Raw genomic sequence first — 56256 nt, 5'->3', positions numbered from 1 at the left:
CTGCGCTACTCCGCCGTCACGGCGGTCCACACCTTCTGGCTCGCGGCGCGCAGCCACGGCCTCGGCGTCGGCTGGGTCTCGATCCTGTGTCCCGAGGAGGTCACCGCCGCCCTCGATGTGCCACCGTCCTGGCGGCTGATCGCCTATCTCTGCGTCGGCTATCCGGCCGAGGAGCATGCCGACCCGGAGCTGGTGCGGCACGGCTGGCAGGAACGGCAGGGCACGGGGGTGATGACGGAGCGCTGAGCGCGGCGCAGGTCCGGATTGCACATGCCGCATTTCCATACATACCAGTAGGTACAATATAAGGATCGCGGCTGCTCGGGCAGCCGCGGAGATCCTCCCATGCCCCTGGTCACCCTCACCCTGAAGCGCGAACGCCCTGGATCGGAGCGGCGCGCCATCGCGGATGCGGTTCACGCCGCCCTCGTCGAGAGCATCGGCATTCCGCCCGACGACCGCTTCCAGGTCGTCTCGCACCACTTCGACGATGTGATCTACGATCCGGGTTACCTCGGCATCGCGCGCAGCGACGACCTGGTGATGGTGCAGGTCCATCTCTCGACCGGGCGCAGCGTCGCTCAGAAGAAGGCGTTGTTCGCGGCGATCGCGAACAATCTCGGCGAGTTCGGGATCAGGCCGGAGGACGTGTTCGTGACGCTGGTCGAGATCGCCCGGGAGAACTGGTCCTTCGGTCACGGCATCGCCCAATACGCCGACGCGGCCCCGTCCCATCTCGCGGGTACGGCCTGAGGGCTGGCCGAGCGGGGCGCGTCGCGGCATACCGCGGAGGCTAGGACTGTCCGGGGGAAGATCAGGCGCTCCTCCCCTCTCCCGTGTGGGAGAGGGGCCTGGGGATCGAAGATCCCGCGTGAGGGTGGCTCGGCTTCCGCAATGACCCTGAACCGTCGAGCTGCGCAGCTCGACGCTCTCAGCTTCACACGGAACGGTCTCCACCCTCACCCCTACCCCTCTCCCATACGGGAGAGGGGATCCCGCGCTTCGGTCGCTTTCCGGACAGCCTGTCACAGACGAAGGGCAAGACGTGGCACGGCCAGGATCATCGAAGCGCGAGGCGATCGTCGCGGCGACGAAGGCGCTGCTGTGGGAGCGCGGCTACGAGGCGACGAGCCCGCGGGACGTGCTGGCGCTGAGCGGCGCCGGCCAGGGCAGCCTCTATCATCACTTTCCCGGCAAGCGGGAGGTGGCCGCCGCGGCGCTCGCCGAGATGGCAGAAGAAGAGATCGCGGTGATCGACGGGCTGTTCTCGCCCGGAACCCCGCCCCTCGACCGAATCCGCGCCTATCTCACCCGCGAGCGGCAGGCCCTGCGCGGCTGCCGCCTGGCGCGGCTCTCCAACGAATCCGCCATGGAGGAGCCGGCCCTGCGCGAGCCGGTCGCGGCCTATGTCGGGCATATCCAGGCGCGGTTGCGCGCGAGCCTGGAGGAGGCGGATGCGGCGGGCGGCCTCGCGCCGGGAATCGCGCCAGCCGCGCTCGCGGCCATGCTGATCGCCGTGGTCGAGGGCGGCTACGTGCTCGCCCGCGTGCACTGGAACGAGGCGGCGATGCGCGAGGCGATCGACGGCGCCGTGCAGGTGCTCGACGCCGTCACCCGCCCTCGGGCGTGAAGGTCCTCAGGTATGAACCTGGGCCGCCGCCAGGATGCCGACGCCGACCGCGATGACCCCGATGCCGAGGATCATCAGGGGCGTCACCGGCTCGCCGAAGAGGATCGCCCCGCCGAGCGCGGCGCCGACCATGCCCACCCCGGCCCAGATCGCGTAGACGACCCCGATCGGCAGCATGTCCATGCTGCTCGACATCAGCCACAGGGCGGTGCCGTAGCCGAGCGCCACGAGGACCGTGGGGCCCGGGCGGGTGAGGCCGTCGGCCGCCTTGAGGGCGAGCGTCGCGGTAATCTCGGCGCCGATCGCCACCGCGAGGATCAGGAACGGGTTCATGCGCGCGCCGTCCGCGGCAGGACCGGAGCGGGACCCTGCGCGGGACCTTGGGCCGGCTCCGGCGCCACGAACATCTCGAGGTCGTCGGCGAATTGCTCGGCGATCTCGGGCGCGTTCTCCAGGCAGACCTTCAGGTAGTCGGTGAAGGAGGGCGGCGGAGCGAACCCCTCGGCGAGGAGCCGCGCGTTCGAGAAGGTCAGGTCGAGGGAGCAGAAGGCGTAGTAGGCCCGCACCGCCCGCAGCATCGCCTGCTTCAGGGCCCCGTCGAGGCCGAAGGTCTCGGCGAAGCGCCGGCGCAGCAGCGCCCGGTCGGCGACGAGGTCGAAGCGCGTGAAGTCGTCGCGCGGGCCGCCCGCCGGATCGGCCGCCGCGAAGGCGCGCATCAGGTCGTCCCAGCGGGCCCGCGCGCCCTCGCCGGCCGAGACGTGGTAGAGTGTGTGGGCGAGCTGCGGCTTGCGCAGCAGGCCGAGCAGGGTGTCGGCGGTCCAGTCGACCGGGATGATGTCGACCGCGCTCTCGGGCGCGCAGGGCACCAGCCGCAGGCGGTCGGCGGCGCGGATCACCCACAGGATGCTCGAGCTCGGCGCCGCCCCCAGCGTCGAATGCCCGACGACGATCGAGGGACGGGCGACCACGATCGGCAGGTCGGCGAAGCTGCCGGCAAGCGAGGTCTCGGCCGCCGCCTTCGAGACCGTGTAGGCGACGAGGTGGCGCGCCTGGGGCGAGGGAAAGGCCGCCTCCTCGACGAGGGAGGGAGCCTCCGCGCCGCAGATCATCGCGGTGCTGACGTGCAGGAATCGGGCGAGGCGCGGCATGGCGCGGGCGCGGCGGGCGAGCGCCAGGGTACCGTCGTGGTTGGTGCGGCTCACCCGCTCCTCGCCCCACCACGAGGTGTCGGCGGCCAGGTGCAGCACGTGGGTGATCGAATCGAGCCGCGGGTCGGCATCGAGGTCGGCGCGGGTGAAGTCGCCCGGCACCACCTCGACGAGGCGTGCGAGGCGCTGGGCGGTGAACGGGTCGGTGAAGCGCGACAGCCGCGCGGCGATTCGCTGGCGGCCCTGCTCGACGCTGGTGCAGCGCACGAGACAGACCCACTCCGCGCCGTCGCGCCGGCTCAGGGCCTGGTGAAGAACGGCGCCGCCCAGGAAACCGGTTGCGCCCGTCAGTAATATCCGTGCCACGCTGGACCTCCCCGTGCCCTGGAGAGATGCCACAGACGCGCAGGCTATAAATCCGGCTTGGCGGCATCAAACTCGGGTCGATTCAGTATGTTGCCCAGGCGCAACCGTCTATTTCTCGTTCTGATTAGTCCATACGAATAAAATAGAGCCGAGAAACATTGTAGAAATAATAGAACTAGGTCGAAAGACATAAGTCATTCGACGCGCATGGCTTCGCCCACCGTGCGTCATGACGGCGGACGACTCGGACATCTTTGGGAAACGATGGCGGCGCGGGCTCAGCCGCGGCTCAGCAGATGGGCGAGCAGCGCCCGCAGCTGCGCGGGCTTGAGCGGCTTGTGCACCAGTTCGCAGCGCGCCGCCCGCACCCGCGCCTCGACCTCCGAGGAGTGGTCGGCGGTAGTGATGACCGCCGGGATGTCGTGGCCGTGGACGGAGCGCAGCCATTCCACGGTGTCGAGGCCGCACGCGCCGCCGTCGAGGTGGAAATCGGCGACGACGACGTCGGGGCTCCAGGTCGTCCCGAGCAGCCGCACCAGGCTCAGGTGGTCGCGGGCCGCAAACGCGTTGGCGTCCCAGCCGTGGAAGAGCCGCGCCAGGGCCTCGAGCGCCGGCTTGTCGTTCTCGATCAGCGCGATGCGGGCACCGGTCAGGCTCGTCGGCGGCACCAGGGAGGGCGCGGGCCGGGGCGGCTCGGGGGCGCACGGATCGAGATGCAGGCTGAAGCGCGAGCCGTGGCCGACCCGGCTCTCGAGGCTCAGGGGATGCCCGAGGGCCTGGGCCGAGCGCCGGACGATCGACAGGCCGAGGCCGAGCGCGATCTCGCCGTCGACGCTCTCGCGCCCGCCGCGGTGGAATTCCTCGAAGATCAGCTCCTGCTCGTCCGCCGGGATGCCGGCGCCGGAATCGACCACGTCGATCCGGATCTCGGAGCCGCGCTTGCGCGCCGCCACCAGCACGCCGCCGGCGGCGGTGTAGCGGATCGCGTTCGAGACCAGGTTCTGGAGGATGCGCTGGAGCAGCACCAGGTCGCTCCTCACCCAGTACCGGCCGCCGCGCACCGACAGGCGCAGGCCCTTGCGGGCGGCGAGCGGCCCGAAGCTCGCCTCGATGCCCTCCAGCACGTCGGCGACGCGCAGGGGCCGCACCACCGGCTGGATCAGCCCGGCATCGAGCTTCGAGATGTCGAGGAGCGTCTTGATCAGGTCCTCGATCGTCTGCAGCCCGCGCTCGACCTGGCCGACGACGGCGCGGGGCTCCGGCTCCATCCGCATCTCGGCCAGCGCCGAGATCGACAGCCGCGCGGCGTTGAGGGGCTGGAGCAGGTCGTGGCTCGCCGCGGCGAGGAAGCGGGTCTTCGAGCGGTTGGCCCGCTCGGCCTCCTCCTTGGCCGCGGTCAGGTCCTGGTTCGTGCGCTCGAGGCTGCGCATCAGGGCCGTCAGCTCCTCGGTGCGGGAACGGACCTGGCCCTCGAGGGTGATGGCGGTCTGGAACAGCGAATAGGCGCTGCCGCGCTGGTCCATCGTGCGCTCGACCTGGGACATCAGGGCGGCGTTGATGCGCTCCAGCTTGGCGATGCGGCGGTGGAGGGAGGCGACGTCCTCGGTCATGACGCCCGCCTCGCCCCCGAATCGTCCGTGCTCACGAGCCGGCGGGCCGGCCGATGGCGATGCCCGTGAAGGTCTGGTTCAGGTGCATCGAGCGGTATTGCTCGCCATAGGTCTCGAAGCCGACGACGTTGTAGTGCCGGTACAGCTCGGCGATGCTGTGGCGGGCCTGGTGGATCTCGGCGTCGAGGCGGCGCAGCACGCATTCGAAGCCGATCACCAGGTCGACGCCGCCGAGCCGCGCGTCGAGCCGGGCCAGTTCGTCCCGGGTCGCCTCGACCAAGTCCTTCTGGCGCGCGAGCGTCAGCACCACGCCGCTCTCGATGGCGCAGTGGAAGCTCAGGGACTGGTCCGGGTTGAGGTGGCGGATCGAGCGGCAGAAGTAGTCGCCGCCGACCCGCACCACGAGCGGATGCGCGGCGAAGCTCGTCGGCGTCAGCGCGTCGGGATCGAGGCCGAGCGCGTTGGCATACTCGACCGCCGCCGGCTCGGCGTTGAGCTCGCGCACGGTGCGCTGCTCCTCGTCGGTCTCGGTGACCACGAACTTGACGCCGGTCGGCTCGAAATTGTCGTTCTTGAAGATCTCGACCGGGAAATCGGACTCGATCAGCAGCAGGATCGCCGCACGGCGATGCACCTGCCCGTCATGGATCAGGGCGGTCTCGGAGAAGGTCAGCTCGTCCCCGGCCGAGCCGCCGACGAGGGGCACCCCGTCGAGCCCGAAGCCGATCGTGGCGATCACCGTCTCCTCGGCATTGGCGAGGCCGTCGATGAGCGAGATCGCGAAGCGCTGCCCGCCCCGCGAGATCCGCTCGTGGGCGCAGCGCAAGGAGCGGATCGAGGCGGCGGCCCGCTCGGCATCGAGGTTGTCGACCGCCTCCAGCACCGTCGAGGCGATGCGGAACCCCTCGTGCGGGAAGGCGATCGCCACGAGGCCGCGATCGAGCCCGGCCATCGGGCTGATCTCGCCCGAGGAGGTGCAGCCGGCGACCCGCACGCCCGGGAAGGCGCGGGCGAGCGCGGCGTTCAGCGCCTCGACGCCGTAGACCGGCGAGAAGAAAATGACGAGATGGGCGATGCGGGCGACGTCGAGGGACTCGGCGATCGCCGCCACGGCGGCCTCGGCCCCGGCCGCCTCGGTCCAGGCGGTCTGGATCCCGCAACGGTGCGAGCGCGTCCGTGTGCCTTGCGCCGAAACTCGCGCCAAGATGTCCCTCCCGTCGTGCCGCTTTCCGTCGCGGCATCGGCGTCATTATGCGGCGGCGGTCGACGGCTGGCAACGGCGGCCGGCGGAGGTTCCCGGGCCTGCGGCCGAGGGACACGGACCCGAGGTTTACACCGGGCTAAGGGTGCGCAGGCGCGGCCGGTGCGGCGGCCGCGCCTGCGCTGGGGAACGGACGGGCGATCGCCCCCGCGATCAGCGGCCGCGCCGCCCCACGCGACGCCGCCGCCAGATGCCACGTTCCGCTCCCACCCGCTCCGCGGTGAGGAGGTCCTTCGTCCGCCGAGGTCGCCCGACGATAGGACCGGGCCCCGGTCAGCCACCATTGGACCTATGTGCAGGGATGGGCCGGTCGGGGCGGCTCCATACCAAAGCACGGTGGCTGCTGAGCTGACAGCGTGATAACTCTTTAACTCGACTTAACGAGTGCAGCCGCGTTGCTGTGCCCGATCTGACAGTGCGTGCGCCGCACGGCCTTGCGCCGCGGCCATGCGCCTGCGAAAGGATGATCCGCTGCGATGGTGGGATTGACCAGTTCGGCCCCCGGGGTGTCTCTTCCACGGCCGGACGGGGCCCCGACGCCCGTCGCCGAAGGGTCGGACATGCACCTGATCATCGTGGACGATCATCCGCTGTTCCGCGATGCCTTGAGCAGCGCGGTGCGCCTCGCCTTCCCGGCCGCGGAGGTCGAGGAGGCGGACGGGATCGAGAGCGCCTGCGCGGCCCTGTCCCGCGGCCGCTCGATCGACCTGACCCTGCTCGACCTGACCATGCAGGGCGTCAACGGCTTCGACGGGCTGATCGCGATCCGTACCCGCTTCCCGCGCATCCCGGTGCTGGTGGTCTCGGGCCTCGACGATCCGCGCATCATGCGCGAGGCGCTGGCCCACGGCGCCGCCGGCTTCGTGCCGAAGGCGGCCGGCAAGCCGGTGCTGATCCGCGCGATCACCGACGTGCTCAACGGCGCGGTGTTCGTGCCCGAGGGCGTGGCCGGCCCGGCCGAGGCCCCGGGCCGCAAGGCCGGCAAGGCCCCGATCGCCGAGCGCATCGCCGAGCTGACCCCGCAGCAGGTGCGGGTGCTGCTGATGATCCGCCAGGGCAAGCTCAACAAGCAGATCGCCCACGAGCTCGGCGTCGGCGATTCGACCGTGAAGGCCCACGTCTCGGAGATCCTGCGCAAGCTCGGGGTCATCAGCCGGACCCAGATCGTGATCGAGACGGCGAATCTGGATTACGACCACATTCTGGCGGGTTTGCCGTCGAGCTGAGCGGGAAGCGTTCGGCCCGCGGCTCTCTTCGAGAAGGCGCGGGCTTTCCCCTCTTCCCGGGGGCACAGGGCTGTTCGGGGAAAGGAGAGCGCGACGTGCTCTTCTCGCACCGGGCGGGGAGAGGGCAAACCCGCCCCGAGAGTACGTCACGATCGGGTCGCAATCGCGACGCTCTCCACGAGGTCCCTGATCCGGCCGCATGGGATGGGCTTTGCCCGTCCGAGACGATCGCCAGACACGGCAATCCCGGCCCGACGCTCGTGAACCATGCCGAGATCGAGGCGGCCCATGCGCTCTCTCGCGGCGCGCCCGGAATTACTGCGCCCGGCGCCAGTTCCGGGCCATGGAGGAAATCCAGGCCGGGGAGGAAGACTCGGAAGCGGCGCCTGCCGAATTGCGCGCGATCCAAGCAGGACGACCGTCGCGGCCTGTCAGTTCATGACGGCACGAAGCCGGGCCGCCGCTCATCCTTCCCTGCAACGAAAGTCTAATTTCGCGAGGACATCCCCGGCCGGTCGCCGCATTGGCAGCCCCTGACGTTTCCTTTACCCGAAAGTCGAAGGAAGCCGCCGAACGCCGTCGTGAGCCCGGCGGCGTAAGCCGGGAGGAATCCGTCATGACTGCCGTCCGGAAGCACGGGCCCTGGGCCCTCGTGGGCGCGCTCGGGGCCGCCGCCCTCGCGGTCGTCGCCACGCAGCGCGGCGAGAGCATCAACGCCCTCTGGATCGTGGTGGCCGCGGTCTCGGTCTACCTGATCGCCTACCGCTACTACTCGCTCTACATCGCCGACCGGATCATGCGGCTCGACCCGACCCGCGAGACCCCGGCCGTGCGCCACAATGACGGGCTCGATTACGTCCCGACCGACAAGTACGTCCTGTTCGGCCACCATTTCGCGGCGATCGCGGGCGCCGGCCCGCTGGTCGGCCCGGTGCTCGCCGCCCAGATGGGCTACCTGCCGGGCCTGCTCTGGATCCTCGCCGGCGTCGTGCTGGCCGGCGCCGTGCAGGACTTCATGGTGCTGTTCGTCTCGATGCGCCGCGACGGCCGCTCGCTGGGCGAGCTGATCCGGGCCGAGCTCGGCACGATTCCCGGCATCGTCGCCTTGTTCGGCGCCTTCCTGATCATGGTCATCATCCTGGCGGTGCTGGCGCTCATCGTCGTCAAGGCGCTCGCCGAGAGTCCCTGGGGCACCTTCACGGTGATGGCGACGATCCCGATCGCGCTGCTGATGGGCGTCTATTCGCGCTGGATCCGGCCCGGCCGCATCGGCGAGGTCTCGATCCTCGGCTTCGTGCTGCTGATGGCCGCGATCATCTTCGGCCAGAACGTCGCCGAGGATCCGGCGCTCGCGGCGATGTTCACCTTCACCGGCACGCAGCTATGCTGGATGCTGATCGGCTACGGTTTCGTCGCCTCGATCCTGCCGGTCTGGCTGCTGCTCGCCCCGCGCGACTACCTCTCGACCTTCCTCAAGATCGGCACCATCGTCGGCCTGGCGCTGGGCATCCTGGTGCTCGCGCCGCATCTCCAGATGCCCGCGGTGACGAAGTTCGTCGACGGCACCGGCCCGGTCTGGTCGGGCTCGCTGTTCCCGTTCCTGTTCATCACCATCGCCTGCGGCGCGGTCTCGGGCTTCCACAGCCTGATCTCGTCGGGCACGACGCCGAAGCTGATCGACAACGAGGTCAATGCCCGCTTCATCGGCTATGGCGGCATGCTGATGGAATCCTTCGTCGCCGTGATGGCGCTCGTCGCCGCCACGGTGATCGATCCGGGCGTCTACTTCACCATGAACTCGCCGGCGGCAATCGTCGGCACCACGCCCGAGAGCGCGTCGGCGGCGGTCACCGCCATGGGCTTCCCGATCTCGCCTGAGACCATCAAGCAGACCGCGGCGGATGTCGGCGAGCACAGCGTGATCTCGCGGGCCGGCGGCGCGCCGACGCTGGCGGTCGGCATGGCCCACATCATATCGAACGTCATAGGCGGCAAGGCGATGATGGCGTTCTGGTACCACTTCGCCATCCTGTTCGAGGCGCTGTTCATCCTCACCGCCGTCGATGCCGGGACGCGGGCCGGGCGCTTCATGCTCCAGGACCTGATCGGCGTCGCGGTGCCGGCCTTCAAGGACACCGCGTCCTGGGGGCCGAGCATCGTGGCGACGGGTCTGTGCGTCGCGGCCTGGGGCTTCTTCCTCTACCAGGGCGTCACCGATCCGCTCGGCGGCGTGAACACCCTGTGGCCGCTCTTCGGCATCTCGAACCAGATGCTGGCGGCAATCGCGCTCACGCTCTGCACCGTGGTCATCTTCAAGATGAAGCGGGAGCGCTACGCCCTCGTCACCATCGTGCCGACGCTGTGGCTCGTCGCCTGCACGCTGACCGCCGGCCTCCAGAAGGTCTTCTCCGCCGATCCGCGGGTGGGCTTCCTGGCGCACGCCGACCGCTACGCCACCGCGCTCGCCGAGGGCAAGGTGCTGGCGCCGGCCAAGACCGCCGACCAGATGCGCCAGATCGTGCTCAACGACCGCATCGACGCGGTGCTGGCGCTGGTCTTCGTCGGCGTCGTGGTGGCGATCATCGCCTTCGGCGTGAAGGCCTGCCTCAAGGCCTACCGGGCCGACCGGTGGACCGCCGTCGAGGCGGATCCCCGGGCGATCCCGGCGGCGGCGGAGTAAAGCCGATGGGCACCGAGACCTTGCGCGAGCGCTGGGCGACCCTGACGCGCTGCGTCTGCGACGGGGCGCGGCTGATGGTCGGCCAGGGCAACTACGACACCTACGTCGCCCATATCCGCAAGACCCATCCCGACCAGCAGCCGATGACCGCGACGGAGTTCTTCCGCGAGCGGCAGAACGCCCGCTTCGGCGTCGGCGGCCGCGGCGGCTTCCGCTGCTGCTGAGCCCTCTCGCCCGCGCAAGGATCCTTAACCCTGCGCGGGCGAAACAACACGCAAGGCCGGTCCCGGTTCCAGGAAAGACGAAATCCGTTCACGGGTCTTTCAGGATACACCCGTAACGCTTGCGGCAGGATGATGGCGGCGATGTCGCAAGTCGCCGCCGCCCCGACACGATCGGGTAAAGCGCGCCTTAACTAGGGCTGATCCGGCAGCATGGCCGTGACGCGCAATCGGCACGGCTGAGGTCGCCGGGGCGGTGCTACAGAAGAAGCCCCTGTTCCGCACCCGCCGTGACACCCGTGGCCTCCCTGACGCTCCCCATCGCCGCCCCGTCCGCCCGCCCGGCCATGCCGGCCCTGCTCGGCGACCAGCCGCTTCGCGGCATCGTGCTGGTGGTGGTCTCCACCATCTTCCTGTCCAGCTCCGACGCCACCGCCAAGTACCTCACCGGGCAGCTCTCCGGGATCGAGGTGGCGTGGCTGCGCTATACCGGCTTCCTCGCCGTGATGCTGGTCGCCGCCCTGGTGCGGGCGCAGATGAAGCGCGGCGCCTCGCCGTTCCGCTCCGCCCGTCCCGGCTTGCAGGTGGTGCGCGGCGTCGCCCTCGTCGGCTCGGCCCTCCTGTTCCTCGCAGGCCTGCGCTCCCTGCCGGTGGCCGAGATCACCGCCATCGCCTTCGTGTCGCCGATCTTCGTCACCGCCCTGTCGATCCCCGTGCTCGGCGAGAAGGTCGGTGCCCGGCGCTGGGCCGCGGCCTTCGTCGGGCTCTTGGGCGTCCTCATCATCGTGCGGCCGGGCACCAGCGCGTTCCAGACCGCGGCGCTCCTGCCGATCGTCTCGGCCCTGTTCTGGGCCGGCGCCCTCGTCGTCACCCGCAAGATCAACGGCTACGACGCCCCACAGACCACCATGACCTGGTCGGCCGTCGTCGGGTTCCTGATCCTGTCCGCCATCGTGCCCTTCGTCTGGGAGACCCCGAACCTCAACCAGGTCGCGATCGGCGCCGCCATCGGCTTCATCTCGACCGCCGGGCACTGGATCGTCACCATCGCCTACCGCCACGCCCCTGCCTCGACCCTGGTGCCGTTCTCCTACAGCCAGATCATCTGGGCCGGCCTCCTCGGCTTCCTGTTCTTCGGCACCGTGCCGGACGCCGTGATGGGGCTGGGCGTCCTGGTGATCTGCGGCAGCGGCCTCTACACCGCCCACCGCGAGCGGATGCGCCGGGTTCCGGCCCCGACCGGGGTGCTGCCGGCGGGTGGGGTGCGCTGAGGGACGGTCTCCGCGCTCGACCTCTCATTCATGATCACGGGCGGCCGACGCGAGTCGGCCGCCCGTTTTCGTTTCAATTCATTTCTTGAGCGGGCATGACATGAGCCTGGCTTGACCTAGAGGCATCGGGCCACAATGATATCGTCCGGAGCCTGTTCGATCGAACTCTCCAGATCCGACACCCTCCGCGTCATTCCGGGGCCGCGAAAGCGGAGCCCGGAATCCAGACACGCAGGTCGCGCAGGATAAAGCGGAATGCGATCCGCCTTTTTCTGAATCGTCGGCGGCTCTGGATTCCGGGCTCCGCTGCGCGGCCCCGGAATGACGGAGTGGGTGTCAAGACTGTCGGGAAAGTCGAAGAGCTTCAGAGAGGATCGATCGATCCTCGACGGGAGGACGCCATGCCCCGGTTTCTCGTGCTGCTCGCGGCAGGCCTCGCCTCCGCCATCCTCTACAGGCTCGTCCACGCGGCGCTCGGCGGCTCCCTGGCCCCGGCCGTCGTCCCGTTGGCGGCCGGGTTGATCGCCTGGTCCGCGATGATCGTGGTCCTCACGCTGCCGCCCGTCGAGCGGCGCGTCTCGACCGGTCATCGCCTGAACTGGCAACTCGGCGCCCAGGTCGGCCTGGTCCTCGCCCTCCTCGACGGGGTGCCCCTGTGGCGCCTGCCGGGTGGCGACGACACGATCGTCCTCGTCGTCCTCCTCGGCATCCCCGTCGTGGCGCTGACCCACGTCACCACCTGCGCCCTCTTCACCCGTGCGGAGCGCGAGGCATGCTCCGGTCACCGCCATGCCCGGACCGAGGAGTCGACCGGCGCTCCACCCGCCTGATCCACCCTTCCAACTCGCCCCCAAGCCCTCTAAGGACACGCCTCCCCGTCGCCCCGGAATCGCGGAGTCGTCATGTCCAGCATCACCCAGCGCATCGCCACCGAACTCGGCGCGCAGGAATGGCAGGTCAAGGCGGCGGTGGACCTGCTCGACGGCGGCTCGACGGTGCCGTTCATCGCCCGCTACCGCAAGGAGGTGACCGGCACCCTCGACGACGCGCAGCTCCGCACCCTGGAGGAGCGCCTGCGCTACCTGCGCGAACTCGAGGCCCGGCGCGCCGCGATCCTCGAGAGCGTACAGTCCCAGGGCAAGCTCGACGATGCCCTGAAGGGGCAGTTCCTCGCCGCCGACACCAAGGCGCGGCTCGAAGACCTCTACCTGCCGTTCAAGCCGAAGCGCCGCACCAAGGCGCAGATCGCCCGCGAGGCCGGTCTCGGGCCGCTCGCCGAGGCTCTGCTCTCGCGCCCCGATCAGGTGCCGCTTCAGGCAGCCTCCCCCTTCGTCGACGAGGCCAAGGGCGTGGCGACGCCGGAAGCCGCTTTGGAGGGCGCCCGCGCCATCCTGGTCGAGCGGTTTTCCGAGAATGCCGAATTGCTCGGGCACCTGCGCGAGGCGTTCTGGACCCGCGGCAGGCTCGTTTCCAAGGTCCGCGAGGGCAAAGCGCAGGACGGCGCCAAGTTCTCGGACTATTTCGATTTCTCCGAGCCCCTGACCCGCCTCCCCTCGCACCGGGTGCTCGCGCTCTTCCGCGGCGAGAAGGAGGAGATCCTGGACCTGCGCCTCGACGAGGCGCCGGAGGGGGTCGATGCGCAGAGCCTCTATGACGGCCGCATCGCCCTCTCGGCCGGCATCCAGGATCGCGGCCGGCCCGGCGACCGCTGGCTGATGGACGCGGTGCGCTGGGCCTGGCGCACCAAGCTGAAGCTCTCGATCGAGCTCGACCTGCGCGCGCGCCTCTGGGACGCGGCGGAGACGGAAGGTGTGCGGGTCTTTGCCGGCAACCTGCGCGACCTGCTGCTCGCCGCCCCCGCCGGCGCCCGCCCGACGCTCGGCCTCGATCCGGGCTACCGCACCGGCGTGAAGGTCGCGGTGGTGGACGCTACCGGCAAGGTGGTGGCGACGGACACGATCTACCCGCACGAGCCCCGGCGCGACTGGAACGGCGCGCTGATGACGCTGGCCAGGCTGTGCCGGGCCCATGGGGTGGACCTCGTCGCCATCGGCAACGGCACCGCCTCGCGGGAGACCGACAAGCTCGCCGCCGAGCTGATCGCCAAGCAGCCGGAGCTGAAGCTCACCAAGGTGATGGTGTCGGAGGCCGGCGCCTCGGTCTACTCGGCCTCGGCCTATGCCAGCGCGGAACTGCCCGGGCTCGACGTGTCGCTGCGCGGCGCGGTCTCGATCGCCCGGCGCTTGCAGGACCCGCTCGCGGAACTGGTCAAGATCGAGCCGAAGGCGATCGGCGTCGGCCAGTACCAGCACGATCTGGCGGAGGGGAAGCTGTCGCGCTCGCTGGACGCGGTGGTGGAGGATTGCGTGAACGGCGTCGGGGTCGACGTCAACACGGCGTCGGGCCCGCTGCTGGCCCGGGTCTCGGGCCTCAGCGAGCGGGTGGCCCAGAACATCGTCAGCCACCGCGACAGCAACGGGCCGTTCCGCAGCCGCTCGGGGCTGAAGAAGGTCGCGGGGCTGGGCCCCAAGGCGTTCGAATTGTCGGCGGGCTTTTTGCGGATCCAGAACGGCGACGATCCGCTCGACGCGTCCGGCGTCCACCCGGAGGCCTATCCGGTGGTGCGCCGCATCCTCCAGGCGACGAAAAGCGACATCAAGGCGGTGATCGGCAACGGGGCGGTGCTCAAGGGCCTGAACCCCAAAACCTTCACCGACGAGACCTTCGGCCTGCCGACCGTCACCGACATCATCGCCGAACTGGAAAAGCCCGGCCGCGACCCGCGCCCGACCTTCAAGACCGCGACCTTCCAGGACGGCGTCGAGAAGATCGGCGACCTCAAGCCCGGCATGGTGCTGGAGGGTGTGGTGACCAACGTCGCGGCCTTCGGCGCCTTCGTGGATGTCGGCGTCCACCAGGACGGGCTCGTCCACATCTCGGCCCTGTCCAAGACCTTCGTGAAGGATCCCCGGGCGGTGGTGAAGCCCGGCGACGTGGTGCGGGCGAAGGTCTTGGAGGTGGATGTGCCGCGCAAGCGCATCTCGCTGACCCTGCGCCTCGACGACGAGGTCGGCGCCCGTCCGCCGCGGGAGCAGGGCGGCCAGAACCGCGACGCGCCCCGCCGCGACGCCCCGCGCCCGCAAGCCCGCCGCGAGGAGCCGGCGGGGGGTGGTGCGCTGGCGGATGCGCTGCGCAAGGCGGGGCTGGATCGCGGGTCGCGGCGCTGACGGGGGTTCGTTGAATCGAGGGCAGGCGATCGCTACCGTGACCGCATGACGTCACGATAGCGAAAGCCCGTCTCATGCGGACGGTTCAGATGAGGGACACCGACGCGGTCGGTGGATCGATGAGCCACAGCGGCGACCTGTTCGCTCACTGCGCGCTCTCGCTCCTCGCGCCGGGTCGATCCGGTCGACACGAAGTCGTACCGACGACCTCAGCCTCGGAGCCTGTCTGAACTGCCCTCTACAGATCCCGAACCCTCCTCGTCATTCCGGGGCTGCGAACGCGGAGCCCGGAATGACGAGGAGGTTGTCAGAGCCTGTTTGACTTGCGAAAATTCAGCTGCAACGACCTTTTTCCATCCCTCTCGCGACCTCATCCTGAGGTGCGACTGAAAGGAGCCTCGAAGGAGAGCTCCAGAAGTCTTCGCGATCCCTGGAGCCCTCCTTCGAGGTCAGTCGATTTTCAATCGACTGACACCTCAGGATGAGGTCGTGTGTGGGAGCAAGTGCTTGAGTCAGTCAAACAGGCTCTCAGAAATCCGTCGAGACACTCAAACAGGCTCCGAGATTACAGGCAACACAGTATGGCGAGGGAGCCGGAACGCTCTATCGTGAACCGCAGGCGCTGACGGTCCTCCACCCCGCACCCGGATGCCGTAAGGAACCCGCAACCATCGCGGGGCGAGGCTCGGAACGGAACGGCAGAGCTTCGAGTTGAGGGCCGCTGATCCGGGAGCCATCCTTGAGATGACCTTGCTACGATGCGGCCGGCAACAGTTCGAGCGCCTGCGACGCGGCAATGGCATGCCGCGCGCCGTGAAGACCGGCCCGGCGAATCGTGGGACGGCTCGCCGTCCACCATCGGTCTCCGAATCGCGTGAACCGGTGCTGTGACGCCATCATGGGCTCGCCCGACACCCACCCTTCCGTTACGACGAATCGCTTCATCCGACCGGCTTCCCGCGTGCATCCAGCGTCCCCCCCACAGGGCGAGGTCGAAACGGCCGCCCCCCCGATCCCTTCGTCATCGCGGGCGTCGCGCTGGATCCCGCACGCGATCCTGGCCGTGGGCCTCATCGCGACGGCCTTCAGCACCGCCCTGATCTGGCGGGCGGGGGAGCTGCGCGACCGGCTGACCTTCCTCCACGCCACCGACATCGAGCTGCGCACGATCGAGGACCAGTTCCGCACCTACACCGCCCTCCTGCGCGGCGGCGCCGGCCTGTTCGCGGCCAACGACGACACCGTCACGCTGGCGCAGTTCCGGGCCTACGTGCAGCGGATCGAGTTCCAGACCCTGTATCCCGGCGTCCTCGGCTTCGGCTTCACCCCGGCCATCCCGGCCGCCGAGCGCGAGCGTTTCGCCGCCAGGGCCGAGGCCCTGGGCGTACCGGGTTTCCGCGTGCGCCCGCCGAGCGACAACCCGATGCTCAGCGCGATCCTGTTCGCCGAGCCGCCGAACGCCCGCAACCAGGCGGCGATCGGCTACGACGTGATGTCCGATCCCGTCCGGCGCGACATGGTCGAGCGGGCGCGCGACACCGGCCATCCGGCCGCCTCGGCCCGGATCCAGCTCGTGCAGGAGATCGACGCCAACAAGCAGGCCGGCTTCCTCGTCGCCATGCCGGTCTATGCCGGCGGGGCCGTGCCGGCGGAACTCGCCGAGCGGCGGCGGCGCTACCTGGGCTTCGTCTTCGGGGCGTTCCGGGCCGACGACCTGTTCAACAGCATCGTGTCGGCCAAGGCCGAGGACGACGCCGCCTTCGCCATCTACGACGGGGCGCCCGGCCCGGCGACGCTGCTGCACCGATCCCCGCGGAGCCCGGAGGCGGTGGCCGGCCGCCTCACCCGCGAGGCGACGATCGAACTGGGCGGCCGCACCTGGACCGTGCAGTTCGAGCAGCGCCTGTCGCCGCAGCGCGCCTCGGCCCTGCCGGAGATCGCCCTCGTCGGCGGCGGCGGCCTCCTCGCCACCGCCCTTCTGGGCTTCGCGGCGTTCCGGCAGCGCCGCATCCAGGACGAGATCCGGCGGCTCAACGCCTCGCTCGAAGCCCGGGTCGAGGATCGGACCCGCGACCTGCGCGAGACGGCCGACCGGCTGCGGCAGGCCGGCGAGGAACGCGCCCGCATGGAGGAGGTCCTGCGCCAGTCGCAGAAGATGGAGGCGGTGGGCCAGCTCACCGGCGGGCTGGCGCACGACTTCAACAACCTGCTCGCCGGCATCTCCGGCGCGCTGGAGCTGATCGAGACCCGCATCGGCCAGGGCCGGTCGAAGGACGTCGCGAAATACATCGCCGCCGCCCAAGGCGCCGCGAGGCGGGCGGCGGCGCTGACCCACCGCCTCCTCGCCTTCTCGCGCCGCCAGACCCTGGCGCCCAAGGCCACCGACGTGAACCGGCTGGTGGACGGGATGCTCGACCTGATCCAGCGCACCGTCGGCCCGGGGATCGACCTGCGGCACCGGGGGGCGGACGACCTCTGGCCTGCGCTCGTCGATCCCTCGCAGCTCGAGAACTCGCTCCTGAACCTGTGCATCAACGCCCGGGATGCGATGCCGGAGGGCGGCCGGATCGTCATCGAGACGGAGAACCGCTGGATCGACCGCCGGCAGGCCGAGGCGCAGGACATGCCGGAGGGGCAATACCTGTCGCTGTGCGTGACCGATACCGGCACCGGCATGCCGCCGGAGATCGTCGCCCGGGCCTTCGACCCGTTCTTCACGACGAAGCCGATGGGCGAGGGTACGGGCTTGGGCCTGTCGATGATCTACGGCTTCGCCAAGCAGTCCGGCGGGCAGGTGCGGATCACCTCCGAGGTCGGCGCCGGCACGACCGTCTGCCTCTACCTGCCGCGGCACCGGGGCGAGGCGGAAGCGGACGGGCCCGACACGGGAAAGCGTCCGCTGCCCCAGGCGGAGGCGGGCGAGACCGTGCTGGTGGTGGATGACGAGCCGACCGTGCGCATGCTCGTGGCGGACGTCCTGAACGACCTCGGCTATACCGCCATCGAGGCCGCGGACGGGGCCGGGGGCTTGAGGGTGCTCCAGTCTGACGCGCGGGTGGACCTGCTGGTGACCGATGTCGGCCTGCCCGGCGGCATGAACGGGCGCCAGATGGCGGACGCCGCCCGGGTCGGCCGGCCGGACCTGAAGGTCCTCTTCATCACCGGCTTCGCCGAGACCACCCTGCTCGGCGACCGGCAGCTCGAACCCGGCATGGCCGTCCTGACGAAGCCCTTCGCGGTCGAGGCCCTGGCGGCGCGCATCCGCGAGATGATCGCGCCTTGAGAGTTTGTTTGGCTTGCCAAGGCGGCATCGTGAAAAATTCTTTTATCCCGCTCGCGACCTCATCCTGAGATGTTAGAGCATTCTTGAGCAGGATTTCTACTCAAGACTCTAGGAAAGCGGGATCATCCTACCCTCTCACCTCATCCTGAGGTGTTAGCCGATTGAAAATCGGCTGACCTTGAAGGAGGGCTCCAGGGATCACCGAGACTTCTGGAGACCTCCTTCAAGGCTACACGATCTGCGATCGCTCCGCACCTCAGGATGAGGTGGAAGGGCAGGATACCTCCTAATTCTTCTCAGCTTTTGTCAAATCACTCTGCTCAAACAGGCTCTTGGTCGATCGAAAACCGACTGCCCTCGAAGGAGGGCTCCAGAAGCCGCTACGATCCCTGAAGGCCTCCTTCGAGGTCAGTCCATCTTCGATGGACTAACACCTCAGGATGAGGTCGCGAGTGGGAATGAGCATCCCAACCAAACAGGCTCTGATACACCCGGTCGCGGGGCAAGGCGTCATCCCGCCTCGCAGCGCCTGATCATGACGGCCACTACTTCCCCGCCGCCTCGCTCGTCGTCGTGAACGTCCCCTCGAAGCGGCCGCGCTGGGTGTCGGCCGCGCAGGCGACGGTGGAGCGGCCCGGGCCTGCCTGCGGGAAGCGGCAGGAGCCGACGGTCATCAGGGTGTCGCGGGTGATGCCGCCATCGGTCGCCTTCACCGAGAGGATCACGGCGCTGACCGGCTGGAGCGCGTCGACCCCGACCTCCTCCTGGCGGTCCTGCGGCATGCCGGTGCCGCTGAAGCTGACCGTCGTGCCGTCGCTCGAGGTGAAGTCGAACGAGGTGCGCCGGCCCTGGACCGTGTTGACGATGCTCTCGCCGCAGGTCGGGCTGACGTCCTTGCCGGCGACGACGAGCTTCTCGCAGGTGCCCTTGAGCACGTTGCGGGTCATGGGCTGCGCGTGGAGCTCGGCGGTGCAGGAGAGGCCGAGAAGCACGAGGACGGTGAGGAGACGTGTGAGCATGACGGGAATGTAGGAACCGCGCGCCGGAAACCAATGTGGACTTACTGCAAGGCGGCCGCGATCGCATCCGCCGCCCGCTCGCCCTCCGCGAAGGCGCCGCCCGCGGTGCCCCATTGCTCCCGCGACAGGGCCTCGCCGGCAAACCACACACGCTCGCCCACCGCCTCCTTCAGGAGGTCGCGGGCGCCGGTATGGCCCGGCGGCACCACCGCCCAGGAGCCGCGCGACCAGGGATCGTGGCGCCACTCGGTCACCGCCGGCACGGCGAGGTCGCGCAAGAACCCGCGCCCGACCTGCTCGGCCAGGGTCTCGCGCACCAGCCGGCGCGCCCCGTCGGCCCCGGCCCGGGCCGCGTCGAGCCGGGCGGCCAGGGGCACGTCGAGCTCGAAATAGTGGAACGGCGTCCCGTCGACCCGCGTCAGCAGGCCCGGCGGCTGGAGCCGGCCGCCGACCAGGCTGGCCAGCCGGTCGCGGCCGCGGAACGGCGAGGACGGCCAATGCAGCACGACGTGCTCGTAGATGCCGGTGCGGAATCCGTCGATCGCCGCGCGCACCGGGCCCGGCAGGTCGGGGGCGAAGCGCAGGGCCGGGGCCGGCTCCTGCAGCACCATCATCGGGGCGGTGACCAGTGCCGCCCGCGCCCGCAAGGTGCCGCGCGCCCCGAGATCGAGCCGCACCCCCTCCCCCGCCCAGTCGAGGGCGGCGACCGGGGTCGCGAGCGCCACCGGCAGCCCGGCGGCGAGGCGGGCGAGATAGGCGCCGTAGCCGCCGGCGATGAAGAAGTTGTCGCCGTATTCCATGCTGGGGAAGTCGTGCAGGCTGATCTCGCCGAGCGGCCGGCCCGAGACGAGGCCGTGGACCAGGGAGACCCGCTCGCCCCAGGGCCCGAGGCCCGGCGGCAGGGCCTGCGCCGCCGGCCGGTCCGCGCCGGGCAGCCGCGCGCCGTCGGTCATCGCCCGGTCGGCGACGGACCAGGCGCGGCCGAAGGCGAGTTCCTCCGCCCGCCGGCCCGGACGGCGCCCGATCCACAGGTGGCTCTCCTGCGCCGCCCGGCGCAGGGGCTCGCCGCGCTCGAATCCGAGGGACACCAGGGGGTTGATCGGCCCGGCATGGAGCCAGTGCGCGCCGAGATCGACCGGATGGCCGCGCAGGGGCGTGGTGACGGTACGGCCGCCGAGCCGCGGGCGGGCCTCCAGCACGGCGACCGACAGGCCGCGGGCGCGGAGCCGGCGCGCCGCGCCGATCCCGGCGGCGCCGGCGCCGATCACCGCGACGTCGGGCTCGTGAGGCAGGGCCGCGAGGGGCGGGACGGAGGTGGGGCTCAGGTGCTCGTGGGCTGCGCGCGGCATTGACGGTCGTCACCCCTTGCTGGATTCGGTGCCGGCTGCCGCCGCGATCCCGTCGAGCCAGCGGGTCAGCCGCTCGCGGCTCGTCGCCGGGACGGGGCAGCCGGCCTGGCTGCGGATGTAGAGCGCGAGGCTGGAACGGCCCTCCCCGCGGCCGACGATCTCGGCGACGATCGTGTCGGGGCAGCGCAGCCAGGCGGTGCGGGCGACGTAGCGGTCCTGCTCGCCCCACCGGTCGGTGAAGACGAGCGCGGTGCGCGGCTGGCGCTCGGCCACCGCCCGGACGATCTCGCGCAGGCGCGCGCCCGGAACGGAAAAGTCCGGCGGCACCGCATCGGGTCTGGCGAGGGGGCAGATATCGGCCGCGCAGGCAAGGGCATCGCTCCGGGACGGCACGCGCCGGAGGGTCGCGAAATCGACCGGACCGAGATCGGGCGGGCCGAACAGGGCAATCCAGACCTCCTCGATGCCGCCGGGCTCCTCGCCGCGGGCGACCGCCACGGCTCCGGCGGCCAGGGCCGCGAGGAACAGGATCAGCAGGGAGAGCGCGGCGGCACGCCCGATCACGATTCAGCCTTTCGCAGGCCCGGATGCGAGACGCCAGACCCGGACGGGTGTGTCCTGCACCGGGACCGGCTCCAGCCCGGACGGGGTGATCTCGCCGCGCCCGAGACGATCCGCGAGGCTCGGCCCCTCGCCCGGCTTCGCGGGGATGCGCAGGCGATGATGTAGTCCGCCCCCACCCGCGCGGCCACCGTCGCCAGGTTTTTCTCGTCCCGGAACGCCTCGATCGAGGCGGCGAGGCCGGACAGCGCCCGGTGATAGGGCGCCGCCACGACGGAATGGTGGCTGTGCAGGAGCAAGCTCGGCCCGAGATCGATCTCGGCGAGGACCACGCCCGGCGGCAGGGCGTCGAGGGCGGCGATGGCCCGGCGGTCGCTGCAGCTGCGCCAGGCGGCGTGCTCGGCCTCGAAAGCCTTGCCGTCGCCCGTCAGCGCCTGCGGCACCGTCGCGACGAGGAGCCAGAGCTTGCCGCACAGGGCCAGGCTCAGGGCCAGGGCGGCGAGGCGGCGGCGCGGCGGCGCCTCGGGCGCGCGCAGCAGCGCGACGGCGCGGTCGAAGACCGGGCCGGCCACCAAAGGCACGAAGGCGCCGGCCACGTAGAGGCCGCGGAACTGCGCGGCGCCCAGGGCCGCGCCGAGCCAGAGCATCCCGGCGGTCCCGGCCATCAGGCGGCGGCGGGCGGGATCGCGCCCGCGCCGGGCCCAGAGGGTCGCCGCCGCGGCGCCGATCAGCACCGGCAGGTGGCCGGCGACGGCCACTTCGGGCGCGATTCCCGCGAGCTGCCAGACCGGGAGCATCTCGCGCACCTTCACGAGCCACTCCTGCCGCACGAGGTCGGGCATGCCGGTGAACGGCCCGGCGGCACAGGCCGGGAACAGCACGAGGAAGCCCCCGACCGCGACGCCGCCGCAGGCGGCGAGCAGCCCGAGCCGCACGCCCCACCGGCGTTCGTCCGGCACCAGGGCCGCCGAGGCGGCCGTGACGGCGGCGGCGGCCCCGAGCCAGAGCCAGGGCGGCGAGAGCGCGTCGCAGGCGGTCGCGGTCCAGAGGGAGGGAGCGGTCTGGGCGAGGAAGAGGAGGGGGGCGGCGAGGCCGAGGGCGAGGCCGAAGCCGCGGAAGGGCGGGAGCGCGGCGCGCCCGTCGCGCAGCCAGAACCCGGCGAGGACGAGGCCGGCCCCGGCGATGAACGGCAGCGCCTCGAGCCCGACCGCCAGCGAGAATGCCGCGAGCAAGCCGGCGAGCGCCCCGTCCCGCCCGGTCGGGGACGGCCGGGCGAGCAGCAGGACGAGGGGGAGGATCGCGCAGATCTGGACGTTGTGGTGGTCGATCCGCCCCGGGGCGAACAGGCTGGTGACGAAGACGGCCTGGGTGCCGGCAAAGACCGCGAAGGCTCCGGCGCGCCAGCCGAAGGCGGCCCGCACGCCCCGGTAGAGGATCGCGGCGTAGAGGGCGAGCAGCAGCAGCGGCCACAGGACCGCGGCGATCCCCTCCGCCCGGACCGGGCCGGCGAGGCTGCGCGCCAGGAGGATCAGGCCGGCGATCGGCGCATCGACGAAGCGCGACCAGTGCATCGGCGGCGCGCCGGCATGGCGGTGCTGGACGAGATCGAACCAGGGCTGGCCGGCGAGGAGGTCGCGCACCTCCACGAGCCGCATGGCGTCGTCGGTGTCGGGCAGGCTCAGGTCGCGCGAGACCGCAAGCAGGTCGGACCAGGACGCCACGCCGACGAGCCCGGCCAGCACGAGGAGCCAGACGACCCACGGCCGCTCGAAGGGGGACCGCCCGGCCGCCTGGGATCCGGACCGGGCCTGCGGGAGCGGAGCGGCGAGCATGACGGGCTCCTGCGGGCCGAAGAACGGGTCGGGACATCGCCCGCTTCGCACGATCGCCCTTACCCCCCGGTTAGCGGGGGCGGTTGAGCGGTTCTTTACCATCCGGGCGCTAAAGCTCGGGGAAGAGAGTCACGTCCCCAGAGCCCCGTCCTTCACGCGGACACGGCCGTGAGCGCCCCGGAGCAGCCCGAGCGATGAGCCTTCACACCGAGACGCTGGTGATCGGCGGGGGACCGGCGGGCCTGACCACCGGCTACATGCTGGCCAAGGCCGGCCGCGACGTCGTGGTGCTGGAGCGCGACGCGACCCAGGTCGGCGGCATCAGCCGCACCGTGGAATACAAGGGATTCCTGTTCGACATCGGCGGCCACCGCTTCTTCTCGAAGGCGAAGGAGGTGGTCGATCTGTGGAACGAGATCCTGCCCGACGACTTCATCGAGCGGCCGCGCCTGTCGCGGATCTACTACAAGGGCAAGACCTACGCCTACCCGCTCAAGGCCTTCGAGGCCCTGCGCAACCTCGGCATCCTCGAGAGCGGCCTTTGCGTCGCCTCCTATCTCTGGGCCCGCGCCCGGCCGATCAAGGACCCGAGAAGCTTCCACGACTGGGTCCGCAACCAGTTCGGCGAGCGGCTGTTCTCGATCTTCTTCAAGACCTACACCGAGAAGGTGTGGGGCATGTCCTGCGACGACATCTCGGCCGACTGGGCGGCGCAGCGCATCAAGGGGCTCGACCTCGGCGCCGCGATCCGCGACGGGGTCAAGCGCTCGCTGGGGCTGCACCGGCCGGCCGCCGGCGACGGCGCGGTGATCAAGACCCTGATCGAATCGTTCCGCTATCCCCGCCGCGGCCCCGGCATGATGTGGGACGCCGCCGCCGCCGCGATCCGGGGCAATGGCGGCCGCGTCCTGCTCGACCGGCGAGTCGACGGCCTGTCCTACGACGCCGCCACGAAGCTCTGGACGGTGAGCGCCCGGCGCGGGGATGGCAGCCGCGAGACCTTCACGGCCCGCAACGTCGTCTCCTCGGCGCCGATCCGCGAGCTCGTCGGCGCGATCCGGCCGGCGCCCCTGAGCACCTTCCAGGCCCGCTCCTTGCGCTACCGCGACTTCGTCACCGTGGCGCTGATCGCGCGGGCCAAGGACAGCTTTCCGGATAACTGGATCTACGTCCACGATCCGGCGGTGAAGGTCGGGCGGGTGCAGAACTTCCGCTCCTGGTCGCCCGAGATGGTGCCGGACGAGGCCTATACCTGCCTCGGCCTCGAATATTTCTGCTTCGAGGGCGACGGGTTGTGGAATGCGCCCGATTCCGAGCTGATCGCGCTCGCCCGGCGCGAGATCGGCCTGATCGGCCTCGTCGATCCGGCGAGCGTGGTCGATGCCTGCGTGGTGCGCCAGCCCAAGGCCTATCCGGTCTACGACGACGCCTACCGCGCCCACGTGGCGACGATCCGCCGGGACCTGGAGGGCAGCTACCCGACCCTCCACCTCGTCGGCCGCAACGGCATGCACAAGTACAACAACCAGGACCACGCCATGATGACCGCGATGCTGACGGCGCGGAACATCCTGCTGGGCGAGCGGCGCCACGACGTGTGGAACGTCAACGAGGATGCCGAATACGCCGAGGACGGGGTCTCGGGCGCGCGGGACGCGCTCGGCAGCGAGCGGATGGTGCCGCGCAAGGTGGCGTGAGCCTCCCGGCGCGGGCTGAACGCCGCCATGCGGGATGAACGGTGCGGACCTGCACCCGTTCCGGGGCCCCGCGACGGCGTCGGAGCTTCACAGGACCCCGCCCCTCGACTATGGAGCCGGCACGAGCCCCCGCACACTCGGCCCGATGAAGACCCGCGGAAGGACCCCACGACCATGACCGGCTTCGACCATGTCGGCCTGACCCGACCCGCCTCGCAGCTCGTGACCGTGTTCGGGGGGTCGGGCTTCCTCGGCCGCCACGTGGTGCGGGCGCTGGCCAAGCGCGGCTACCGGATCCGGGTGGCGGTGCGCCGGCCCGATCTCGCCCAGTTCCTCCAGCCCCTCGGCCGGGTCGGCCAGATCGTCGGCGTGCAGGCCAACCTGCGCAACCCGGCCTCGATCGCCCGGGCGGTGGAGCATGCCGACATCGTCGTCAACCTCGTCGGCATCCTGCAGGAGAGCGGCAGCCAGAGCTTCCAGCGCCTCCAGGCCGACGGCGCCGCCGAGGTCGCCCGGGCCGCCGCCGCGGTGGGCGCCCCGCTGGTCCACGTCTCGGCGCTCGGCGCCGACGCGAACTCGGCCTCGTCCTATGCCCGCTCGAAGGCGGCCGGCGAGGCCGGCGTGTTCGCGGCGCGGCCGGACGCGGTGGTGTTCCGCCCCTCGATCGTGTTCGGGCCGGGCGACAGCTTCTTCAACCGCTTCGCGGGCCTCGCCCGCATGCTGCCGGTGCTGCCGCTCGCCGGCGCCAACGCGCGGATGCAGCCGGTCTTCGCCGGCGACGTCGCCGAGGCGATCGCCCGGGCGGTCGAGGGCGGGCTCCAGGGCGGCCGGGTCTACGAGCTCGGCGGTCCGGAGATCCTGACGCTCCAAGAGCTCGTCGCGTACACCCTGAAGGTGACGATGCGCAGCCGCGTGGTGCTGCCGCTCCCGGCTCCCGCCGCCCGGCTCCAGGCCCGCGTGATGGAACTCGCCGACACCCTGACGCTGGGCCTCCTGCCCGATACCCTGAAGCTCACCCGCGACCAGGTCACCCTGCTCCAGAGCGACAACGTCGTGTCGGACGCCGCCAGGGCGGAAGGCCGCACGATCGAGGGCATCGGCATCGCGCCCACCGCGATCGAGGCGGTGGTGCCGGGCTATCTCTGGCGCTTCCGCAAGGCGGGCCAGTTCGCCACCGGCCGCGGCACCCCCGAGATGGCCGCGACCCCCGACCTGATCGCCGCCGAGCCGATGGGCCCCGGCTCGCAGCACCATCCGGGCAATGCCTCGGGCCCGGCCATCGGCCAGCTCGCGGCGGGTGCGGGCCCGGCGCCGGGGGTGCGCTGGGGCAAGCGGCAGTAAGAGCTCCGCAGGTTCGGGCATGAAAACGGGCGGTCCCGCGGGGCCGCCCTTTTTCATGCCGTCCGGGCCCAGTCGACGCGGCGGCGGGACGTAGGGTCCCGCCGCTCCTGTCGTCAGATCGACCGCACGGCCCCACCATCGACCCGGATCATGCTGCCGGTGACGTAGGAGGCGCGCTCGGAGGCGAGGAAGCAGGCCACGTCGGCGAATTCCTGCACCTTGCCGTAGCGCTTGGCCGGAATCGCCGCGCGGGCGGCTTCGGCGATCTCGTCGCGGGACTTGCCCTGCGCCTTGGCGTTGGCGGTGTCGAGCTCGCCCGTGCGGTCGGTCTCGATCCGGCCGGGCAGGATCATGTTGACGGTGACGCCGTCGGCCGCGACCTCGGAGGCGAGCGTCTTGGCCCAGCCGGCGATCGAGGCGCGCAGCGCGTTCGACATCACCAGGTTCGGGATCGGCTGCTCGACGCCGCTCGACGCCACCACCACGATGCGGCCGAAGCCGGCCTGGCGCATCCCCGGCAGGACCAGCCCGGCGAGGCGGAAGACCGGGGTCACCATCGCCTCGAACTGGGGCGTCCAGGCCTCGGGCTGCACGGTCAGCGCCGTCGCCGCCGGCGGGCCGCCGGTATTGGCGACCAGGATGTCGACCCCGCCGAGATGCTCCTGGGCGGCGGCATGGATCGCCTCGACGTTCTCCTTCAGGCTGCCGGCGAAGGCGTAGGCGCGGCCCTGGCCGCGGGCGTTGATCGCCGCCACCGCCTCGTCCAGGCGCTCGGCGGTGCGGGCGGTGAGCAGCACGTCCGCGCCCTCGGCCGCCAGGGCCTCGGCGATGCCGCGGCCAAGCCCGCGGCTGGACGACAGGACGAGGGCGCGCTTGCCCTTGAGACCGAGATCCATGGTGATTCCTCCCGTGATGGTCGAGCTTGTTCGGAGCCGTCAGGAACTAACACACGCGCAATCCCCATCCCACCCGGGCCTCGCCCCGGGGAGTCCGCTTGACGACCAGAGACGCGATTGACACCCGCACAGTCATCCCGGGGCCGCGTAGCGGAGCTCGGGATCCAGAACCTCAGGCGCATAAGAATGAGGCGGCACGCAGCCCGCCATCTTCTGAGCCATCCGCGGTTCCGGATTCCGGGCTCCGCTTTCGCGGCCCCGGAATGACAAGGAGGGTGTCATGTCCGTCGCCGCGTTCGAGCGGCGCTCGGGACGAGGGTTCGGATGGGACGAGCGAGGCGAAAATCGCTCAGGCGGTCTCGCCAGCGAGCCGCTTCAGCCAGCCTTCCGCCTGCATCCGCACGTTGTCCGGCGCGGTGCCGCCGTAGCTGGTGCGGCTCCCCACCGAGTTCTCGACGCCGAGCACAGCGAAGACGGCGTCCGAGATGCGCGGCTCCGCCTCCTGCATCACCGCGAGCGGCAGCGCCTCCAGGCCGATGCCGCGGGACGAGGCCTCGCCGACGAGGCGGCCGGTGACGTGGTGGGCATCGCGGAACGGCAGGCCGAGCTCGCGCACCAGCCAGTCGGCGAGGTCGGTGGCGGTGGCGTAGCCGGAGCCGGCGGCCACCTTCAGCACCTCCGGCACCGGCTCGAGGTCGCGGACCATGCCCGCCATGGCGGCGAGGCACAGCGAGAGGGTCTGGAGCGCGTCGAACGTGCCCTCCTTGTCCTCCTGCATGTCCTTCGAATAGGCGAGCGGCAGGCCCTTCATGACGATGAGCAGGCCCGAGAGCGCACCGATGATCCGGCCGGACTTGGCCCGGACCAGCTCGGCGGCGTCGGGGTTGCGCTTCTGCGGCATGATCGAGGAGCCGGTGGTGAACCGGTCCGACAGCTTGACGAAGCCGAACTGGGCCGAGGTCCAGACCACGATCTCTTCCGCGAAGCGCGACAGGTGGACCGCGGCGATCGCCGCCGCCGAGAGGGCCTCCAGGGCGAAGTCGCGGTCGGCCACCGAATCGAGGGAATTCGCCGTCGGCCGGTCGAAGCCGAGGCTCGCCGCCGTGGCGTGGCGGTCGATCGGGAACGAGGTGCCGGCGAGCGCCGCCGCACCGAGCGGGCATTCGTTGAGGCGGGCGCGGGCGTCGCGGAACCGGCCGCGGTCGCGGTTCAGCATCTCGACGTAAGCGAGGAGATGGTGCCCGAAGGTGACCGGCTGGGCCGATTGCAGGTGGGTGAAGCCCGGCATCACCGTGCCGGCATGCTTCAGCGCCAGCTCGGCCATCGCCTGCTGCAGGTCGGCGGCCTGGCCGTCGAGGGCGTCGAGGGTGTCGCGCACCCACAACTTCATGTCGGTGGCGACCTGGTCGTTGCGCGAGCGCGCGGTGTGCAAGCGCCCGGCCGAGGGGCCGACGATCTCGCGCAACCGGCTCTCCACGCTCATGTGGATGTCTTCCAGCTCGCGGCGGAACTCGAAGGTCCCGGCCTCGATCTCGCCTTGCACGGTCTTGAGCCCGGCCTCGATCTTCGCCACATCCTCGGCCGGCAGGATCCCCGCCTTGCCCAGCATCGCGACGTGGGCGAGCGAGCCCCGGATGTCCTGGGGGGCGAGGCGCTTGTCGAAACCGATGGAGGCGTTGATCTCCTCCATGATCTCGGCGGGGCCGCTCGCGAAGCGCCCGCCCCACATCCGGTTGCTCATGTCCACACCTCGTCTCGCATCACCGCGAAAAGCCCGCCTCGCCCTCGCAGGGGGGCTCGTCGCCGTCCTCGGCCTCGGGGCTGCCCTATACGGGCTTGGCGACCGGGGCAACGGCGGCGCCTGCCCGCTCGGGGCCGCCACCGCCGCCCGCGTCGCACCTCTCGCCCGCGGCGAGGTGGCGGCGCTCCAGGTCGCCTCCAACCCGAGACCTGCGCCCGCCATTGCCTTCACCGGGCCGGACGGGCAGCAGAGGACGCTCGCCGACCTCAAGGGCCGGACCTTGCTCCTGAACCTGTGGGCGACCTGGTGCGCGCCGTGCAAGGCGGAGATGCCGGCCCTCGACCGGCTCCAGGGCGAACTCGGGGCACAAGATTTCGAGGTGGTGGCGCTCAACCTCGACACCCGCAACCCCGACCGGCCGCCGCGCTGGATGCAGGAGAACGGGATCTCCCGGCTGGCCTATTACTCCGATCCGGCCGGGCGGGCGCTGCCGGCGCTCCAGCAGGGCGGCGCCGTCGTGGGCTTGCCCACCACCTTCCTGATCGACCCGTCCGGCTGCGAGATCGGCGTGATGAAGGGTCCGGCGGAATGGGCGAGCGAGGATGCCTTGAAGCTGGTGCGGGCGGCGCTCGGGCGGGGGTGAGCCGCAGGCGCTAAAAGATGTCCGGCCGCGCGGGCGCGGCCGGACCTTCGGCGTTGGACGGCTCCGATCAGGGAGCCTGGAAGCCCTCGTGGCCCCAGTTCAGGGTATTCCCCTTGCGGGGCTTGTCCGGCATCTGTGTTCGCTCGGCCCAGGCACGCAGTGACAGCTTCTCGACCGGGGAAAGGGCCGCTGTCGTCGCCGAGTCGAGCTGCGCCGGTGTCTTGATGCCGGGCAACGCTCCCAGCGCATCAATCACCGGCTTCTCGGCTTCGACCACGAAGACGCGCTCGGAGAATTCCTGGGTCTTGTGCGCGCGCATGAGGGCCGACCACGTGCCGGCATCCGCCTCGGCGGGATCTACGATCACGACCTGTTCCATTTCAGGCCTCCTACACGACGCCGGGTGTCGGCGACAGACCGGACGTCCGGGGCATTGTGTAGCCGAGATGGTACGGGGTCTCGGTGCACATGGCCCAATCGTTGCTCTTCATGATGCATGGCACGCCGCCATCATCCGCGCAATTCTCGCAGTTGAGGTTCGGGCGACCATACACACCGTGCGACCCGCCACAATTGCACCCGCTCAGGGCGTATTCGTCCGGCGCACCGAACACGTGCCCTGTCTCGTGTGCAAACACCCGATCGAGGTTGTCGGTTCCCCAGCCGTCGTTATCGTAATGCATCACGACGTAATCGCCCCGGCAATAGGCGAAATGCTGAAGCTGGTAGTGGGTGAAGAACGCGCAGTAGGCGGCCCGCGCACTCTTTGCCGCCTTGATCGTCTTGATATATCGGGCGATTCCGGACGATCCGGCCGGCTGGCCGATGGCTGCGAGCGCTGCATCACGCCATGGCGCCTCGTATTGCTCGAACACGTCACTGCCCGTAGCGTGTTGGCCCGCGGTGGCGGGCGTGGTGATCGAGGCGACCTGAATGTCGTACGCGAAGGTTACATCCCGTGCCGGCGCCCTCCCCCCGAGGAAGCTCAGGCCGTTCTGCACCTCGGCGACGATCTTCTGCTGCTGGACGTCCGTCATCTCCAGGGATCCGGGCCCCGAGACGATGACGAGCCCCACCGCGATCCGGCCTGCCAAGCGCCGGGCGACCGGGGCCTGCTGCACGACGCTCGGTGCGGGCGGTACAGGCGGAGCGGGCGGCAGCGGTCGATCGTGCTGCTGCGGCTGGTCGGCGTCGTCGCCCCAGGATGCCGACTTGTGGGGACGGTTCTCTTTCGCATCCTGATAGGACGTCCGCAGCCGCAGCTTGAAGGCCTGGAGCCCCAGGCGCTCCTGCTCGGTCAAGCCCGCCTCGTTGATCGGAGATTGCAGCACGGTACCTGGTGCCAGCCCGATCCGCACCACCGGCCCATAATCGTGCAGCACAGGCAGGGGCGCAGCCATGATCCCCCCTTCGTGGATCACCGGCGCCAGAAGCGCCTCGGGAAGGTTGACGTCGCCGGCCATCGTAGGAACACCTCGGTCACGGTTGATGCTCCTCGCAAAAGATCAAAAAATCATTTCCTTGTGAAGACTGTCAATTCGGTCCGAACGCACCACAATTAGCTCTAACTTATTGGAAAAGTATTTTCCGAAAAAGCCCGCCGGCAGACATCGGCGGAGCGGATCCGTCGTTTCCACCGCCTCCGCGTTGATCCTGCTTACGATTCCTGGCAGGCGGGGCGCCGTGCAGGCATCCCCTCTCCCCGCCCCTCCCCCCGGCGCCTGCCGCGCCCGCTCTCCGCCCTGCGCAACCTGCTGGTGAGCAGCTCGGGCGGCGGGCTCGTCCTGATGGCGAGCGCGGTGCTCGCCATCATCGTCGCCAACGGCCCCTATGGTGGCCGCTACGCGAGGGCGCTGCACGCCACTCTCGGTCCGTTGAGCCTGCTGCACTGGAGCCTGATGGCGGTGTTCTTCCTGCTCGTCGGGCTGGAGATCAAGCGCGAGATCCTGGACGGGGGCCTGCGCACCTGGCCGGACCGGGTGCTGCCGGGCATCGCGGCCCTCGGCGGCATGGCGGTGCCGGCGCTCGTCTACGCAGCGGTCAACTGGTCGTCCCTCGACACCTGCGGGGCTGGGCGATCCCGGCCGCCACCGACATCGCCTTCGCGCTGGGCGTGCTGGCTTTGCTCGGCTCCCGGGCGACGGTCTCGCTCAAGATCTTCCTCACCGCGCTCGCCATCCTGGACGATCTCGGTGCCGTGGTGATCATCGCCCTGTTCTACACCGCCGACCTCGCCTGGCCGATGCTGGCGCTCGCCGGGGCGGTGACGGGGATGCTGGTCGTGCTCAACCGCCTCGGCCTGCGCCGGCTCGGGCCCTACCTGATCCTCGGCGCCGTGCTCTGGCTGCTGGTGCTGCGCTCGGGGCTTCACGCCACCGTGGCGGGCGTGATCCTGGCGCTGACGATCCCGCTGCGGGCGGGCCCCGGCCGGCCCGACGACGCGGCCTCTCCCCTGCACCGGCTGGAACACGCGCTCCAGCCCTGGGTCGCCCACGGGATCCTGCCTGTCTTCGGCTTCGCCAATGCCGGCGTGTCGCTGGCCGGGCTGACGCCGGGCGCACTCTGGGCCCCCGTCACCCTCGGGGTTGCGGCGGGTCTTTTTCTCGGCAAGCAGGTCGGGGTATTCGGCGGCGTCTGACTCGCGGTGCGGACAGGCCTTGCCTCGATGCCCGCCGGCGCCACCTGGCGCCACGTCTACGGCGTGGCGCTCCTCTGCGGCATCGGCTTCACCATGAGCCTGCTCATCGGCGGCTTGGCCTTCGCGACCAATCCTGAATTCGACACCGAGACGAAGCTCGGGGTGATCATGGGAGCGGTGCTCTCGACAGTGGGCCGGGGCACTGGCGCTGTCGCGCGGGCCGCGACCGGAGGCGCCGTCGGGCTTCAATCGGGCATCGAGGTCATGGGGCGGAGGACGACAGCGGCGCGCAATCGCGCCGGCCGCCAGCCAGGCAATCCTCGCGCGCCGCTTCCCGGCGCAAGCTGTCGGCGAGCCAGACACCGCCGGCCACCAGGATGATCAGGAACGGGATCGCGGCGAGCGCGCGTCGTCGGCCGGACTCGTCCGGGTCGCGGGTCTCAAGCATCGATCATTCGGACAAGCCGGGAGGCGCCCGGGGCGCATCCGGCCCGCGGGGCATCGGTCGACGGGAGAACCCCGTCCCGCCCCGGCAGGGGAACGGATGGCCGCGTCGCGCGACCATCCGGACGGGAGGAGGCGGATCGCCCGGAGTCGGACCGTCGCCCTACTTCAGGTGCTGGGCGAGGTACTTGTTCATCTCGAACATCGTCGCCTTGTCCTTGCCGAAGACCTTCTTCAGCTTGTCGTCGGCGAGGATCTCGCGCTTGTTCTCGGGGTTCTGGAGCGAGTGGGTGCGGATGTAGTCCCACACCTTGCTCACCACCTCGCCGCGCGGGATCGGGCTGTCGCCGACGATCGCCGCGAGCTCGGGGGTGGGCTGCAGCGGCTTCTGCAGGGCGTTCGGCTTGTCGCCGGACTTGGGAGCGGCGACCTTCTTGCCCTTGGCAGTCTCCTTGGCCGAGTCCTTGCTTTCATCCTTGGCGTCGTCCTTGGCGGCGGCGGCCTTCGGGGCGGCCTTGGCCTTCGGGGCGGCGGCCTCGGGCTCGGCTTTCGTCTCGGCTTTCTTGGTGGTCTTGATCGCCATCGGTCTCCTCCGGTCTGCAACCCATCTCCCAGGGTCGAACAGTGGACATGCCTGGGCACATAGCGTCAACAACTAAGCCGTGGGCGGCGCGTTCCAAGAGGAAATCGCCGTCGGGACGGCGTCATCCACACCGGATGCGCCGTCAGCCTGACGATGGCGAGCGTGGCTCACCCTCACTCCGCCGTCCAGGTGGCGCGGCCCTCGAGCGGATAGGCCGGGTCGGTGTAGCCCGGGGTCGAGGGATGGCCCGCCGGCACCAGGCCGTCGACCAGGGCCTCGTCCTCCGGGGTGAAGCGGTAGGCAAGCGCGCCCGCATAGGCCCGCCACTGGTCGAGGGTGCGCGGGCCCGCGATCACCGCCGTGACGGCGCGGTTGTTGAGCACCCAGGCCACCGCGAAGTCGATCACCGAGGCGCCCTTCGCTTCCGCATGGGCCTTCAGCTGCTCGGCGATGCGCAGGCTCTCGGGACGCCACTCGGTCTGCATCATCCGGGTGTCGCCGCGCCCGGCGCGGGTGCCCTCGGGCGGCGTCTCGCCGGGACGGTACTTCGCCGTCAGCACGCCGCGGGCGAGCGGCGAATAGGGCACGACGCCGAGCCCGTAATGGGCGCAGGCGGGCAGGTGCTCGACCTCCGGCATCCGATTGAGGGCGTTGTAATAGGGCTGGCTCGCCGCCGGCCGGTCGATGCCGTGCTCGTCGCAGAGGCGGCAGATCTCCGCCACCCGCCAGGCGCGGTGGTTGGAGACCCCGAAATAGCGCACCTTGCCGGCCCTGATCAGGTCGGCCATCGCCCGCACGGTCTCGGAAAGCGGCGTCTCGTGGTCCTCCTTGTGGAGGTAGTAGAGGTCGATCCGGTCGGTGTTGAGCCGCTTGAGGCTGGCCTCGCAGGCCTGCACGATGTGGGCGCGGGACAGGCCGCGGTCGTTCGGCCCCGGCCCCATCGCGTTCGCCACCTTGGTGGCGAGCACCCAGGCGTCGCGGTCGCGGGCGATGGCCCGGCCGACCACCTCCTCCGAGCGCCCCTCGGTATAGGCGTTCGCCGTGTCGATGAAGTTGATCCCCTGGTCGCGGGCCTCCGCGACGATGCGCGCAGCCTCGTCGTCGGGGGTCGGCCCGCCGAACATCATCGTGCCGAGGCAGAGGGGCGAGACCTTCAGGCCGGACCGGCCGAGCGTGCGGTACTCCACAGGCGTTCCTCCCGCGATGATGGCGTTTGCATGGCCATGGCGGCCCCGCCGCACCCATCCGCTTTTCGTGATGTGGATGCTGGGGTTTTCCTCCTCTTCACCCCGTTCGGCAAGGTCGCGTTAAGCACGGAATCGCGAAGGTCGCGTCCATGATCATCGCCGCTCTCTCCCTCGCCCTCTGCGCCGCCGGCGCCCTCGTTCTCGGCCTCGGGGCCATCGTCACGGTCGAGCCGCCGCGGGACCACCCGCACGGCGCCGGCCTCCTCTAAACCCGGCCGCGCGGCGTCGGCGAAGACCGGGTAGGCTTGCACGATGCAGGCCGTCCCGGGCGCGCTGCCGCGCTTCCTCCTCGTCTACGCCGCGCTCTATGCCGGTTACGGCCTCACGACGCCGTTCCTGCCCGCGCTCCTCGCCGAGCGCGGGCTCGGCCCCACCGAGGTCGGGCTGGTGCTCGCCGCCGGCACCGGCATCCGCCTCGTCGCCGGTCCGCTCGCGGGCCGCGTCGCCGACCGGCTCGCCGCCGGACGGGGCGTGCTGGCGCTCTGCGCCGCCCTCTCGGGCCTGAGCGCCCTCCTCTACCTCGCCGGCCACGGATTCACCGGGCTTCTGCTCGCCGGCCTCGCGCACGCCGCCGCGACGGCGCCCCTCGCGCCTCTCGCCGACGCCCTGGCGATCCCGGCGTCGAAGGCGTCCCGCTTCGCCTACGGCACCGTGCGGGGCGCGGGCTCGGCCGCCTTCATCGCCGGCACCCTGGCGGGCGGGCAGGTCGTGGGGGCCCTCGGCCTCGCGGCCCTGCCGGTGGCGGGCGCCCTCGCCTTCGCGGGCCTTGCCGGGGCGACATTCCGCCTGCCGGCCGCCGGGACGGCCGCCGGGGCGCCCGTCACGACCGGGGCCGGATCGCTCCTGCGGTCGGCCGCCTTCCGCCGCCTCGTCGCGGTGGCCGCCCTGGTGATCGGCAGCCACGCGGTTCACGACGCCTTCGCGGTGATCCGCTGGCGCGCGGCGGGCCTGAGCCCGGCGACCGCGAGCCTGCTCTGGGCCGAGGCGGTGGCGGCGGAGGTGCTGGTCTTCCTCGTCGTCGGCCCAACGCTCCTCGCCCGCCTCGGCCCCGCCGGCGCCCTGGCGCTGGCGGCCGGCGCCGGGATCCTGCGCTGGTCGGTGGCCGCGCTCACCGTCGCGGTGCCGGTCCTCGTCGGCATCCAGGCCCTGCACGGGCTGACCTTCGCGCTCCTGCACCTCGCGGCGATGCAGATCCTCGGCCGGACCGTGCCGCCCGGTCTCGCTGCGACGGCCCAGACCCTCTACGGCACCCTCGGCCTCGGGATCGCCACCACCCTGGCGACGCTCGCCGCCGGCCCGCTCTACGGCGCCCTCGGGGCGGGGGCGTTCTGGGTCATGGCGGGCGCCTGCGCGGCGGCCCTGCCGCTCGTGCGAGGCTTGCCGACAGGAGGCTTACCGACCGCAGGCTTACCGACCGGAGGCTTGCCGACGGAAGGCCCGCCGACGGGGGAGTTGCCGGTCGAGAACTCGCGGGAACGGGAGGCCCCGCGATAACGCCGCGCCGCCTTGCGCGGAGAGCGGGAATCGGTCCCCACTGCGTCGGCGGCTGCCCACGAGGAGGACGGCATGACGATTCCACCGGGTTTGGTCCCGTTCACCTTCGACCTGTTCGTGCCGACCTATCCGCCGCTGCGCTCCGGCCGCTGGGCGTTGCATCACGGGGAGAACGTGCTCTGCCAGGGCTACTGGAGCCCGGCGCGGCTGGTGCCGCACGTTACGGCGCTGGTGCGCGGCGACCACACCTGGATGTCGACGACGCCGACCGAACTGGAGAGCCAGGAGACCGGCGTGCGCCTGGCCCGCGGACACGTCGTCGTCTTCGGCCTGGGGCTGGGCTGGTCGGCAGTGGCGAGCGCCCTGCAGCCGGAGGTGACCGCGGTGACGGTGGTGGAGATCGACCCGGAGGTCCTGGCGCTGCACCGGGACCTCGACCTCGCCGCCCAGCTGCCGCCGGCGGCGCGGGAGAAGATCCGCATCGTCGAGGGCGATGCCTATACCTGGCGGCCGGACCGGCCCGTGGACCTGCTGATGCCGGACATCTGGCTGCCGCTGCTCTCCGACGGCCGGGTCGAGGAGGTGCGCCGCATGCAGGACAACGTCCAGGCGACGAGCATCTACTTCTGGGGCCAGGAACTCGAGATCGCCCGACACGCGGCAGCGGCCGGGCACGCCCTCGACGATGACGGCATCCGCGCCGCCATCGCCGACTTCGCGCTGCCGCTGATCGGGCCCGCGCTCCCCGGCTACGCCGGAAGGCTGCGCCAGGCGGCGGCGCGCCACATGCGCGGGCGCTGGCTGCCGGGCACGACGCCGCCCGATCTCACGAACGATCTGGCCCCGGCGGCGGCGTGAGATCGGACGGCGTGCGAGCCGGACATGCCGGCCGAACCGGTATTTCGGCACCATTGCAATGGTACGGAGAGCCGTGCCTTAAGCCGCCGGTCAACCGAGACCGCATGATGGCGCCGTCGACCACGATACGTCCGAACGAGACCGATCCGGACCCGACTCCCCCCGGGTGCGACGAGGCACCCGCCCTGCCGCCCGGCATCCAGGCCCATCTCGGCGCGACCCTGCGCGCCGCCTACGACGATGCGGCACTGCCGCCCTGCGCAAAGCTGGAAGAGCTGGTCTCGCGCCTCGTCGCGGCGCTCGCCGGCCTCGACGCCGCGCCGGCGGAGGCCTTCCGCCGCGACCTGCTGGCGGAGGTGCCGCGGCTGCGCCGCCGGGCCCTGACCCTGTGCAACAACCACGCCCGCGCCGACGACCTGGTGCAGGAGACCCTGCTCAAGGCCTGGGCGGCGCAGGACCGGTTCGTGCCGGGCACCTACCTGGCGGCCTGGCTCTACACGATCCTGCGCAACAGCTTCTATTCCGAGTACCAGAAGCGGACGCGCGAGGTCGGCGATCCCGACGGGCTGTTCGCCGCGAGCCTGGTTTCCCTGCCGGCCCAGGACGGCAATCTCCACCTGCGCGACGTGCAGGCCGCCCTCGACCGCCTGGTGCCGGACCAGCGCGAGGCGCTGCTGCTCTCGGCCGTGCACGACCTCTCCTACGAGGACATCGCCACGGCGATGGCGTGCCGGGTCGGCACGGTGAAGAGCCGGATCAACCGCGCCCGGGCGCGGCTCGCCGAGCTGCTGGGCTGACGGACGGCCCGTTCCCGCGACAACCCCTACCGGTTGCAGCCGACGCAAATGCCGCCGTCGATCCGGTCGTCGAGGCGCTCCTGGCGGGTCCGGTCGTCGATCCGGCGCTCCAGGCGCGTATCGGCCGCGCCGGGGCTCGGCACCGTCGCGCCGACCGCACTGGTATGCGGCGCCGTGATGGTGGAGCGCGGCCCGCCCCCGGTACCGGTCTGGTCGGGGAGGTCTTTCGCCTGCGCCAGAGAGCCGGCGGAAACGAGCGCGCCGACGATGAGCGCGCGGGCGAGGAGGAGAGATGCGGGCACGATAGGCTCCCGTCGCAGGAGGACCTGATTCCGTCGGGCCGCCACGCGGCCGCCGGCACGATCCAACGCGGCAGGGACGCGGCCGTTGCGCCGCCCCTCGTCAGATCAGGAGCGCCGCCGGGAGACCGGCTCCTCGCTCGTATCGGGATGATGACCGAACACGCCGACGGCGACCAGGACGGCAACGAGCCCCAGGGCGATCAGGAACACCTGCATCTCAACTCCTTCGCGCGGGACGGATCGCGACCGGACCCCACGCGCTCCCTTTCAAGATCCGCGCCACCTTCTGCCGGGTGGCGATAGCCGCCGGTCCATGACGATGGGACGACAGCCTGCATACTTTGCATGCAGAACGGCCGGAATGCCAAGACCGAATGCCGAATCGCATGGCCGGGACGTCCTGCGGATCGGTCCTCCGCTGGAACGGGTCCCCACGCCACCGCCGCCCGTGCGGGAACGCCGGCACGATCCTGCCGTTGCCCCGGTCCGACTGCACCCCGAACCCCGGACGACGCCCATGCCGATTCGCACCTCCCTCCTCGCCCTTTCCCTCGCGCTCGCCGCCGGCACCGCCGCGGCGCAGGGCATCAACAACGGCACCGGGGTCGCCCCGTCCTCCAGCGGCAATACCGGTTCGGGCATGGCGAGCCAGCCGCCGGGCACCGGCATCGGCGGCAACAATCCGGGCAGCATGGGCTCGACCGGGTCGCAGGGGTCGAGCGGCGGGAACATGGGCCCAGGCCCGACGGTGAAGCAGGACGGCCCGACCGGCAGCGGCGCCCCCGGCACCGGACCCGGCGCGCAGAAGAACGGCACGGCGCGCTGATCCGCAATCTGGACGATCCGTCCGGACGCCGCATGAGGATCCGCCCGGCCTCGCGCAGCCGGGCGGGATCACGCGTCATGCCGACGCCCGTGCTCGATGTCGGGCACGCCCGGGATCGACGGCGCCGTCGATCCATCTCGAATTTTCGACACTGAGGCGTCTTCCGACGAAGTGGATGCCGGCCCGTCGTAGACAATGCGGCGAAGACGAATACTCAGAACCTGTTTGAGCAGGGTTTTCTAAAAAATTTGAGTGAGGCGGGATCGTCTCATTCTCCGACCTCATCCTGAGGTGTTAGCCGATTGAAAATCGGCTGACCTCGAAGGAGGGCTCCAGGGATCGCAGAGGCTTCTGGAAGCCTCCTTCGAGGTCAGTCGATCTCCGATCGACTGACACCTCAGGATGAGGTGGAAGGATAGGATATCCCATGATCCCTTCCAGCTCTGATCAGGCCGATCCGCTCAAACAGGATCTCAAAAAGCTTCACGATTGGAGCGCGATCGTGAAGCTCTCCGGGCCCGGACGTCCGAGCCACCGGGCCGGGATCGCGAACGCGGCAACGATTCGAGAACGGGACCGAGGGTCGTCGTCTGTCGACCGCCGGTCTTACTCGGCATCGGCGGCGCCGGCGTCCTGGCTGCGGAAATAGGGCTCGACCGGGCCCTTCAGCTTCACGGTCATCGGGTTGCCGAAGCGGTCCTTGGCATTGCCGGCCGCGAGCCGCACCCAGCCCTCGCTCACGCAATATTCCTCGACATTGGTCTTCTCGACGCCCTTGAAGCGCACGCCGACGCCGCGCTCGAGCAGGGCGGCATCGTGGAAGGGGCTGCGCGGATCGGTGCTGAGGCGGTCGGGCGGGGTATCGGTCATCGGTCGGGAGCCTTTTTCAGGGCGCTGTGCCTCGGGGGATGGGCTGGCGCCCCGATAGCCGCTCCCGGCGCCGCTGCCAATCCGCCTCCTGCGGCCTGCCTTCCGGCCCCGCCGCTCTTTGGAATTTTCATAATTCACCTGACAATATAGCTCATGATCTGAAAAGTAGAAATCCTCCAATATTTCAAATCAACCTTGCGTGGAGGGGGGAAGTCCTGCATTCAAGGCGGGCCGGACCCCGGCACGACCCCGAGATGGAGGCCGCGATGGCGCGAGCGCTGAACCTGATTCACGGCTGTGCCGGCCTGATCCGGGAGGGATGGCCTCCGGTCGGCCTGCCCTGGGAGCGCCTGGTCGGCCTGTTCGGCGACGGGAGGAGCGCGCGATGACCCTGCATCACCACGAAAGCCGGCTCGCCGAGGCGCAGACCGAGAGCCGGCGGCAGGCCGCCCTGGAACAGGCCCTGACGCTCGCCTTCTGGGACGCCCTGGAGCGGGGCCCGCTGCCGCCGATGGCGGCGCTCGAAGCCGCCGCCCGCACGGTCGGCTCGCTCTACCGCCAGATCGCCTCCCTGCACGGCCCGTCGCCCCGCTGCGGCTGCGGCTGGCAGCCGGAGCCCGACGAGGACCTGATCCGCCTCGAGGCGATGCTCGCCGCCGCCCTGATCGAGCGGTCGCGGCCGAGGCTCGCCGACCTGCCGGTGGCGGGGCGGGCGTGAGGGTGGCCGGCGCTCTCTACGCAGACTTGCGTTGGCAGGCCAACGCTTCGTCTGCTGAGGTTGTTGGTTTGTCGCAGATTTTTGTCGCAAAACCGGCAGCCAATTTTGCGAAATCTGTTTGGTTCTTCAAGCGCTCGCCCGACTGTCCCATCCAGGCCCGACACCCTCCGCGTCATTCCGGGGCCGCGACAGCGGAGCCCAGAATCCAGACACTCAGGTGTTCCAGAAGAAAGCGGGACGGTCTCCGACTTATCCTGCACTCTCCGCGGCTCTGGATTCCGGGCTTCGCTGTCGCGGCCCCGGAATGACGCAGAGGGGTTGAAGTCTGTAGAGACCGATCGAACAAGCCCGCGGCGATCCACTTCGCGTCTTCTCACCCGAACCGCCCGGCCCGCAACGCCGCCACGTCCACGCCCGACGCCCGCCCCGCCAGCAGGTCCGCCACGATCCGCCCCGTCCCGGCGCTTTGCGTCAGGCCGAGATGGCCGTGGCCGAAGGCGTAGATCACCCGCGGGCTCGCCCGGGACGGGCCGATCACCGGCAGGCTGTCGGGAAGCGAGGGCCGGAATCCCATCCATTGCCGGCCGCCCGCCGTGTCGAGACCCGGCAGGAAGGCGGCGGCCTTCCTCAGCATCGCGTCGGCGCGGGCGAAGTTCGGCGGACGATGGAGGCCGCCGAACTCGACGGCGCCGCCGACCCGGATGCCGGTGGCGAGCGGCGTGACCACGAAGCCGTGGCCGCCGAAGGTGAGCTGCCGGCGCAGGGGGAAGGCGCCGGGCGGCAGCGTGGTGTTGTAGCCGCGCTCGGTGTCGAGGGGCACGGAATCGCCGAGGCGGCGGGCGAGGTCCCGCGACCAGGCCCCGGTCGCGAGCACGCAGGCCTCGGCGCTCAGGCTCGTGCCGTCGGAGAGCGTCAGGCGCACGCCCTCGCCTGCGGGTGCGATGTCCCGCACCTCGCCCCTGGTAAGCGTGGCTCCCTTCGCCGCGACGACGGCGTGGAGCGCCAGGGCGAAACGGTGCGGATCGTCCACCGTCATCCAGTTCGGCGTGAAGGTGCCGGCGACGAACCGCGGCGACAGGCCGGGCTGCAGTTCCGCGAGGCGGTCAGCCTGGACATGCTCGAAGGCGATGCCCTCCCGCTCCCGCGCCGCCCAGCCGGGCCCGGCGGCGGCGAGGTCCGCCTCGCTCTCGTAGAGTTCGAGGTTGCCGTCGTGGCGCAGCCGCTCAGTCAGGCCGGCCGACTCCACCATCGCCGCCATGGCCTGCGCGGCGAGCCGCATCAGGCCGGACTGGACCTGCGTCGCGTGGGCGTGCCGGTCGGGCAGGCTGGCGCGCCAGAAGCGCACGAGCCAGGGCGCGATCCGCGGCAGGTAGGCCGGCGGCAGGGCCAGGGGCCCGAGGGGATCGAGCATCCAGCGCGGCGCCTTGCGGAGGATGCCCGGCGAGGCGAGCGGCAGCACGTCGGTGAAGGCGAGCGCCCCAGCATTGCCGAGGCTCGCCCCCTCGGCGATCCCGCCGCGCTCGATCAGCCGCACCCGCCAGCCCTCTTCCAGCAAGTGATGGGCGGTGGCGAGGCCGACGATGCCGGCCCCGACGATCGCGACCTCGCGGGGCATCGGCCCTTACGCCGCCAGCTTCAGGGAGGGGCGCCGCTCCAGGGCGGTGCGGACGATCGCCTCGACGGCGGCCCGGCGCTCGCCCGACAGCGGCTTCCTCGGCATCCGGACGTGCTCGGTCGAGCCGATCGCCAGCGCCTCGGCGAGCTTGATGTTCTGGACCAGGAAGGTCGAGACGTCGAGGTCGAGGAGCGGGCGGAACCAGCGGTAGATCTCGAGCGCCTCCGCGGTGCGACCGGCCTTCATCAGGCGGTAGATCGCCACGGTCTCCTCCGGGAAGGCGACGACCAGGCCCGCGACCCAGCCGACCGCGCCGACGCTCAGGGCCTCGAAGGCGAGGTTGTCGACGCCGGTCAGCACCGCGAAGCGGTCGCCGAAATGGTTGATGATCTCGGTGGTGCGGCGGATGTCGTCGGAGGATTCCTTGATGGCGACGAAACGCGTGTCGCCGGCCAGCCGCTCCATGATCCGGGGCGTCACGTCGACCCGGTAGGCGACGCGGTTGGAATAGATCATCACCGGCAGGTCGCCCGCCGCCGCGACGGCGCTCAGGGTCGCGACGGTCTCGTCCTCGTCGGTGTGGTAGATCGGGCTCGGCACCACCATCAGGCCCGAGGCGCCGGCCTTGGCGGCACGCGCGGCGAGCGCGCAGGCCTCGCGGGTGCCGGCCTCGGAGACGGTCATCAGCACCGGATGGGGACCGGCGACCGACAGGGCGGTCTTCATCACCGCGAGGCGCTCGTCGGGCGACAGCATCGGGCCCTCGCCGAGGGAGCCGCAGACGATCAGCCCGTCGCAGCCGGCCTGCATCTGGAGCGCGAAGCAGCGCTCCATCTCGGCATGGTCGAGGGCCCCGTCGGCGGTGAACTTGGTGGTGACGGCGGGAATGACACCTGTCCACATGGGTCTGTTTCCTTGCAGGTTTCGTGGAGTGGGAAGGATCAGGCCGCCTCGGCGACCGGGGACGACCGGGGGCTCGGCGGCGCGGTCCGGGCGGCGCGGCGCTGGCGCCAGTGCAGCCACTCGCCGACGACGCCGCGGCGGAAGAACGAGACGCAGAGGATGAAGATCAGGCCGATCACCACCGTGACGAGATCGCCGATCGTCGCGAGGTAGTTCTGCAACCCGACCACCAGGGCGGCGCCGACGAGCGGCCCGACCAGGGTGCCGACGCCGCCGAGCAGCGTCATCAGCACCACCTCGGTCGAGGTGTGCAGCGACACGTCGTTGAGCGAGACGAGGCCGAAGACCAGGGCCTTGAGGGCGCCGGCATAGCCCGCCACCGCCGCCGAGAGGACGAAGGCGAGGAGCTGGAAGCGGGAGGCGTCGTAGCCGAGCGACACCGCCCGCGCCTCGTTGTCCCGCACCGCCTGGAGGATCTGGCCGAAGGGCGAATGCACCACCCGGTGGATGAACAGGAAGCCGGCGACGAAGAGCGCGAGCGCCACGTAGTACATCGCCGTATCGCTGGAGAGATCGACGAAGCCGAGCAACGTGCCGCGCGGGATGCCCTGCAAGCCGTCCTCGCCGCCGGTCCAGCGGAACTGCACCGCCAGGAAGTAGACGATCTGCGACAAGGCCAGCGTGATCATCGCGAAGTAGATGCCGCGGCGCCGGATCGCGAGGCCGCCGATGGCAAAGCCCACGAGAGCCGCCGCCGCGACGCCCGCCGCGAAGGAGACCGGCACCCCGAGCGGATGGGCGCCGAGCCGGATCATCAGCGCGCCGGTGACGTAGCCGGCGGTGCCCAGGAAGGCGGCATGGGCGAAGGAGACGAGGCCGGTGAAGCCGAGCAGCAGGTTGAAGGCGCAGGCGAACAGCCCGTAGGCCATCACCTTCATGACGAAGATCGGGTAGACCAGCCCCGGCACCAGCGGCACCACGAGGAGCCCGGCGACGAGGGCGGCGAACAGGTGTCTGGACGTCATCTCACGCCTCCCGCCCGAACAGGCCGGCCGGGCGCAGGAGCAGCGCCAGGGCCATGATGACGAAGACCACCACGGTCGAGGCCTCCGGATAGACCACCTTGGTCAAGCCCTCGATCAGCCCGAGGCCGAGCCCGGTCAGCATCGCGCCGAGGATCGATCCGAGGCCGCCGATCACCACCACGGCGAAGACGATGTTGAGCAGGCTCCCGCCCATCAGCGGGGTGATCTGCATGATGGGCGCGGCCAGCACCCCGGCGATGCCGGCGAGCGCCACCCCGAAGCCGTAGGTGAGCGTGATCATCACCGGCACGTTGATGCCGAAGGCCTGGAGCAGGCGCGGATTCTCGGTGCCGGCGCGTAAGTAGGCGCCGAGCTTGGTGCGCTCGAACAGATACCAGGTGGAAAGGCAGATCAGCAGCGAGGCCGCGACCACGAAGACCCGGTATTTCGGCAGCAGCATGAAGCCGACATCGACCGGGCCTTGCAGGATCTCCGGCGGCTCGTAGCCCTGGCCCGACACCCCGAAGAAGTACCGGAAGCCGCCTTCCATCACCAGGGCGACGCCGAAGGTGAGGAGCAGGCCGTAGAGGTGATCGAGGTGATAGAGCCGGCGCAGCAGGGTGCGCTCGATCGCCATGCCGAACACGGCGACGAGGGCCGGCGCCAGGACGAGGGCGAGCCAGAAATTCACCTGGAGGTCGGGCTGGCCGAGCCAGGGCCCGACTTGCGTCAGCCCGATCCAGGCCAGGAACGCCGCCATCATGAACTGCGCGCCGTGGGTGAAGTTGATGATGTTGAGCAGGCCGAAGATGATCGCCAGCCCCATGCTCAGCATGGCGTAGAAACAGCCGCCGATGAGCCCGATGGTGAGCTGAGCCATGAAAGCCTGAAGGGTGATGTCCGTCATGGGGAGCACCGGGGAGGATGAGGCGGGACGGTTGAGTGCATACCCTCCCCCCTCTGCGGGGGAGGGTGCCCCACGGCGAGTGCGAAGCACTCGCGCTGGGGCGGGAGAGGGGACGCCGCTTCCGGATCAGGCCGAACCGTTCTGACGGGCGCTCGCTGGATCAGCGTCGCGCTGCCCCTCTCCCGGCCCCTGCTGACGCAGGGACCACCCTCCCCCGCAGAGGGGGGAGGGTTCGGGGTGGCGGCTCACCCCTTGGCGTTCAGCGGGCAGGCCTCGCTCGGCTTCGGGTAGACGTCGTCACCCTTGAGCACCGCCTTGACGTGGTAGAAATCCCAGTCGCGCTTCGATTCCGCCGGCTTCTTCACCTGGAGCAGCAGCAGGTCGTGCACCAGCGCCCCGTCGGCGCGCAGGCGGCCGTTGCGGATCACCGCGTCGTCGATGGTCATGGAGCGCAGCTGCTTCATCACCGCCCCGGCCTCGTCGGTACCCGCCGCCTGGATCGCCTTCAGGTAGCTCAAGACGGCGGAGTAGATCGCGGCCTGCGAGGCGCTCGGCATCCGCTTCATCTTGGCGAAGTACTTTTCGGCGAAGGCGCGCGAGCGGTCGTCGTAATCCCAGTAGAACGCTTCCGTCAGGTACATGTCCTGGGCCTTGGCGAGGCCGAGGCTCTTCACGTCGGTGATGTAGGTCAGCAGCGGCGCGATCACCTGCTTGTCGCTGCGGCCGATGCCGTATTCGGCGGCCTGCTTGACGGCGTTGACCGTGTCGCTGCCGGCATTGGCCAGCGCGATCACCTGGGCGCCGGTGCTCTGCGCCTTCAGCATGTAGGAGGAGAAATCGCCGCCCGGGAAGGGATGGCGAGAGACCCCCAAGACCTTGCCGCCCTCGGCCTCGACCACCGCGGCGGCGTCCTTCTCCAGGGAATGGCCGAAGGTGTAATCGGCGGTGACGAAGTACCAGCTCTTCTTGCCGGCCTTCATCAGCGCCTTGGCGGTGCCGGCGGCGAGCGCGTAGGTGTTGACCATCCATTGCGCGCTCAAGGGCGAGCACTTGTCGGTGATCGCCGCCATGGCCACGCCGGCCGAGAGCATGGTCACCCGGTTCTTCTGGCGCGCGATCTCCATCACGGCCAGAGCCGTCGAGGAGGTCGGGAAGTCGGCGATCATGTCGACCTTGCCCTGGTCGAACCACTCGCGGGCGAGGTTGGCGGCGATGTCGGGCTTGTTCTGGTGGTCGGCGGCGACCAGTTCGACGGGAGCGCCCAGCACATTGCCCCCCATCTCGTCGATGGCGATCTGCGCCGCCACCGCCGAGCCGCGGCCGGTGAAGTCGGAATAGATGCCCGACAGGTCGTTGAGGATGCCGACCTTGACCACCCCGTCGCTGACCGTGTCGGCCGCGCGGGCGCCCGAGGCCAGGGCGGCGAGGGACAGACCGAGGGCATAGCCGATGACACGCGACCGCATGATTTTTAGCCTCCTTGTGTGATCTGCCTGAACGGCGCCTGCTGTCTCAGAGCATCTTTGACGTAATCGACGATCCCGCTCTCGACCTCATCCTGAGGTGTCAGTCGATCGAAGATCGACTGACCTCGAAGGAGCGCTCCGGAAGGCGCTGAGATCCCTAGAGCCCTCCTTCGAGGTCAGTCCATCTCTGATGGACCGACACCTCAGGATGAGGTGGATGGATGGACTGATCGAGCGATGAAATACTTGTTCCGATACGCAAAATCGCACTGGTGAACTCACACCCCAGCAACCGCCCGACCTCCTCCTCCCGCGCTTCGACCTCGTGCGCGGCGATCTCCGCGGCGATGCGGCCGTGCTCGACGACGTAGTGGCGGTCGGCGAGGTGACGGGCGAAGTGGAAGTTCTGCTCGACCAGCACGATGGTGAAGCCGCGGCTCATCAGCAGCGACACGGCGCGGCCCAGAGCCTCGACGATGACCGGCGCCAGCCCCTCGGTGATCTCGTCGAGGAGCAGGATGCGGGCGCCGGTGGTGAGGATGCGCCCGAGCGCCAGCATCTGCTGCTCGCCGCCGGAGAGCCGGCCGCCATAGCTGTCGGCCCGCTCGGCGAGATTCGGAAACAGCGCCAGCACCTCGTCGAGCGGCATCCCGCCCTCGCCGAGGCGCGGCAGCAGGGTCAGGTTCTCGCGGGTGGTGAGCGTGCGGTAGACGCCGCGCTCCTCCGGGCAATAGCCGAGGCCGAGCCGCGCGATGCGGTGGGGCGGCAGCCGGATCGCCTCGGCGCCCCGCACCCGCACCGAGCCGGCGCGCCGGTCGGTGAGGCCGAGGATGGCGCGCAACGTCGTGGTGCGGCCGGCGCCGTTGCGGCCGATGAGCGTCACGCACTCGCCCTCGCGCACCGTGAGGTCGATGCCGTGGAGAACGTGGCTCTCGCCGTACCAGGCCTGGAGGCCGCTTGTTTCGAGAACGATGTCAGGCATGCCCGCCCCCGAGATAGGCCGCCTTCACCGCCGGATCGGCCGAGACGGCGGCGTAGGGCCCCTCCGCCAGGATCTCGCCCCGTTGCAGCACCGTGATGGTGTCGCAGAGGTCGGCCACCACCGACATGTTGTGCTCCACCATCAGGATCGTACGGCCCTTGGCGATGCGCCGGATCAGCCGCTTGATGCGGTCGACATCCTCGATCGCCATGCCCTGCGTCGGCTCGTCGAGGAGCAGGAAGGGCGGATCGAGGGCGAGGGTGGTGGCGATCTCGAGGGTGCGCTTGCGGCCGTAGGACAGGTCGGCGGCCCGCGCCTCGGCGGCGTCCGCCAGCCCGACCTCGGCGAGGAGCCGCATCGCCTCCTCGTCGAGCACCTGGAGCGAGCGGCCGGAGCGCCAGAACCGGTACTGCGTGCCGAGCCGGCGCTGGAGCGCCACCCGGACGTTGTCGCGCACCGAGAGGTTCGGGAAGATCGCCGAGATCTGGAACGAGCGCACCAGCCCGCGCCGGGCGATCGCCGCCGACGAATCACGGGTGATGTCCTGGCCCTCGTAGAGGATCTGCCCGTCCGTCGGCACGTGGACCTTGGTGAGCAGGTTGAACACCGTGGTCTTGCCGGCGCCGTTCGGGCCGATCAGCGCGTGGATACTGTGCCGCCGGACCTTCAGGTCGAGCCCCCGCACCGCCCGGAAGCCGCCGAACGCCTTGGTCAGCCCCCTGGTCTCGAGTGCGGTGTCGGGCACGGCGTGGTCCTTCGGTTCGTCCTGATTCGTAGATTGTATAAAATATGCGATGCGGTCAAGCGGCGCGTCGGCACGAGGGGACGGCCGGTCCGCGGCCCCGGCGGGCTGGCAACCGGGCCTCCATCGGTGTAACCGCGCCCTAGCGGGCGCTTCTCGTCCCCGCGCGCCCAGGGACCCGCCATGCGCTTCCTCGTGACAGGCACGGCCGGCTTCATCGGCTTCCACCTCGCCCGCCGCCTGCTGCAGGCCGGCCACGAGGTCGTGGGGGTCGACGGGCTGACCGACTACTACGACGTCGCCCTCAAGCGGGCCCGGCTGGCGCAGCTCGACGCCCTGCCGGGCTTCTCGTCCCGTGAATTCCTGCTGGAGGAGCCCGGCGCCTTCATGAGCCTGATGGGCGAGGCGCGCCCGGACGTGGTGGTTCATCTCGCCGCGCAGGCCGGCGTGCGCTACAGCCTGGAGCACCCGGAGGCCTACGTGTCGGGCAACGTGGTGGGCACCTTCCAGGTGCTGGAGGGCTGCCGGGCCCATCCGGTGCGCCACCTCCTCTTCGCCTCGACCTCCTCGGCCTATGGCGGCAACCGGGATGTGCCGTTCCGCGAGACCGACCGGGCGGTCTGGCCGCTCACCATCTACGCCGCCTCGAAGATCGCCGGCGAGGCGATGGCGCATTCCTACGCCCACCTCTGGAAGATCCCCACGACCGCGTTCCGGTTCTTCACCGTCTACGGGCCGTGGGGCCGGCCGGACATGGCCCTGTTCCTGTTCACCCGGAAGATCCTGGCGGCCGAGCCGATCGAGGTCTACGACCACGGCCGCGCGGTGCGGGACTTCACCTATATCGACGACCTCGTCGAGAGCATCGCCCGGCTGATCGACGCGCCCCCTCCCCTGCCGGGCGTAGGCCCCGTCTCGGCCGCCGACACGTTGAGCCCGGTCGCGCCCTACCGGATGGTCAATATCGGCGGCGGCCGGCCGGTGAGCGTGGCGGCGATGCTCGACGCCCTGGAAGAGGCGCTGGGCGCGCGCGCCGTGCGCCACCTGCGCGACCTGCCGCCCGGCGACGTCGAGCGGACGGAAGCGAGCACCGATCTCCTGCGCGACCTCGTCGGCTACGTGCCGGCGACGCCGCTGTCCTCCGGCATCCCGGCCTTCGTCGCCTGGTACCGGGCGCATTACGGCCCGGCGGCCTGACGGGGGCCCGTGAAATCACCGGCTTGTCATGCGCCCCGTGACAGTGCTCAATCCCCCCATGCCCCGCAGCCTCGATCCCGAGACCGTGCCCGCCCCCGATGCGGCGCCGCGCCAGACCCGGCGCTACGCCCAGAAGCGCGACGCGATCCTCCACGCCGCCGCCGCCCTCATCAACGAGGCCGGGGTGAAGGGCACGACGCTGGCCGACGTCGCCCGCAGCGTCGGGCTGATGACGAACAGCGTGACCTACTATTACCGCCGCAAGGAGGACCTGGCGGCGGCCTGCTTCCTGCACACGATCGGGGTGCTCGACGGGCTGGTGGCGCAGGCCGAGACCGCCCCCGACGGGCCGGCGCGGCTCGCCCGGCTCCTCGACCTCGCAGCCGCCCACCGGGCCGCGATGGCGATGGGCGAGGAGCCGGACATCGCCGTGCTCCACGACGTGCGGGCCCTGCCCGCCCCCCAGGCCGAGAGCGTATTCGCCGCCTACAACGCGCTGTTTCGCCGCCTGCGCGGCCTGTTCGACGAGGCCGGGCTCGACCGGCAGGACCGCAACGCCCGCACCCACCTGTTGCTCTCGGTGATCCACTCGACCCGGCTGTGGATCGGCCGCTACGAGCCGCGGGACTATGCCCGGGCCGGCGCCCGGATGACCGACCTGCTCACCCGCGGCATGGCGGCGACAGGCTCGAATTGGCGCCCGGCCCTCCTGCCCGAACAGGCGCCGCCCGAGGAGAGCGAGGTCTCGCCGGAGGCTTTCCTGCGCGCCGCCACCATCCTCATCAACCAGCAGGGCTATCGCGGCGCCTCGGTGGAGAAGATCTCAGGCCTCCTCAAGGTCACCAAGGGCTCGTTCTACCACCACAACGACAACAAGGACGACCTCGTCGCCAATTGCTTCTCCCGCAGCTTCGCGCAGATCCGGGCGGTCCAGGACGCGGCGGACGCCAACGGCGGCAGCGGCTGGGACCGGATCTGCACCGCCTCGGCGACCCTGGTGCGCAGCCAGCTCGGCCCCGGCGGTCCGTTGTTGCGCGTCACCGCCTTCAGCGCCCTGCCGGAGGCCCTGCGCACCGAGACGCGGCGCACCATGAACCGCCTGACCGAGCGCTTCGGCTTCTGCCTCGTCGACGGCATGGCCGACGGCTCGGTGCGCCCGCTCGATGCCGGCATCGCGGCGCAACTCGTCTCCAGCATGGTCAACGCCGCCGCCGAGCTGCCGGCCTGGGTGCCGGGCGTGACGCCCGACAACGCGGCCGACCTCTATGCCCGGCCGCTCTTCCTGGGACTGTTCGCGCCGGCGGCGCGGTGAGGGCCGCATCCGCTCGTCGGGCGCTCCGGTCCGCCTTGCCGAACCCGGCCCTGCGCGACAGCTAGGGAGCTTAGCGCCGCCGGGGAGCAGGCTCTTTCGAATGCGCAGCCTGTTCCTCCTGATGTCGATCGCGGTCGCCCTCGGCTTCGTGGTCAGCGGGCTGATCAACGGCCTCGACGACCGAGCGCTGGCCCGGAGCGAGCGCGAGGCGCAGAGGCGGGTCGGGGTCGCGGTGGCGGAGCATGCCCGCCGGCTCGGCCTGTCGCAGGACTGGGCCGCCTATTGCCGGGCCGAGACGAGACGCAAGCTCGCGACCTCCCCGAAGGACGGCTCGATGCCGTTCGGCCTGCGCTATTCCAGCGCCGGCACGGAGGAGGTCGAGCGGGCGATCCGCGAGCGCGAGACCTACGAGCGCCAGGACCAGATCCTGTGCCTGACGCGATTGCCCGCGAGCCTGCGCGATCCGGCGACGCCGTGAGCGGCTACAACCCGTAGCGGGCGAACGCCGCGCGCTCGTCGAGGGCGGCCAGCGCCCCCTCGATCGCCGCGATTCCGACCGCCCCCGGCTCGCGCCGGCGCAGCAGCCGGGCGAGGAGGCCGCCGCGGGCCTGCTCGATCACCGGCAGCTTCACCGTGTCGCCGAAGCGCGCCCGCAGGACCGAGCGGACGTCGCCGTGGCCGTCGACGAGGCCGAGCGCCAGGCCCTGGCGCCCGGTCCAGACCGCACCGGAAAACAGCTCGTCGGGATCGCCCGTGAGGCCGGGCCGGCGGCTCGTCACCAGTTCGGTGAACATCGCCTGCACGTCGGCCTGGATGGTCTTGAGGCGGGCGACGTCGTCCGGGTTCTCGGGCCGGAACGGGTCGAGCATCGCCTTGGCCTTGCCGGCGGTGTGGACCCGGCGCTCGACGCCGAGGCGCTCGATCAGCCCGGTGAAGCCGAACCCCGACGACACCACCCCGATCGAGCCGACGAGGGAGGACGGATCGCAGAAGATCTCGTCGGCCGCGCAGGCGATCATGTAGCCGCCCGACGCCGCGACGTCCTCCACGAAGGCGAGGACCGGCACCCCGGCCTCGGCCGACAGCGCCCGGATGCGGCGGAAGATCAGGTGCGACTGCGCCGCCGAGCCGCCCGGCGAGTTGACGACCAAAGCCACCGCCCGGATGCCCTTCATGCCGAAGGCCCGCTCCAGCGCAGGCGCGCAGGCGCCGAGCGACAGGCCGGCCCGCAGGGGCGAGACCGCCCCGATGGCGCCGCTCAGGCGCACGACCGGCACCACCGGGTGGCGGCGAGCCCAGCGCCCGGGAAGGAGGGCGCGCAGGGTGGCGAGGGGCCGGAACGGCATGGCGGGAGGGAATCTCCGATGGCGGCCCCGACGGTTAAGCGGAGCGCGGGGTCCGGGCAAGCGGGAGCGGGGCCGCAGGCCCGGCGCGATGGCGAGAGCCGCGCCGACACCGGTGGGAATGGCCCGGATCGAGGGCGCCGGCAAAGTCGAACGCAGGTTTATCGACCGCATCGATTGAAGCGGGGCCTTGCGCGTCTAGATGAACCGCCAGCGCCCCTGGGTCGTCCGGTGGGCGTCCCGCCGGCCCGTCGCCGGCGGGAACCAGCCTCGTTGACACTTGACAGCCGGCGCGCCGCGCCGCCCGAGGGAGACCGACATCATGCGTGCTCTTCGATGGATCAGCCTGGTCCTGACCCTGCTCGTCGCGGGCATCGGGCTCGGCACCAGCCGCAGCTCCGCCGCCGCCCTGCCGAGCGCCGGGGCGCTGGCAGCCGAGGCCGCGCCGCCCCCCTGGTCGAGAAGGCCTATTACTATCGCCGCCACTACCGCTACCGGCCCTATCGCCGGTATTACGGCTACCGGCCGTATCGCCGCTACTATTACCGTCCGTACTATCGCCCCTCCTATCGGCGGTACTACCGCCCGTATTACCGGCCGTATCGCCGGGTCTACGGCCCGCGATTCTTTTTCTAGAGCATCGTTATTTCTAGAGCATTGTCCGACGAAGCGGATACCGGTTCGTCGCAGACAATGCGGCAAGATCAAAAACCTGGAGAGCGTCGCGATTGCAACGCGATCGCGACGCGCCCTCGTCCGCAGACCACGCGACACGAAATCCCGCACGGCGCCTGAGCGAAGCCGATTTCCGCGTCGCGAGGCGATCGGCCGGACATCGTGCGGGACGGGCGATTGCGGCCGGGCGATGGGGCCCACCGCCCGTCTTCGCCGGATGCCGACCCCGCCACCGGACCAAAACAGATCCAACGGCCATTCATTGCAACGGGATACCGACCCACTGTGTCTCCGGCGGGACAACGCTCATCGGCACGATCAGTATGAAGACGATCCCTTCGTGCCATCTGGAGTATTCCCAACATCAGAGTCGGTCATGACGGTCAATTCCCCGCGCGACCGGGCTCCGTACGGCCGGCACCGCACCGATCTGTTCGGTTCACACGTGGCCTCGCAACATCACCGGCAGGGATCGAGCGGCCTCAGCCCACAAGTCTGACCCCGTATCCGGGGTTTCCGGCGCCCCGTTTACTCACGCTTAAGTCCGGAAACCCATTCTCACCCTGAGACAGAGACCGAATCCTGGTCTTCGAAAACGGGGAGCCCTCCGGCCCCCATGCCGCGGGACCCGGCCCCTGGCCGGAGGTCGTGCGCCGCGGGAGATGGGAAGATGGACGTACTCGTCATCGACGACAGCCAGGCGATCCTGGCTCAGATGAAGCGGCTGCTGGATCAGGACCACCAGGCGGTCACATCCACCTTCCGGAATCCGCTCCTGGCGCTCGACGAGGCGCGGATGCGTGCCTTCGACCTCGTGCTGGTCGATTACAACATGCCCGAGATGGACGGCGTGACCGTCATCCGCCAGCTGCGGGGGATCGAGCACTACGCCCAGGTGCCGATCGTGATGATCACCAGCGAGGTGAGCGACGCGGTGCGCCTCACCGCCCTGGATGCGGGCGCCACCGATTTCCTCGACAAGCGCATCGGCCGGGTCGAGCTCCGGGTCCGGCTGCGCAACCTCGTGCGGCTGGCCACCGCGGTGCGCCGCCTCGACGACCAGGCCTCCTGGCTCGCCGGCGAGGTCGAGAAGGCGGTGCGCACCTTGCGCGAGCGCGAGGCCGAGATCATCTTCCGCCTCTCGCTGGCCGTGGAATACCGGGACAACGACACCGGCGACCACACCTGGCGCGTCGCCCGCTACAGCCAGATCATGGCCGAGGCCCTGGGGCTCGACGACGAGCTGTGCCGCCGCGTCTACCTGGCGGCGCCGCTCCACGACGTGGGCAAGGTGGCGATTCCCGACGGCGTGCTGCTCAAGCCCGGCCGCCTCGACGCGGAGGAATTCGCCCTGATCCGCACCCATGCGGCGATCGGCAGGCACATCCTGGGCGGCAGCAACTGCGCGCTGATCGGGCTCGCGGCGGAGATCGCCGAATCGCACCACGAGCGCTGGGACGGCGGCGGCTATCCCGGGGCCTCTCCGGCGAGGCGATCCCCCTCGCGGCCCGCATCGTCGCCGTCGCCGACGTGTTCGACGCGCTGACCAGCGAGCGCCCCTACAAGGCGGCGATGCCCCTCGACGAGGCCCGGGCCTGCATCGCGGCGGAGAGCGGCCGCCACTTCGATCCGGCCTGCGTCGCCGCCTTTCTGTCGCGCTGGGACGAGATCGCGACGGTGCGCAACGACGCCTCGGCCCGCCGGCGCGACATCCCGTTCCGGATCGAGCCCTGGGCCCGGGTGCCGTCCCTCCCCGGGAGGTGCCGACGGAGGCGGAGGTCTCGCCGCGCGAGGACGAGGCGGCCTGAACCCGCCTTCAACGGCCCGGGTCGGGCAGGTCGGGCAGCCAGGCGGCGCCCTCCCCCACCAGGAAGTCCCAGAACGCCTGGCCGGCGGGGCTCAGGACCTTGTCGGCCCGGCGCACCGAGAACCAGTCGCGGCGGATCGGCAGGCCCTCGACGTCGAGGAGCACCAGGCGGCCATCCGCGACCTCGGAGGCCACGGTGTGGCCGGAGATCAGCGCGATCCCCAACCCCGCCATCACCGTCTGCTTGATGGTCTCGTTCGAGCCGCTGTCGATGCCGATGCGGGCGCGCCGGATCAAGAGGCCGGTCATGAACTCCTCGAACACCGTGCGGGTCCCCGAGCCGTATTCCCGCACCAGGAACGGCTCCTCGGCGAGTTCCTCCCGGGTCAGCCCGTGCCGCCCGGCGAAGCGGTGGTCGGGGGCGGCGATCACCACCAGGGGATGGGGTCCGAAGCTCTCGGCGGTGACGGGGAAGTCCCGCGGCGGGCGGCCCATCAGGGCGAGGTCGACCCGGTAGTCCCGCAACGCCTCGACGGTGGCGCCCCGGTTGCCGACCACGAGGTCGATCTCGACCCCCGGATGGGCCCGGGCGAAGCCGCCGACGATCCGGGGCGCGAAGTACTTCGCCGTCGAGACCACGCCGAGCGAGACCCGGCCGCCCTGGCCGCCGCGCAAGGCCCGCAGCCGCTCGGTGCAGGTCTCCAGCACCGTGCCGATGCTGTCGATGGCCCAGAGCAGCTCGCGGCCGGCATCGGTGGGTTTGAGGCCCGCATGGGTGCGGTCGAACAGGAGCAGGCCGATCTCGTCCTCGAGTCCCTTGATCCGGGCGGTCAGCGCCGCCGGGGTCACGTTCAGCTCCTGGGCCGCCCGGGTCATGGTGCCGAGCCGCGCGATCGCCGCCACGGCGTGGAGCTGCTTGAGGGACAGGTTGCGAATCTGGTCCTGTGCCATCCGGTCCTCGGCCGCCGGCCGCGCTTGAGGGGCCATCATCGCGGGAAAGATCCCGATCCGACATCGCCGGCGGCGCGGGCGCATCCCGTACTTCGGGACAGGGTGACGGGAGAGGCCCGCGCCGCCTAAGCTGCCTGGGAGAACCATGGGCCGGTCCGGGTAGGGCATTCTTCGGGAATCGCACATGCTTCTGAGCGCCCGCATCGACGCGATCCCGCCGCGGCGCCAGACGACCGCAGGGTCGATCCTGGCCGCCCTCGCGCGGGCGGCCGCCGCGACGGCCGGAGAGATCGCGGCCATTCCCGGCGACCCGACGGCCGCCGCCCGGCGCATCTTCACCGAGTCCTTGCGCGGGGCCGAGGTCGCGGCGATCGCCTGGCCCGACGAGGACCGGCCGGATCTGCGCGTGAGGGGCGCCGCCTTCGTCGTCGCCCTCTGTCCGATGGAGGGCGCGGACGACCTCGACGGCGGCCTTCCGGCCGGCACGCTGTTCTCCCTGCGGCCCGCCGGAGCGGATCCGGAGGCGGCCTTCCTGGCGCCGGGGCGGATGCAGGCCGCGGCGGGCTTCGTCGTCTACGGACCCCGCACCCTCCTGACCCTGACCGACGGCACCACGACCACGACGCGGATCTTCGATCCGCAAAGCGGCACCTTCCGGCCGCCCTCGGTGCTGCGCCTGTCGCGGGCGCCGTCTTGCGAGGCGCCGCGGGGTGCCGACGGGCCCCGGGCCGGGACGGTTCCGGCCTGCCGCTCGCTTGCCGCCGGCGCCCAGCGGGTGCTGACCCGCGGCGGCCTGCACGTCGTCCCGGCCGATCCCCACCCGGAGGCGGGGATCCGGCTCGTCCACGAGGCGGCGCCGGTGGCGCTCGCGATCGAGGCGGCCGGCGGGGCCGCCACGGACAAGCGCGGGCGGGCGATCCTCGACATCGCCGCCGGCGATCTCGGCCGGCGCACGTCGCTGGCCGTCGGGTCGACCCGGGAGGTGACGGAGCTCGTCCGCCGCCTCGACCGCGAGCGCGACGCCGGCGGCTCGCCGCTCTTCGCCCCCGCGGGCTGCTGCGGGGCTGACCCGACGTGTCGGCCCTCCACCCCATCGTGTCGGTCACCGGGTCGTCGGGCTCCGGCACCACCTCGGTGCGCAACACCTTCGACCAGATCTTCCGCCGCGAAGGCGTGGAGGCGGTGTTCATCGAGGGCGACGCCTTCCACGCCCTCGACCGGGAGGCGATGCGCGAGGCGGTGGCCCGCGAGCCGACCCTGAGCCATTTCGGCGAGCGGGCGAACCTGCTGCCCGAGCTGGAGGCGGTGTTTCGCGAATACGCCGCCTCGGGCCGCGGCCGCACCCGGCACTACGTGCACGATGCCGAGGAGGCCGCGCGCTTCCAGGCCGCACCCGGCACCTTCACGCCCTGGGAGGAGTTTCCCGAGGGTTCGGACCTGCTGTTCTACGAGGGCCTGCACGGGGCGCTCGCCAACGAGCGCGTCGACATCGCCGCGCATGCCGACCTGAAGATCGGCGTGGTGCCGGTGATCAACCTCGAATGGATCCAGA

The 56256-nt window shown here is 70.8% G+C and carries 49 protein-coding genes and 4 pseudogenes (2 of these 53 cut by a window edge); 27 read left to right on the top strand and 26 right to left on the bottom strand.

All coding sequences use genetic code 11. The features are described from left to right. The 3 genes from bluB to F1D61_RS24635 form a co-directional block, all read left to right on the top strand. On the top strand, nucleotides 1-246 hold the 3' portion of the coding sequence (gene bluB / locus F1D61_RS24645; protein WP_203154704.1) for a 5,6-dimethylbenzimidazole synthase. It extends 390 nt beyond the left edge of the window; only the last 246 of its 636 coding nucleotides appear in the window; the start codon falls outside the window, past its left edge; its stop codon occupies nucleotides 244-246. A 99-nt stretch (nucleotides 247-345) separates the two neighbouring features. Beyond that, complete coding sequence (locus F1D61_RS24640; RefSeq protein ID WP_203154702.1) at nucleotides 346-753, top strand: tautomerase family protein; 408 nt, start codon at nucleotides 346-348, stop codon at nucleotides 751-753. Between the two features lie 292 nt (nucleotides 754-1045). Further along, nucleotides 1046-1630, top strand: a complete 585-nt coding sequence (locus F1D61_RS24635; RefSeq protein WP_203154701.1) for a TetR/AcrR family transcriptional regulator — start codon at nucleotides 1046-1048, stop codon at nucleotides 1628-1630. A 6-nt stretch (nucleotides 1631-1636) separates the two neighbouring features. Here the strand turns inward: F1D61_RS24635 and F1D61_RS24630 are convergent, their stop codons facing one another. The 4 genes from F1D61_RS24630 to F1D61_RS24615 form a co-directional block, all read right to left on the bottom strand. Further along, nucleotides 1637-1963: a DMT family transporter gene (locus F1D61_RS24630; RefSeq protein ID WP_203154699.1), complete on the bottom strand. Its 327-nt coding sequence runs from the start codon at nucleotides 1961-1963 to the stop codon at nucleotides 1637-1639. Beyond that, nucleotides 1960-3144 carry an SDR family oxidoreductase gene (locus F1D61_RS24625; RefSeq protein WP_246775512.1) on the bottom strand — a complete coding sequence of 395 codons (1185 nt, stop codon included), beginning with the start codon at nucleotides 3142-3144 and terminating at the stop codon, nucleotides 1960-1962. Before F1D61_RS24625 ends, F1D61_RS24630 begins: the two co-directional genes overlap by 4 nt. Nucleotides 3145-3422: 278 nt before the next feature. Further along, nucleotides 3423-4754, bottom strand: coding sequence for an ATP-binding response regulator (locus F1D61_RS24620; RefSeq protein WP_203154697.1), 1332 nt, complete (start codon nucleotides 4752-4754; stop codon nucleotides 3423-3425). 31 nt (nucleotides 4755-4785) lie between these two features. Further along, nucleotides 4786-5958 carry an FIST N-terminal domain-containing protein gene (locus tag F1D61_RS24615; RefSeq protein WP_203154695.1) on the bottom strand — a complete coding sequence of 391 codons (1173 nt, stop codon included), beginning with the start codon at nucleotides 5956-5958 and terminating at the stop codon, nucleotides 4786-4788. A gap of 617 nt (nucleotides 5959-6575) precedes the next feature. Here F1D61_RS24615 and F1D61_RS24610 point away from each other — a divergent pair. From F1D61_RS24610 to F1D61_RS24580, 7 genes are all read left to right on the top strand, one after another. Continuing rightward, nucleotides 6576-7241: a response regulator gene (locus tag F1D61_RS24610; RefSeq protein ID WP_246775511.1), complete on the top strand. Its 666-nt coding sequence runs from the start codon at nucleotides 6576-6578 to the stop codon at nucleotides 7239-7241. Nucleotides 7242-7857: 616 nt separating this feature from the next. Beyond that, nucleotides 7858-9921: a carbon starvation CstA family protein gene (locus tag F1D61_RS24605; protein ID WP_203154691.1), complete on the top strand. Its 2064-nt coding sequence runs from the start codon at nucleotides 7858-7860 to the stop codon at nucleotides 9919-9921. Nucleotides 9922-9926: 5 nt separating this feature from the next. Next, entirely contained in the window at nucleotides 9927-10145 is a 219-nt protein-coding gene (locus tag F1D61_RS24600) for a YbdD/YjiX family protein (protein ID WP_203154689.1), read from the top strand. Nucleotides 10146-10489: 344 nt separating this feature from the next. After that, entirely contained in the window at nucleotides 10490-11413 is a 924-nt protein-coding gene (locus F1D61_RS24595; RefSeq protein ID WP_432443321.1) for a DMT family transporter, read from the top strand. Between the two features lie 401 nt (nucleotides 11414-11814). Next, nucleotides 11815-12243 (top strand): hypothetical protein, encoded by a 429-nt coding sequence (locus F1D61_RS24590; protein ID WP_203154686.1) that lies wholly within the window; start codon nucleotides 11815-11817, stop codon nucleotides 12241-12243. Between the two features lie 72 nt (nucleotides 12244-12315). Beyond that, entirely contained in the window at nucleotides 12316-14640 is a 2325-nt protein-coding gene (locus F1D61_RS24585; protein WP_203154684.1) for a Tex family protein, read from the top strand. Between the two features lie 1063 nt (nucleotides 14641-15703). Continuing rightward, complete coding sequence (locus F1D61_RS24580; RefSeq protein ID WP_246775510.1) at nucleotides 15704-17923, top strand: CHASE domain-containing protein; 2220 nt, start codon at nucleotides 15704-15706, stop codon at nucleotides 17921-17923. A 545-nt stretch (nucleotides 17924-18468) separates the two neighbouring features. Here F1D61_RS24580 and F1D61_RS24575 read toward each other — a convergent pair. Genes F1D61_RS24575 through F1D61_RS24560 form a run of 4 tightly spaced genes read right to left on the bottom strand, consistent with a single transcriptional unit; the run spans nucleotide 18469 to nucleotide 22684 of the window. Next, nucleotides 18469-18942, bottom strand: coding sequence for a hypothetical protein (locus F1D61_RS24575; RefSeq protein WP_203154682.1), 474 nt, complete (start codon nucleotides 18940-18942; stop codon nucleotides 18469-18471). 41 nt (nucleotides 18943-18983) lie between these two features. Continuing rightward, the gene (locus F1D61_RS24570; RefSeq protein ID WP_203154681.1) at nucleotides 18984-20291 is read right to left on the bottom strand and encodes a flavin monoamine oxidase family protein; all 1308 of its coding nucleotides are present in this window, start codon (nucleotides 20289-20291) and stop codon (nucleotides 18984-18986) included. A 9-nt stretch (nucleotides 20292-20300) separates the two neighbouring features. Then, a complete protein-coding gene (locus F1D61_RS24565) occupies nucleotides 20301-20855 on the bottom strand; it encodes a hypothetical protein (protein WP_246775509.1) in 555 nt (184 codons plus the stop codon). Further along, nucleotides 20852-22684: a hypothetical protein gene (locus tag F1D61_RS24560; RefSeq protein WP_246775508.1), complete on the bottom strand. Its 1833-nt coding sequence runs from the start codon at nucleotides 22682-22684 to the stop codon at nucleotides 20852-20854. Before F1D61_RS24560 ends, F1D61_RS24565 begins: the two co-directional genes overlap by 4 nt. Before the next feature lie 194 nt (nucleotides 22685-22878). On the opposite strand from F1D61_RS24560, the gene F1D61_RS24555 reads away from it, so the two are divergent. Then, on the top strand, nucleotides 22879-24381 hold the full coding sequence (locus F1D61_RS24555) for an NAD(P)/FAD-dependent oxidoreductase (RefSeq protein WP_203154680.1): 1503 nt from the start codon (nucleotides 22879-22881) through the stop codon (nucleotides 24379-24381). Between the two features lie 174 nt (nucleotides 24382-24555). Then, complete coding sequence (locus tag F1D61_RS24550) at nucleotides 24556-25722, top strand: complex I NDUFA9 subunit family protein (RefSeq protein ID WP_203154679.1); 1167 nt, start codon at nucleotides 24556-24558, stop codon at nucleotides 25720-25722. A 113-nt stretch (nucleotides 25723-25835) separates the two neighbouring features. On the opposite strand, the gene F1D61_RS24545 is transcribed toward F1D61_RS24550, so the two are convergent. Next, on the bottom strand, nucleotides 25836-26618 hold the full coding sequence (locus F1D61_RS24545; RefSeq protein ID WP_203154677.1) for an SDR family oxidoreductase: 783 nt from the start codon (nucleotides 26616-26618) through the stop codon (nucleotides 25836-25838). 349 nt (nucleotides 26619-26967) lie between these two features. Next, complete coding sequence (gene argH / locus F1D61_RS24540; protein WP_203154675.1) at nucleotides 26968-28359, bottom strand: argininosuccinate lyase; 1392 nt, start codon at nucleotides 28357-28359, stop codon at nucleotides 26968-26970. Here argH and tlpA point away from each other — a divergent pair. Then, on the top strand, nucleotides 28358-29002 hold the full coding sequence (gene tlpA, locus F1D61_RS24535) for a thiol:disulfide interchange protein TlpA (protein WP_203154674.1): 645 nt from the start codon (nucleotides 28358-28360) through the stop codon (nucleotides 29000-29002). The two genes, argH and tlpA, sit on opposite strands and share 2 nt — an antisense overlap. Nucleotides 29003-29069: 67 nt before the next feature. Here the strand turns inward: tlpA and F1D61_RS24530 are convergent, their stop codons facing one another. Further along, nucleotides 29070-29381 carry a hypothetical protein gene (locus tag F1D61_RS24530; protein ID WP_203154672.1) on the bottom strand — a complete coding sequence of 104 codons (312 nt, stop codon included), beginning with the start codon at nucleotides 29379-29381 and terminating at the stop codon, nucleotides 29070-29072. 10 nt (nucleotides 29382-29391) lie between these two features. Beyond that, entirely contained in the window at nucleotides 29392-30465 is a 1074-nt protein-coding gene (locus tag F1D61_RS24525) for a hypothetical protein (RefSeq protein ID WP_246775507.1), read from the bottom strand. Nucleotides 30466-30693: 228 nt separating this feature from the next. On the opposite strand from F1D61_RS24525, the pseudogene nhaA reads away from it, so the two are divergent. Next, nucleotides 30694-31832: pseudogene (gene nhaA / locus F1D61_RS34435) on the top strand (Na+/H+ antiporter NhaA); the annotation flags it as partial. Between the two features lie 70 nt (nucleotides 31833-31902). Here the strand turns inward: nhaA and F1D61_RS24510 are convergent. From F1D61_RS24510 to F1D61_RS24500, 3 genes are all read right to left on the bottom strand, one after another. After that, entirely contained in the window at nucleotides 31903-32088 is a 186-nt protein-coding gene (locus F1D61_RS24510) for a hypothetical protein (RefSeq protein ID WP_203154671.1), read from the bottom strand. Nucleotides 32089-32247: 159 nt separating this feature from the next. Further along, entirely contained in the window at nucleotides 32248-32667 is a 420-nt protein-coding gene (locus tag F1D61_RS24505; protein WP_432443175.1) for an SWIB/MDM2 domain-containing protein, read from the bottom strand. A gap of 173 nt (nucleotides 32668-32840) precedes the next feature. Continuing rightward, complete coding sequence (locus tag F1D61_RS24500) at nucleotides 32841-33854, bottom strand: aldo/keto reductase (RefSeq protein WP_203154669.1); 1014 nt, start codon at nucleotides 33852-33854, stop codon at nucleotides 32841-32843. Nucleotides 33855-34166: 312 nt separating this feature from the next. Here F1D61_RS24500 and F1D61_RS24495 point away from each other — a divergent pair, with 312 nt between their 5' ends. The 3 genes from F1D61_RS24495 (at nucleotide 34167) to F1D61_RS24485 (ending at nucleotide 37063) form a co-directional block, all read left to right on the top strand. Beyond that, nucleotides 34167-35408: an MFS transporter gene (locus F1D61_RS24495; RefSeq protein ID WP_203154667.1), complete on the top strand. Its 1242-nt coding sequence runs from the start codon at nucleotides 34167-34169 to the stop codon at nucleotides 35406-35408. A gap of 72 nt (nucleotides 35409-35480) precedes the next feature. After that, the gene (locus F1D61_RS24490) at nucleotides 35481-36266 is read left to right on the top strand and encodes a hypothetical protein (RefSeq protein ID WP_203154665.1); all 786 of its coding nucleotides are present in this window, start codon (nucleotides 35481-35483) and stop codon (nucleotides 36264-36266) included. Nucleotides 36267-36370: 104 nt separating this feature from the next. Further along, a complete protein-coding gene (locus tag F1D61_RS24485) occupies nucleotides 36371-37063 on the top strand; it encodes a sigma-70 family RNA polymerase sigma factor (protein WP_246775506.1) in 693 nt (230 codons plus the stop codon). 26 nt (nucleotides 37064-37089) lie between these two features. Here F1D61_RS24485 and F1D61_RS24480 read toward each other — a convergent pair whose 3' ends face one another. Further along, on the bottom strand, nucleotides 37090-37365 hold the full coding sequence (locus tag F1D61_RS24480; protein WP_246775505.1) for a hypothetical protein: 276 nt from the start codon (nucleotides 37363-37365) through the stop codon (nucleotides 37090-37092). A gap of 517 nt (nucleotides 37366-37882) precedes the next feature. On the opposite strand from F1D61_RS24480, the gene F1D61_RS24475 reads away from it, so the two are divergent. Beyond that, nucleotides 37883-38191 carry a hypothetical protein gene (locus F1D61_RS24475; protein ID WP_203154664.1) on the top strand — a complete coding sequence of 103 codons (309 nt, stop codon included), beginning with the start codon at nucleotides 37883-37885 and terminating at the stop codon, nucleotides 38189-38191. A 606-nt stretch (nucleotides 38192-38797) separates the two neighbouring features. Here F1D61_RS24475 and F1D61_RS24470 read toward each other — a convergent pair. After that, entirely contained in the window at nucleotides 38798-39061 is a 264-nt protein-coding gene (locus F1D61_RS24470; protein ID WP_203154662.1) for a DUF3297 family protein, read from the bottom strand. Between the two features lie 266 nt (nucleotides 39062-39327). Here F1D61_RS24470 and F1D61_RS34865 point away from each other — a divergent pair, with 266 nt between their 5' ends. Together F1D61_RS34865 and F1D61_RS24465 are read left to right on the top strand one after the other, a co-directional pair. Then, nucleotides 39328-39450 (top strand): hypothetical protein, encoded by a 123-nt coding sequence (locus tag F1D61_RS34865; RefSeq protein ID WP_281437021.1) that lies wholly within the window; start codon nucleotides 39328-39330, stop codon nucleotides 39448-39450. Next, complete coding sequence (locus F1D61_RS24465) at nucleotides 39447-39779, top strand: hypothetical protein (protein WP_246775504.1); 333 nt, start codon at nucleotides 39447-39449, stop codon at nucleotides 39777-39779. The genes F1D61_RS34865 and F1D61_RS24465 overlap by 4 nt, the downstream gene beginning before the upstream one ends. Nucleotides 39780-40152: 373 nt before the next feature. Here F1D61_RS24465 and F1D61_RS24460 read toward each other — a convergent pair whose 3' ends face one another. From F1D61_RS24460 to F1D61_RS24430, 7 genes and pseudogenes are all read right to left on the bottom strand, one after another. Next, a complete protein-coding gene (locus F1D61_RS24460; protein WP_203154660.1) occupies nucleotides 40153-41394 on the bottom strand; it encodes an NAD(P)/FAD-dependent oxidoreductase in 1242 nt (413 codons plus the stop codon). 6 nt (nucleotides 41395-41400) lie between these two features. Continuing rightward, on the bottom strand, nucleotides 41401-42297 hold the full coding sequence (locus tag F1D61_RS24455; protein ID WP_203154658.1) for a dihydrodipicolinate synthase family protein: 897 nt from the start codon (nucleotides 42295-42297) through the stop codon (nucleotides 41401-41403). Nucleotides 42298-42335: 38 nt separating this feature from the next. Continuing rightward, complete coding sequence (locus F1D61_RS24450) at nucleotides 42336-43322, bottom strand: branched-chain amino acid ABC transporter permease (RefSeq protein ID WP_203154656.1); 987 nt, start codon at nucleotides 43320-43322, stop codon at nucleotides 42336-42338. Nucleotide 43323: 1 nt separating this feature from the next. Next, nucleotides 43324-44229 (bottom strand): branched-chain amino acid ABC transporter permease, encoded by a 906-nt coding sequence (locus tag F1D61_RS24445; protein WP_203154654.1) that lies wholly within the window; start codon nucleotides 44227-44229, stop codon nucleotides 43324-43326. Between the two features lie 245 nt (nucleotides 44230-44474). Then, the gene (locus F1D61_RS24440; RefSeq protein WP_203154653.1) at nucleotides 44475-45695 is read right to left on the bottom strand and encodes an ABC transporter substrate-binding protein; all 1221 of its coding nucleotides are present in this window, start codon (nucleotides 45693-45695) and stop codon (nucleotides 44475-44477) included. A gap of 283 nt (nucleotides 45696-45978) precedes the next feature. Further along, nucleotides 45979-46677: pseudogene (locus tag F1D61_RS24435) on the bottom strand (ABC transporter ATP-binding protein); the annotation flags it as partial. Then, nucleotides 46670-47422 carry an ABC transporter ATP-binding protein gene (locus F1D61_RS24430; protein WP_203154651.1) on the bottom strand — a complete coding sequence of 251 codons (753 nt, stop codon included), beginning with the start codon at nucleotides 47420-47422 and terminating at the stop codon, nucleotides 46670-46672. The pseudogene F1D61_RS24435 and the gene F1D61_RS24430, both read right to left, overlap by 8 nt. 180 nt (nucleotides 47423-47602) lie before the next feature. Here F1D61_RS24430 and F1D61_RS24425 point away from each other — a divergent pair, with 180 nt between their 5' ends. The 3 genes from F1D61_RS24425 (at nucleotide 47603) to F1D61_RS24415 (ending at nucleotide 50406) form a co-directional block, all read left to right on the top strand. Beyond that, the gene (locus F1D61_RS24425; RefSeq protein WP_203154650.1) at nucleotides 47603-48616 is read left to right on the top strand and encodes an NAD-dependent epimerase/dehydratase family protein; all 1014 of its coding nucleotides are present in this window, start codon (nucleotides 47603-47605) and stop codon (nucleotides 48614-48616) included. Between the two features lie 58 nt (nucleotides 48617-48674). Further along, complete coding sequence (locus tag F1D61_RS24420; protein WP_203154649.1) at nucleotides 48675-49928, top strand: TetR/AcrR family transcriptional regulator; 1254 nt, start codon at nucleotides 48675-48677, stop codon at nucleotides 49926-49928. Between the two features lie 100 nt (nucleotides 49929-50028). Further along, the gene (locus F1D61_RS24415; RefSeq protein ID WP_203154648.1) at nucleotides 50029-50406 is read left to right on the top strand and encodes a hypothetical protein; all 378 of its coding nucleotides are present in this window, start codon (nucleotides 50029-50031) and stop codon (nucleotides 50404-50406) included. A 4-nt stretch (nucleotides 50407-50410) separates the two neighbouring features. On the opposite strand, the gene F1D61_RS24410 is transcribed toward F1D61_RS24415, so the two are convergent. Further along, nucleotides 50411-51274 carry a S49 family peptidase gene (locus F1D61_RS24410; RefSeq protein WP_203154647.1) on the bottom strand — a complete coding sequence of 288 codons (864 nt, stop codon included), beginning with the start codon at nucleotides 51272-51274 and terminating at the stop codon, nucleotides 50411-50413. 333 nt (nucleotides 51275-51607) lie between these two features. Here F1D61_RS24410 and F1D61_RS24405 point away from each other — a divergent pair, with 333 nt between their 5' ends. Further along, nucleotides 51608-51907, top strand: coding sequence for a hypothetical protein (locus F1D61_RS24405; protein ID WP_203154646.1), 300 nt, complete (start codon nucleotides 51608-51610; stop codon nucleotides 51905-51907). Nucleotides 51908-52616: 709 nt separating this feature from the next. After that, nucleotides 52617-53698, top strand: a pseudogene (locus F1D61_RS24400) (HD domain-containing phosphohydrolase); the annotation flags it as partial. Between the two features lie 64 nt (nucleotides 53699-53762). On the opposite strand, the gene F1D61_RS24395 reads toward F1D61_RS24400, so the two are convergent. After that, nucleotides 53763-54689, bottom strand: a complete 927-nt coding sequence (locus F1D61_RS24395) for a LysR family transcriptional regulator (RefSeq protein ID WP_203159252.1) — start codon at nucleotides 54687-54689, stop codon at nucleotides 53763-53765. 199 nt (nucleotides 54690-54888) lie between these two features. On the opposite strand from F1D61_RS24395, the pseudogene F1D61_RS34430 reads away from it, so the two are divergent. Both F1D61_RS34430 and F1D61_RS24390 read left to right on the top strand, forming a co-directional pair. After that, nucleotides 54889-55689, top strand: a pseudogene (locus F1D61_RS34430) (fructose-bisphosphatase); the annotation flags it as partial. An 89-nt stretch (nucleotides 55690-55778) separates the two neighbouring features. Then, nucleotides 55779-56256, top strand: partial view of a phosphoribulokinase gene (locus tag F1D61_RS24390; RefSeq protein WP_203154645.1) — the 5' portion only. It continues 383 nt past the right edge of the window; the window shows 478 of its 861 coding nt (coding positions 1-478); its start codon is at nucleotides 55779-55781; its stop codon lies off the right edge, out of view.

It is taken from the genome of Methylobacterium aquaticum (assembly GCF_016804325.1).
Taxonomy (GTDB): Bacteria; Pseudomonadota; Alphaproteobacteria; order Rhizobiales; family Beijerinckiaceae; genus Methylobacterium; species Methylobacterium aquaticum_C.
This window is presented reverse-complemented; position numbering and strand designations above follow the sequence as displayed.

What these genes read in the sequence shown, in the direction of transcription:
- F1D61_RS24640 (WP_203154702.1), top strand. Translation starts at nt 346, where the DNA reads ATGCCCCTGGTCACCCTCACCCTGAAGCGCGAACGCCCTGGATCGGAG.
- F1D61_RS24630 (WP_203154699.1), bottom strand. Translation starts at nt 1,963, where the DNA reads ATGAACCCGTTCCTGATCCTCGCGGTGGCGATCGGCGCCGAGATTACC.
- F1D61_RS24620 (WP_203154697.1), bottom strand. Translation starts at nt 4,754, where the DNA reads ATGACCGAGGACGTCGCCTCCCTCCACCGCCGCATCGCCAAGCTGGAG.
- F1D61_RS24610 (WP_246775511.1), top strand. Translation starts at nt 6,576, where the DNA reads ATGCACCTGATCATCGTGGACGATCATCCGCTGTTCCGCGATGCCTTG.
- F1D61_RS24605 (WP_203154691.1), top strand. Translation starts at nt 7,858, where the DNA reads ATGACTGCCGTCCGGAAGCACGGGCCCTGGGCCCTCGTGGGCGCGCTC.
- F1D61_RS24600 (WP_203154689.1), top strand. Translation starts at nt 9,927, where the DNA reads ATGGGCACCGAGACCTTGCGCGAGCGCTGGGCGACCCTGACGCGCTGC.
- F1D61_RS24595 (WP_432443321.1), top strand. Translation starts at nt 10,490, where the DNA reads ATGCCGGCCCTGCTCGGCGACCAGCCGCTTCGCGGCATCGTGCTGGTG.
- F1D61_RS24590 (WP_203154686.1), top strand. Translation starts at nt 11,815, where the DNA reads ATGCCCCGGTTTCTCGTGCTGCTCGCGGCAGGCCTCGCCTCCGCCATC.
- F1D61_RS24585 (WP_203154684.1), top strand. Translation starts at nt 12,316, where the DNA reads ATGTCCAGCATCACCCAGCGCATCGCCACCGAACTCGGCGCGCAGGAA.
- F1D61_RS24575 (WP_203154682.1), bottom strand. Translation starts at nt 18,942, where the DNA reads ATGCTCACACGTCTCCTCACCGTCCTCGTGCTTCTCGGCCTCTCCTGC.
- F1D61_RS24570 (WP_203154681.1), bottom strand. Translation starts at nt 20,291, where the DNA reads ATGCCGCGCGCAGCCCACGAGCACCTGAGCCCCACCTCCGTCCCGCCC.
- F1D61_RS24560 (WP_246775508.1), bottom strand. Translation starts at nt 22,684, where the DNA reads ATGCTCGCCGCTCCGCTCCCGCAGGCCCGGTCCGGATCCCAGGCGGCC.
- F1D61_RS24555 (WP_203154680.1), top strand. Translation starts at nt 22,879, where the DNA reads ATGAGCCTTCACACCGAGACGCTGGTGATCGGCGGGGGACCGGCGGGC.
- F1D61_RS24550 (WP_203154679.1), top strand. Translation starts at nt 24,556, where the DNA reads ATGACCGGCTTCGACCATGTCGGCCTGACCCGACCCGCCTCGCAGCTC.
- F1D61_RS24545 (WP_203154677.1), bottom strand. Translation starts at nt 26,618, where the DNA reads ATGGATCTCGGTCTCAAGGGCAAGCGCGCCCTCGTCCTGTCGTCCAGC.
- tlpA (WP_203154674.1), top strand. Translation starts at nt 28,358, where the DNA reads ATGTCCACACCTCGTCTCGCATCACCGCGAAAAGCCCGCCTCGCCCTC.
- argH (WP_203154675.1), bottom strand. Translation starts at nt 28,359, where the DNA reads ATGAGCAACCGGATGTGGGGCGGGCGCTTCGCGAGCGGCCCCGCCGAG.
- F1D61_RS24530 (WP_203154672.1), bottom strand. Translation starts at nt 29,381, where the DNA reads ATGGAACAGGTCGTGATCGTAGATCCCGCCGAGGCGGATGCCGGCACG.
- F1D61_RS24525 (WP_246775507.1), bottom strand. Translation starts at nt 30,465, where the DNA reads ATGGCCGGCGACGTCAACCTTCCCGAGGCGCTTCTGGCGCCGGTGATC.
- F1D61_RS24510 (WP_203154671.1), bottom strand. Translation starts at nt 32,088, where the DNA reads ATGCTTGAGACCCGCGACCCGGACGAGTCCGGCCGACGACGCGCGCTC.
- F1D61_RS24505 (WP_432443175.1), bottom strand. Translation starts at nt 32,667, where the DNA reads ATGGCGATCAAGACCACCAAGAAAGCCGAGACGAAAGCCGAGCCCGAG.
- F1D61_RS24495 (WP_203154667.1), top strand. Translation starts at nt 34,167, where the DNA reads ATGCAGGCCGTCCCGGGCGCGCTGCCGCGCTTCCTCCTCGTCTACGCC.
- F1D61_RS24490 (WP_203154665.1), top strand. Translation starts at nt 35,481, where the DNA reads ATGACGATTCCACCGGGTTTGGTCCCGTTCACCTTCGACCTGTTCGTG.
- F1D61_RS24485 (WP_246775506.1), top strand. Translation starts at nt 36,371, where the DNA reads ATGATGGCGCCGTCGACCACGATACGTCCGAACGAGACCGATCCGGAC.
- F1D61_RS24475 (WP_203154664.1), top strand. Translation starts at nt 37,883, where the DNA reads ATGCCGATTCGCACCTCCCTCCTCGCCCTTTCCCTCGCGCTCGCCGCC.
- F1D61_RS24470 (WP_203154662.1), bottom strand. Translation starts at nt 39,061, where the DNA reads ATGACCGATACCCCGCCCGACCGCCTCAGCACCGATCCGCGCAGCCCC.
- F1D61_RS34865 (WP_281437021.1), top strand. Translation starts at nt 39,328, where the DNA reads ATGGCGCGAGCGCTGAACCTGATTCACGGCTGTGCCGGCCTGATCCGG.
- F1D61_RS24465 (WP_246775504.1), top strand. Translation starts at nt 39,447, where the DNA reads ATGACCCTGCATCACCACGAAAGCCGGCTCGCCGAGGCGCAGACCGAG.
- F1D61_RS24460 (WP_203154660.1), bottom strand. Translation starts at nt 41,394, where the DNA reads ATGCCCCGCGAGGTCGCGATCGTCGGGGCCGGCATCGTCGGCCTCGCC.
- F1D61_RS24455 (WP_203154658.1), bottom strand. Translation starts at nt 42,297, where the DNA reads ATGTGGACAGGTGTCATTCCCGCCGTCACCACCAAGTTCACCGCCGAC.
- F1D61_RS24450 (WP_203154656.1), bottom strand. Translation starts at nt 43,322, where the DNA reads ATGACGTCCAGACACCTGTTCGCCGCCCTCGTCGCCGGGCTCCTCGTG.
- F1D61_RS24445 (WP_203154654.1), bottom strand. Translation starts at nt 44,229, where the DNA reads ATGACGGACATCACCCTTCAGGCTTTCATGGCTCAGCTCACCATCGGG.
- F1D61_RS24440 (WP_203154653.1), bottom strand. Translation starts at nt 45,695, where the DNA reads ATGCGGTCGCGTGTCATCGGCTATGCCCTCGGTCTGTCCCTCGCCGCC.
- F1D61_RS24425 (WP_203154650.1), top strand. Translation starts at nt 47,603, where the DNA reads ATGCGCTTCCTCGTGACAGGCACGGCCGGCTTCATCGGCTTCCACCTC.
- F1D61_RS24420 (WP_203154649.1), top strand. Translation starts at nt 48,675, where the DNA reads ATGCCCCGCAGCCTCGATCCCGAGACCGTGCCCGCCCCCGATGCGGCG.
- F1D61_RS24415 (WP_203154648.1), top strand. Translation starts at nt 50,029, where the DNA reads ATGCGCAGCCTGTTCCTCCTGATGTCGATCGCGGTCGCCCTCGGCTTC.
- F1D61_RS24410 (WP_203154647.1), bottom strand. Translation starts at nt 51,274, where the DNA reads ATGCCGTTCCGGCCCCTCGCCACCCTGCGCGCCCTCCTTCCCGGGCGC.
- F1D61_RS24405 (WP_203154646.1), top strand. Translation starts at nt 51,608, where the DNA reads ATGGATCAGCCTGGTCCTGACCCTGCTCGTCGCGGGCATCGGGCTCGG.